The following is a 54,297-nucleotide window of genomic DNA, read 5'->3' as shown; positions in this document are numbered from 1 at the left end:
CAAGCTGCCGTCCGTGGTGCTTCTTGCCGCAACCGACGGCGGCTATGAACGCCTGGTCGATCTCGTCAGCCGCGCCTATCTCGGCGGTGAAGACGGCCAGGCCGTGCACATTCGCTCGTCGTGGCTCGATGAAAGCGGCACAGAAGGGCTGATTGCCCTGACCGGGGCATCGACTGGCCCGATCGACACCGCGCTCAAGGATGGACATGCAGGACGGGCCGAGGCCAGATTGCTGTCCCTGAAGCGGCTGTTCGGCGATCGACTCTACGTCGAATTGCAGCGGCACGGCACCTATGACAAGCGCCACGAGCGCAAGATGATCGAGCTCGCTTACGAGCATGATTTGCCGCTCGTCGCCACCAACGAAGCATTCTTTCCGGCGCGTGACGACTATGACGCGCACGATGCCCTGATGGCCGTGGCCCACAACGCCATTGTCTCCGACGACAGCCGTTTCAGGTTGACGCCCGACCATTATCTCAAGAGCCGCGCGGAAATGCAGAAGCTCTTTGCCGATCTGCCGGAGGCGCTGGAAAACACGGTGGAGATCGCCCGCCGTTGTTCTTTCGTCCTGAAGACCCGCAAGCCGATCCTGCCGCGGTTTACCGGTGCGACCGACGATCCCGAGGTGGCCGAGCGCGAAGAGGCGCTGGAATTGCGTCGCCAGGCCGTCGAGGGTCTCAACGATCGTCTTGTGTCGCTTGGCATGTCGCCAGGCTATGAAGAGAAGGACTATCGCGAGCGGCTGGAGTTCGAACTGAGCGTTATCGAACGCATGAAGTTCCCGGGCTACTTCCTGATCGTTGCCGACTTCATCAAATGGGCGAAACAGCACGATATTCCGGTCGGCCCTGGCCGCGGTTCCGGTGCGGGCTCTCTGGTCGCTTATGCGCTGACCATCACCGACGTGGATCCGCTGCGCTTTTCGCTGCTCTTCGAGCGCTTCCTCAATCCGGAACGCGTATCGATGCCCGACTTCGATATCGACTTCTGCCAGGATCGCCGCGAAGAGGTGATCCGCTACGTGCAGAAGAAATACGGGCGTGAGCAGGTAGCCCAGATCATCACCTTCGGTTCGCTGCAGGCGCGCGCCGCCTTGCGCGACGTGGGTCGCGTGCTGGAAATGTCCTACGGCCAGGTCGACAAGATTTGCAAGCTGGTGCCGAACAATCCAGCCAATCCGACGCCACTGTCTAAGGCGATCGAGGAGGAACCGAAGCTTCAGGAGGAAGCTGATAAGGAACCCGTCGTCGCCCGCCTGCTCGATATCGCGCAGAAGATCGAGGGGCTCTACCGCCACGCTTCGACCCACGCCGCCGGTATCGTCATCGGCGACCGCCCGCTGTCGAAGCTGGTGCCGATGTACCGCGATCCACGCTCCGACATGCCGGTTACCCAGTTCAACATGAAGTGGGTCGAGCAGGCCGGTCTCGTGAAGTTCGACTTCCTCGGCCTGAAGACGCTGACGACGCTGAAGGTGGCCGTCGATTTCTGCAAGAAGCGCGGTATCGAGGTCGATCTTGCCTCCGTCCCGCTCGACGACAAGCTGACCTACGAGATGCTCTCACGCGGTGAAACCGTCGGCGTGTTCCAGGTGGAAAGTGCCGGCATGCGTAAGGCACTGATCGGGATGCGGCCTGACTGCATCGAGGACATCATCGCGCTTGTGGCACTCTATCGCCCAGGTCCGATGGAAAACATTCCGACCTACAATGCCCGCAAGCATGGCGAGGAAGAGATCGAGTCGATCCATCCGACCATCGACTACCTGCTGAAGGAAACCCAGGGCGTTATCGTCTACCAGGAGCAGGTCATGCAGATCGCCCAGGTGCTCTCGGGCTATTCCCTCGGCGAAGCCGACCTGCTGCGCCGCGCCATGGGTAAGAAGATCAAGGCGGAAATGGACCAGCAGCGCGAGCGCTTCGTTGACGGTGCCGTCAAGAACGGCGTGTCGAAGCCGCAGGCCGACAACATCTTCGAACTGCTGGCAAAGTTCGCGAACTACGGCTTCAACAAGTCGCACGCCGCGGCCTACGCGATCGTCTCCTACCAGACGGCCTATATGAAGGCGCATTATCCGGTGGAGTTTCTCGCCGCGTCGATGACGCTCGACATGTCGAACACCGAAAAGGTCAACGACTTCCGCCAGGATGCAAAGCGCCTCGGGATCGAGGTGATCGCGCCGTCGGTGCAGACGTCGTTCCGCCATTTCCAGACGGGCGAGAGCCGCATCTATTACGCATTGGCCGCGCTTAAGGGCGTTGGCGAATCGGCTGTCGATCACATCGTCGAGGTTCGTGGCGACACATCCTTTGCCAGCCTCGAGGATTTCTGCCTGCGCATCGATCCGAAGCAGGTAAACCGCCGCGTGCTGGAAAGCCTGATCTTCGCCGGCGCCTTCGATTGCTTCAATCTCGATCGCGCCCAGCTGTCGGCCGGCCTCGACCGCATTCTCGGCTATGCCCAAAATGCCCAGCAAGAGAAAGCCAGTGGTCAGATGGGCTTTTTCGGTGCGTCATCAGGCGCGGGGCCGGAGAAAATCGCGTTGCCGCCATTTTCGCCCTGGCTTGCCTCCGAAAGGTTGCTTAAGGAATTCCAGGTCCTCGGCTTTTACCTCACGGCTCACCCGCTCGACAGCTACAACAGCGTTCTACAGAAGATGCGCGTGCAGACCTTTGCGGATTTCTCTGCCGCGGTGAAGCAGGGCGCAACCAATGCCCGACTGGCCGGAACGGTGATTTCGAAGCAGGAGCGAAAGACCCGCACCGGCAACAAGATGGGGATCATCGTCTTTTCCGATTCCTCCGGTCAGTTTGAAGCCGTCCTCTTCTCTGAAATGCTGAACCAGTACCGCGACATGCTCGAGTCAGGAAAATCCTTCGTCATCACGGCAACGGGCGAGGAGCGGCCCGAAGGCATCGGATTGCGCATCCAGACGATCCAGTCGCTGGAGGAAAAGTCGCTGCAGATGCAGAAGGCGCTGCGCGTCTATGTCCGTGATTCCGGACCACTGCGCGCGGTTGCTGCTCATCTCAATGCCAGGGGCGATGGTCTCGTCTCCTTCATCGTGATCAAGGAAGACGGCCGGCGGGAAGTCGAGGTTGAACTCTCGCAGAAATATCGCATTACGCCGGAGATTGCCGCTGCACTGCGCGCGGCGCCGGGTGTGGTGGACGTGGAACTCGTCTGACCCTTTAGTGCGTCACGGTGATGAAGTCCGTGCCGACGCCGGTCTCGGTCCCGATGCCAGTGTCTGATATGGTGATGGTCGATCCAGCTGTCAGCATCCCGTCGATCTTCTTCCGCGTATCGTCGGGTATGTCGACGCGGCTCAGCGCGTTGGCGATCGGCGTTCCCGAGATGATCGAGCTTTCGAGACCGGTGATGCCGAGCCGCTTCATCGTTTGGCGCGAGAGATTGTTTGCGAGCGTTACGCCCATCCAGCTCGCGGTGCCGTTCTCGAAATCGACCGCGCTGGCCGTAAGGAAGTGCGTTCCGAGCGCGAGCCCAGGATCGGAGATGGTCACCGGAGCCGTAAATACCGGACGGAAACCCTGCCGAACGAGAAGGACGCCATTCGGTGGTCCGGATTTGCCCGCAGCCGCATAGACGGCGTCGATCAACGTGTCACTGATGAGTGACTTGTCGTTTCCCGGGGCTAAAGGATGCTGCGACTTGAAGTCGGCGATCGCCTGAACCGTTGCCGGCCCCAGAAGCCCGTCGGGGTTGCCGACGGCAAATCCGAGATCGGCCAGCAGGGTTTGCAAGTCCATGATCGTCTCGCGCTCGCTTCTACGAGTAATGAGGATACGGATCGGTTCGTCGTTAACAGGTGCGACGATTGGCTGGACCTGCAGTCTCGGCATCGCTGTTTCGTTCATGGCGACCTGTACCGGCACTTGTCCGATCGTTGGCCTCAACTCGACGTCCGACAGGAGAGGAGCTGGCTCTGGCGCCTGCGGATGGAAGAGCGCCGGGTGATCGATCGGCCTCGGCGTGACTTCACCGTCGGTGATCACGACGGGCACACCCATCGCGGTCATCTTGTAGAGCTCCTTTGCGAATGCGCTCGGCAAACGCACGCAGCCGTGTGAGGCGGGATAGCGCGGTACGGAATTCGACTCGTGCAGCGCTATGCCGGACCATGTCAGCCTTTGCATGAAGGGCATCGGGGCTGCGGAATAGATATTGGACTCGTGATACTTCTTCTTCTCGATGACGGAGAAGATACCGCTGGGCGTCGTATGACCCGGCTTGCCGGTCGAAACCTTCGACGTCGCAATAACCTCGGTACCGTCATAGACGGCAAGCGTTTGATTGCTCTTCGAAACGAAGATTTGCAACGTGCGCGCATCTCCGGCGAAAACCGGATGCACGAGCGCGGTGGCCGACAGCAAGCCGAGGCCGAAAACGAGACGCGAGAACATTGAACCAACCAGAACGCAATACAGTGAAGGCAGCCTAGTCCTCGAAACTTAAGGAAAACTTGAAACAGCGTTCCGTGCGACCGGATCGGCACGGAACGCTGGCGAGCTTGGTGCCCTTAAGAGCGGTCGCGCTTGCCGCCGAAGGTATAGCCGGTTTCGACGGTTCCCTTACCGAACTTGTCGCGCAGCTTGTCCATGGCCGCTTCCGCAGCCGCGCGGCGGCCCGATTGCACATCGACGAGATCGCGCGGATCGGCGCGCGCGGGATCGCAAAGATCGGTGACGCCGATGCCGATCAGGCGGAATTTCGTCCCGTCGGTTTCTTTCTGCAGCATGTCGAGCCCGGTGCGGAAGATCCGGTCGGCGAGCTGCGTCGGATCTTCGAGCTTGCGGTTGCGTGTTCGCGATTTGAAGTCCGCGCTCTTCATTTTCAGAACGACCGTGTGGCCGGCAATCTCGTTCTTTTTCAATCGCCAGGAAACTTTTTCGGAAAGGCTGCGCAGGATCGGGACCAGATCGTCGTAGCGCGAGATGTCGTCGAAGAATGTGGTTTCTGCGGATACGCTCTTGGCGGCGTCGTTCAGATGCACATCTCGATCGTCGATGCCCCGCGACAGACGCGAGAGCCGCTGACCGAGGCTGCCATAGCGCCGCATGAGATCGCTCTCTTCCATCGTCTGCAACTGTCCAATGGTGCGAATCCCGTCGGCTTCCAGTGTTGCGGCAAACGCCTTTCCCACGCCCCAGATCGTTGTCACCGGGCGTGGGGCGAGAAAAGAGACCGCTTCTTCGCGTCCGATCACCGAAAATCCCCGCGGCTTTTGCAGGTCCGACGCCACCTTGGCGAGGAACTTGCAATAGGAGAGGCCCACGGAGACGGTGATGCCGATTTCCTTTTCGACGCGCCGGGCAAACTTGGCCAATGTGCGGGCAGGGGGATCGTGGTGGAGCCGTTGCGTGCCACCAAGCTCCAGGAATGCTTCATCGATCGAAAGCGGCTGCACAAGCGGCGTCAAGTCCTGCATCATCGCGCGCACTTCGCGCCCCACCTTCACGTATTTCTCCATGTTTGGCGGCAACACGACCGCCTGCGGGCAGGCTTCGAGCGCCTTGAACATGGGCATCGCCGAGCGGACACCGTGTATGCGTGCGATGTAGCAGGCGGTGGAAACGACGCCGCGCTTGCCTCCGCCGATGATCACCGGCTTGTCGGCAAGGTCGGGATTGTCACGCTTCTCGACCGTCGCATAGAAGGCGTCGCAATCAATGTGCGCCAGCGTCAGCTCGTAGAGCTCGTCATGCCGCACCAGGCGCGGGCTGCCACATGCCGTACAGCGGCGTGCCTCGCTCTTCTGCTCGGCAAGGCAGTCGCGACAGAAGCCGGGCGTCTTGGAAGGCAGTTGCAACATGGCTGAGAACAAAGGTTGAACATCGCGACATTAGCCCCTAAGCTTGTGAGTCTCAAGAGCGTCGCGAAGCTTTTGGTGGCGCGTCCACGTCGGTGTCATGCGCCGCATGCGGCAATGTATGCCGGCCGTAAAATGCCGGGAAAGCCGTACGGTGCGCTCCGTTTCAGCCGGTTCGGGAGGTTACCGGTGCGGTGCCGGATGCCATGTGTGCCCGCAACAGGTCGTGTGCGTGCTCCCATCCCGAGGCAGCGACGATCGGATCGACCGGAACCGGTGCGAAAGGCTTGAAGTCGGCATTGGCCATCATCGTCACGAGCAGGCACTCGGGGACATGCTCGCCGACAGAGAGGAGATTGCGTTGCATATCATCGATGAACGCGACAGGCAGATCTCGTCGATCGTGCAGCTCCGCAACGACGGGCCCCTTCGGCTGTTCGGTCGCAATCATGTCGAAGGCGAGCTCGAAGCGGTCGAGAAGGCGGCGCCGGACGCCATGGTGGCGCGGTGGCATGGCGGTCAGAAAAACGATGTCCGCCTCGTCGGAAAGGGCTTGCAACGTTTCGATCGCGCGTTCCGCCGGCGTTTGCCACAAATCCTGGCTGGCGAAGAACGCATCCTCGAAGGTGTCAACCTGTTCGCGGTCGAGTTCGCTGCCGTCCAGCAGCGAGACGATGTTGCCGTGCAGTCGGAAAGAGCGCGGCAGGAGATCGCAGCGTTGCGAACGAAGGAAAGCGGTGAACGGTGTCAGGAACTCCAGGACCACCTCGTCGATATCGCAGACGATAAGGGGGCGGTCGCCGAGGCGCACCTGACTGGCATTGGTCACGATCTCCATTCTCAATACTCCCCCGACCCCAGGCCCGGCGGCGAGAAATGCAACCACGCCGCATTCAGCGCTTCTGGCGACGTGCCGGTCGCCTCGCAAAAGGCAAGGGCGGTGGGCTCGTGCTGCATCAGAAAATCCATCATGCCGGAAAGAAAGCCCGGATCGCTTATCGCGGTGCGGACCTGTGCGGGCTCAACCCCTGTCAGGGCAAGGAATCGGCCGAAAAGATCTGGGTCATTTGCAAGCCAGGCAAGAACGGCAATTGCGGTCTCTTGCGGGTCTGCGGCGCGCTGTTTGGAAGTCTTGAAGTTGCTCTGCATTTCTCGGGCTAAATTACCTATTTTTCAACCAAATACCGATAACATTCAGCCATCGGTTTCATGGGTCCGTGCGTTCGCATGTCATACTTATGCGGCTGAACGGTTGCCAGAACGGACTTAGGACGCGTGTCATGCCCAAGCAGGTGATGATTGTAGAAGATAACGAGCTCAACATGAAGCTCTTTCGCGACCTCATCGAGGCGTCCGGCTACACGACGATTCAGACCCGCAATGGGATGGAAGCGCTGGAACTTGCCCGCAAGTATCGCCCCGATCTGATCCTCATGGATATCCAGTTGCCGGAAGTCTCGGGCCTCGAGGTCACCAAGTGGCTGAAGGAAGACGACGAGCTGCACGTGATTCCGGTCATCGCCGTGACCGCTTTTGCGATGAAGGGCGACGAGGAGCGTATCAGGCAGGGCGGCTGCGAGGCATATGTCTCCAAACCCATCTCCGTTCCCAAGTTCATCGAAACGATCAAGACATACCTTGGGGATGCCTGACGCATCGGAAAGAAGCCCATGACTGCGCGAATCCTGGTGGTTGATGATATCCCGGCGAATGTGAAGCTGCTCGAAGCGCGGCTGGTCGCCGAGTATTTCGATGTGCTGACGGCCTCGGACGGATATCAGGCTCTGGCGATTTGCGAGCGGAACCAGGTCGATCTCGTGCTTCTCGATATCATGATGCCTGGAATGGACGGCTTTGAAGTTTGCGAGCGCCTGAAGTCCAATGTGAAGACGGCGCATATTCCCGTGGTCATGGTCACCGCGCTCGATCAGCCGACCGACCGCGTTCGTGGCCTCAAGGCCGGTGCCGATGACTTTCTGACCAAGCCCGTCAACGACCTCCAACTGATCGCCCGCGTGAAAAGCCTGCTGCGTCTCAAGACCTTGAGCGACGAGCTGCGCATTCGCGCCGAGACGGCGCACATGATGGGCATCGACGATCTGCTCAGGGGCGCCGACGGGCGCGGCGAGGAGACGGCCGAGGTGATGCTGGTCGACGGCCGGGCCAATTCGCAGGAGCGCATCATCCGGGCATTGAAGCCTGTTGCCGACGTCTTCGCGATCTCGGATGCCCAGGCGGCGATCTTCGAAGCAACCGAGAACGCCTTCGACCTGGTGATCGTGAACGCCAATCTCGATGACTATGATCCGCTGCGCCTGTGCTCGCAGCTCCGCTCTCTCGAACGCACGCGTTTCCTGCCGATCCTGATCATCACGGAGCAGGGCGACGACGAGATGGCCACGCGTGCCCTCGACCTCGGCGTGAATGACTACATCGTGCGGCCGCTCGATCCGAACGAACTCGTCGCCCGTTGCCTGACACAGCTGCGGCGCAAGCATTATAACGATCGCCTGCGTGCCGGTCTGAAGCAGACCATCGAGCTTGCGGTGACGGATCCGCTGACAGGGCTCAGCAACCGTCGCTATCTCGACAACCACATGAGCACGCTGTTTAATCGCTCGATGGCCAGAGGCCGGCCGCTGTCGGTGTTGATCACCGACATCGATCGCTTCAAGGACGTCAACGACACATACGGTCACGATGCCGGCGATGACGTCCTCAGGGAGTTTGCCAACCGTATTCGCTCCACGGTTCGTGGCGCCGATCTCGCCTGCCGCTACGGTGGCGAGGAGTTCGTTGTCGTCATGCCGGATACGGCGCCCGAAGTGGCCGCGGTGGTCGCCGAGCGGTTGCGCCTTGCCATCGAGACGGCGCCATTCGTGCTGAAGTCCTCTGGTCAGGCGCTGGAGATCACCGCTTCCTTCGGGATATCATCGCGCGGCGCGTCGGTGCTCACTCCGGGACAGTTGATGAAGCAAGCCGACCAGGCGCTCTATGAGGCCAAGAACGGCGGACGTAACCGCGTCGTCGCGGCTGCCTGAGCCTTCTCGCTTCTCCACGACAATCCACAGGTAAATGGATGGACGCCCAGAGGGCGTCGCAACGCGTTCCGTCAAAATAGAACCACGTAAGTTCCGGATTTAAGCTTTCGCGCCACAGAAATGGCCCGCCGAAGGTATTTGCCAGGTGGCGAGCGGAACGTGAATAATCGTCGCATTTTCCGGGGATACTCCGGAGCTTCGGTAATCACCAGACTTTAGGAGGCCGCGGCTGCTAATGCTATTGGACTATACTTGCGGACAGCTCCGCCGTATTCGTGCCTATTCTTGCCAAAAGAGATGATTCTTCGCGTTATAAGCTGTTCCAAATCCGGACTTTTAACCATGAAATCAATCTGAGAATTCTAACCATTAAGAATTTGTTGATTTTCTTTCATTTTCGCGCAAATTATCGGCTCATAAGAGAAAAACACTCCTACGGGAGTTGTCGATACCCCATGATGCTCAGGTCCGCCGCATCTCCTGGGTCGTGGGGTCGGTCGGCTGGTATGCAACATTCCGCGGTTCCTCGTGCCGCGTTGCTTGCTGGCCGACCCCCTTTCATGAACACGCCGTCCTTTCCGTCGAAACGGGAAGGACGGCGTTTCTGTTTCTGCGGCTCTCTGGAGAGGTTGCCATTCAGGCAATAAAAAAGCGCGCAGCCGATTGGCGCGCGCTTTTACGAACCGCTAGATCAAGTGATTACTTGATCTTGGTTTCCTTGAACTCGACGTGCTTCTTAGCAACCGGGTCGTACTTCGTCTTCGTCATTTTGTCCGTCATCGTACGGCTGTTCTTCGTCGTAACGTAGAAGAAACCGGTGTCGGCTGTCGACAGCAGCTTGATCTTGATTGTTGTAGCCTTGGCCATGGTCGTCCTGCCTTTAATAAAATGAAAGCCGTGGAAGGCCGGATGGCTCCACGGCAAATTCTGGCGCGAAACTACGAATCCAGCCCGAAAAGTCAAGCCCGCTTTCTAATGAAAAGCAGCCTTACGGCGGAAAGCAGGGCATAAAGGCCGAAGAAAGCGGCAATTGCCCAGGCAAATCCGTTGTTGCCGGCGACATCGATCGCCGCGCCGATGACCTGGGGACCTGCGACGGTGCCGACGGCGTAGCAGAAGACGAACGCCGCATTGGCCGCCGCAAGGTCCGATCCGGTCAGGCGGGAGCCCAGATGGCTGAGGCCGACCGTATAGAGCCCGGCAACGCAGCCGCCCCAGAAAAGCAGCACCGCGGCCATCAAGGCCCAGCTGTGGGACAGGAGCGGCAGCATCAGCGAGCCGATCAGGCCCATGAAAGCCATGCCGGCGAGCAGGGGGCGTTTGTCCTTCATCCGGTCTGAGAGCAGGCCCACCGGTATCTGAAAGATCATGTTGCCGATGCCCATGACCGTCAGCAACAGCGCCGCCTGCGATTCGGTAAAGGATGCCCTGACGGCATAGATCGGGAACAGGGCCAGGCCGCCGGCCTCGACCGCGCCGAAGATGAAGACCGCAGCCGTGGCACTCGGAACCAGGAAGATATAGCGCATGAAATGCAGCTCGGGCTTTTCTTCCAGAACCGGGCTCTCGTGGCGTGCGATGAAGATCGGAACAGCCGCGAGCAGGATGGCACAGGCGCCGACGCCGAAAGGAATGATGCCTTCGCTGCCGACAATGGAGAACAGCAACGGCCCGGCAGCAAAGCCGAGCGAAAGCACGGTGGCGTAGATGCCGAGAACGAAGCCGCGCTTCGAGGGAGGGGACGCGGCGTTGATCCAGAATTCCGAGAGAATGAACAGCGTCGTCGTCGCGCCGTGGAAAGCGAAGCGCAGCGGGAACCACATCCAGAATTGCTCGGCATAGAAGAAGCCGACGGCGCTGAGCGCTGAAAGCACCACAGCCCAGAGCATTGTCGGGGCGACGCCGAACTTGTGGGCGAGCTTGGTCGTGATCGGCGCGGCCACCATGGCGGCAACGCCGGCCATTGCCGTGTTCAGGCCGATCAGGGTCGACGGGATGCCTCGCTTCTCGAGAATGATGCTGAGGAGCGGAAGGCCGAGGCCGATAGCGATCCCGACAGCCGAGATCGACGAAATGGCAGCCACCAGTGAAGGCCAATGGATTTCCTCAACATCGCCCGGTGTGCCGTTTCGCGGCTGAGACATAAAGCCATCCTTAGAACCACTGCAGGGAATCGCGTGCCGCGAACACATAGAAAGGCACAACAGCACCAAATCCAAGTGACGGCTGTGCTTTACAAGATGAACCGCGCCTGCCGCAATAAGCTGATTGATGTGGGACAGGATTCGTCAAGAAAAGCTTACCGTTGGGCGCACATGATTTGGCGCCACAACACGTGTAGCAGCGCACGCGGCGCTGCTACACGTCAAATGTGTCGTGATGGTGAATGTAGCCGCCTAGCGACGGCGGCCGGGAATTTCGTACTGATCGTGATCGTCGCCATGGCCGCCAAAACCGTGCATCTTGAGCGCCCACTGCAGACCGATGACGCCACCCTTGATCGGCTGGATGACCAGCAGCGCCGCAATCAGCGTTATCGGTGTCCAGATCGCAAAGGTAAGCCACAGCGGCATCGGCCAGACCATGTCGGTCATCATGTAGCCGCCGATGATGATGTGGCCGATCACCACGATCGTAAGGTACGGCGGCAGGTCGTCGGAACGATGGTGATGCATGGCTTCGCCGCAGGCGGCGCAGTTGTCCACCGGCTTCAGGAAATTCCTGAAGAGCTTGCCGCTGCCGCAAGCCGGACAACGATTGAGCATGCCACGCATGATGGAGCGACCGACCGGACGTTCCACTTCTTCGCTTCCTCCGTAACGGATCGTCTGGTCGCTTGAGGTGGTCGTCATCGTCGTTTCCTTTTCTGGCGTCCCTACAACGCCTATCGCCGCCCTCTCGGGGGTCTTGTTCCGGCCTTCTTCCGCGCGTTGTGCGCGTCGCGTCGGCCCGCCTTGTGGAACGAACGCACAGCGGTAGGCATCTTCCGCCCTTCGCTGATCATCTCGAAACGAAGTGCACCGGCGAGCGGAATGGCTTCCGCAAGTTTCACCGTAACGCTATCCCCCAGGCGATATCCGAGACCAGTTTTCTCGCCCGATAGCGCCTGATGCGCCTCATCATAGATGAAGTAGTCCGTTCCTAGCGTAGATATAGGAATGAAGCCGTCCGCTCCATAGTCCGGCAGGGCGACAAATAGTCCCGATTTCGTCACCCCTCCTATGCGCCCTTCGAATTCCTCGCCGACGCGGCCGGCAAGGTGGTGTGCAATGAGTCGGTCCACGGTCTCACGCTCGGCTGCCATGGCGCGGCGCTCGAAGGTCGAGATTTCCGCGGCGATATCGTCCAGTGCGGCTTCTTCGTCCGGCGTGATGCCGCCTTCGCCGAAGCCAAGCGAACCGACCAGCGCGCGATGCACGATCAGATCGGCATAGCGTCGGATCGGTGAGGTGAAGTGCGCGTACTTCATCAGGTTCAGGCCGAAGTGCCCGATATTCTCCGGGCTGTAGATCGCCTGGCTCTGGGAACGCAGCACCATTTCGTTGACCATCGTCTGATGCGGCGTGTCGTCTGCCTTGGCAAGGATCATGTTGAAATTGTTGGCGCGCATATTGCCGCCCTTCTGCAGCGAAATGCCAAGCGTTGCCAGGAATTCGCGAAGCACTTCCTGCTTTGCCAGCGTGGGGCCATCGTGAATGCGGTAGATGAGAAGCTGTTTCTTCTTCTCCAGCGTTTCGGCGGCCGAAACGTTCGCCTGGATCATCATCTCTTCGATCAGCTTGTGCGCGTCGAGCCGTGGCGGCACGAAAACCCGGTCCACGGTACCGTCGGGCTTGAGCAGGATCTTGCGTTCCGGCATGTCGAGCTCGAGCGGTTGGCGCCGCTCGCGACCGCGGGTCATGACCCCGTAAGCGTGCCAGAGCGGCTTGAGGATCGGTTCGAGCATCGGCCCGGTCTTGTCGTCGGGATTGCCGTCGATCGCCGCCTGTGCTTGCTGGTAGGAGAGTTTCGCCGCGCTCTTCATCATCACGCGATGGAAGGTGTGGCTGGCCTTGCGACCTTCTTTCGAGAAGACCATGCGCACGGCAAGCGCCGGCCGATCCTGGCCCTCCCGCAGCGAGCACAGATCGTTCGAAATCCGCTCCGGCAGCATCGGCACGACGCGATCCGGGAAATAGACGGAGTTACCGCGCTTCAACGCTTCACGATCCAGCGGTGAGTTCGGCCGGACATAATAAGAGACGTCGGCGATGGCCACCGTGACGATGACGCCGCCTTCGTTATCGGGCGAGGGATCGAGTTCCGCGTACACGGCATCGTCGTGGTCCTTGGCGTCGGCCGGATCGATGGTGATCAGCGGCACGCTGCGCCAGTCCTCGCGATGCGACATGGTCGCAGGCTTGGCGTCGTCCGCTTCGGCGACAACGGCCGGCGGAAAGATATAAGGAATGCCGTGGGCGTGAATTGCGATCATCGAGATCGCCTTCTCCGAGGCAACAGAACCGACGATCGAAAGCACCTTGGCACGCGGCAATCCGAAACGGCCGAGGCGCGCGACCTCGACCTCGACCAGATCGCCGTCCTTGGCCTCGCCCTTGTAATCGGGGTCGATCAGCATCTCCTCGCCGCGCCGTTCGATCGGCAGCAGGCGTCCGCCACCGCCGGGCGCATCCTTGAACACGCCGAGCAGCGCACCACGACGCTTGTCGAGGACTTTGATGATCCGTGCGGTATAGGCCGGACCACCGCGATCGGCGGCAGGAAAGATCTTTGCAAGAATGCGGTCGCCCATGCCGGCAACAGGAGCCTTGCCCTTGCCGTTGCGACCGGCAGGAGAGGTCGACTGTCGAATAGCGACCGCGGGTGCGACACCCATTTCCTCTGGCCATTCCGCCGGTCGGCCGATCAGTTCGCCGTCCTTGTCGCGTGTCGTGATATCCAGCACCGTCACCGGCGGCAGCGCGCCAGGGCGGATGAGGGACTTGCGCGTCTTCTGAAGCATCCCTTCCTGCTCAAGCTCGCGCAGCAGCTGCTTGAGCTCCACGCGGCTATCACCCTTCAGGCCGAATGCCTTGGCAAGCTCGCGCTTGGAGGCCTTTTGCGGATGATCGGCGATAAAGCGCAGGATCACTTCGCGCGAAGGAAGCGCGCCATGCTGGATGTTGAGCGGCGCGATAGATGGCTCTGCACTGGCACGGCCGGCTTTGCCAGGACGCTTGCCCTTCATGTTATCGCGCGGAATTCTGCTCACTCTTCGCTCTTCTTCGTCTTCTTGGCCGGGGCTTTCGCCTTGGTGGCTTTCGCCTTTGCCGGCGCCTTCGTTGCCTTCGCCTCGGCGGATGCCGCCTTGGCCTTCGGCTTACCCTTGGCTGCAGGTGCCTTGCCGGCCTTGGCTGCGATCAGCACCAGGGCTTCCTCGACAGTCAACGCCTGCGGATCAGTACCCTTGGGCAGCGTTGCGTTGACCTTGCCCCAGTTCACGTAAGGACCGTACTTGCCGTCGCGCACGGTAATCGCGCCGCCATCCGGATGGTCGCCGAGTTCCTTCAACGCTGCCGCAGCAGTCCGACCGCGTCCGGCAGGTCCCTTGCTTGCCTTGTCGGCAATCACGGTCACGGCACGGTTGAGGCCGATCGAGAAGACGTCTTCGACGCTTTCGAGGTTGGCGTAAGAACCGTCATGCAGCAGGAATGGCCCATAACGGCCGATGCCGGACGAAATCATCTTGCCGGATTCTGGGTGCTTGCCGATATCGCGCGGCAACGAGATGAGCGCCATCGCCTTCTCGTAGTCGATCTCTTCCGGCCGCCATCCCTTCGGCAGCGACGCGCGCTTGGCATCCTTGCCATCGCCGCGCTGGATGTAGGGGCCGAAACGGCCGGAGCGCAGCGTAAGTTCCTCGCCGGTCACCGGATCGGTGCCGAGCGCCTTCGGCTCGTTCAGCGCTGCGCCTTCGGCTTCCGCGCCACCTTCGGATGACAGCTGGCGCGTGTAATTGCATTCCGGATAGTTCGAGCAGCCGACGAAGGCGCCGTACTTGCCGAGCTTCAGCGACAGATTACCGGTTCCGCAGACCTGGCAAATGCGCGGATCGCTGCCGTCCTCGCGCTTCGGAAACACCAGCGGCGCCAGCGATTCATTCAGCGAATCGAGCACGTTGGTAACGCGCAGTTCCTTAGTGTCCTCGATCTGAGCGAAGAAATCCTGCCAGAAGTCGCGCAGAACCTGCTTCCAGTTCAGTTCGCCGGCGGAGATCCGGTCGAGCTTTTCTTCAAGATCGGCCGTGAAGTCGTATTCGACATACTTGGTGAAGAAGCTTTCCAGGAAGGCCGTCACCAGCCGGCCCTTGGAATGCGGGATCAGCTTGCGCTTGTCGATGATCACATACTCGCGGTCGCGCAGCGTTGCGAGCGTTGCCGCGTAGGTCGAAGGACGACCGATGCCGAGCTCTTCCATCTTCTTGATGAGCGAAGCTTCGGAATAGCGCGGCGGCGGCTCGGTGAAGTGCTGGCTCGCGTTGATCTTCTGCTTGGCGAGGTTCTCGCGCGCATTGATCTCCGGCAGGCGGCCATCCTCGTCGCCGTCGTCGCTCTGCTCGCCGTCTTCCTTCTGGTCTGTGTAGGCGGCAATGAAGCCATCGAAACGGATGACGGAGCCGACCGCGCGCAGACCGGCCTTCTCGCCGTTGTTGTCGGCGGTGATCTCCGCGGTGGTGCGCTCGATCTCTGCCGACGCCATCTGGCTGGCAATACCACGCTTCCAGATCAGGTCGTAGAGCTTGAGCTGGTCGGCATCGAGATACTGGCGAACCTTGTCCGGCGAGCGGTTGAAGTCCGTGGGACGGATTGCTTCGTGGGCTTCCTGGGCGTTCTTCGCCTTGGTGGAGTAGAAGCGGGCTTTCTCCGGCAGATAACGCTTGCCGAACTGGTCGACGATGGCACCACGCGCCGCGTCGATCGCCTCGGGTGCCATCTGCACGCCATCGGTACGCATATAGGTAATGAGACCGACCGTCTCGCCGCCGATGTCGAAACCTTCATAGAGCTTCTGGGCGACCTGCATCGTCCGCGAGGCTGAGAAGCCCAGCTTGGAGGAGGCGGCCTGCTGCAGCGTGGAGGTTGTGAAGGGTGGTCCCGGGTTGCGCTTGACGGGCTTCGCCTCGACCGTATCGACGACGTAGGATGCACCTTCCAGGAGCGCCTTCAGCTTGCCGGCTTCCTCGCCATTCGCGATCGACCGCGCCTGCAACCGCTTGCCATTGGCTGCAACCAGCTTCGCTTCGAATTCATCGCCGCGCGGCGTCTTCAACAGCGCGGAGAGATTCCAGTATTCTTCGGAGATGAAGCGCTCGATCTCGGATTCGCGGTCGCAGACGAGGCGCAGCGCCACCGACTGGACGCGTCCGGCGGATCGCGCGCCGGGCAGCTTGCGCCAGAGCACCGGTGACAGGTTGAAGCCGACGAGATAGTCGAGCGCACGGCGTGCCAGATAGGCGTCGACCAGCGGTACGTCGATGTCGCGCGGTTCGGCCATAGCATCGAGCACGGCCTTCTTGGTGATCGCGTTGAACACGACGCGCTTGACGGTCTTCCCGTTCAGCACGCGCTTCTTGTTCAGCATGTCGAGCACATGCCAGGAGATCGCTTCACCTTCGCGATCCGGGTCGGTTGCGAGGAACAGGCCGTCGGAGGATTTCACGGCATCCGCGATATCCTTCATCCTCTTGGCCGAGGCGCCGTCGACCTCCCAGAGCATTTCGAAATCCTGGTCCGGCAGCACCGAACCGTCCTTGGCGGGCAGATCGCGCACATGGCCGAACGAGGCGAGCACCTTGTATCCCGCGCCGAGATACTTGTTGATCGTCTTGGCCTTGGCAGGCGATTCCACCACTACAACATTCATGATGATTCTCTAAAAAGGATACTGGGGCTGGCGGATAGGTAGGCAGAAGGCCTGCCCTGTCATGGTTGCCGGTCTCCGACATGGACAGGGAAATCGTTTCGGTCAAGTGGTTTGCATGCATTTTTACTGATTACAACGCGATGCAACCTGGGGAGGATAAGTGCGTTGTTGCAATTTCTGATTATTGCGCTATCGTTTTTGACGTGTGGTTCCGGCTGCGTCGTGCAGCCTCTCTCTATCTGGACATGAGTCATTCATGGCGGCCAAATACGCAAAACAGGATGCCGGTCGATCCAGCTCCCGCGAGAACATCGCCTTCGTCAGGCAGATGCTGGCAGAGTTGCGCCAGGTGGCGGAAAAGGAGAAGGCCGACATGCTCTGCTACCTTATCGAAATGGCCTATGTCGAAGCCGGCGACCTGCAGGCCCGTATGTAAGACGTCAGCCATCCATTGCAAGAGAAACTAGGCCGCCCGGGTGGCGATGCAGGCGACCGGCGAGATCCAGTTCCAACAGGACAAGGTATACGGCCGAGGCCGTGAGTCCGGTGTGCCGGATGATGTCATCGATCTCGACCGGGGCCGGCCCCAGGGCATCCGTGATCCGTGCGCGATCGGTGTCATCGGGCGGCAACAACGAGAATCCGCCGCCATGCTCCGGTTCCTCTGCCACGGGCACAGCAAAAAGATCCAGCTGTGACAGCGGCGCCAGTGCATCGATGACGTCACCAGGAGAGGTGACGATCATAGCGCCGTCCTTCAGCAGGCCGTTGGTGCCGTGACAGCGCGGGTCGAGCGGCGACCCCGGCACAGCAAACACAAGCCTGCCGAACTCGCCCGCAAGGCGGGCCGTGATCAGTGATCCCGAACGCGTTGCCGCCTCGACGACCACGACGCCGAGAGAAATTCCGGCGATCAGCCGGTTGCGTCGCGGAAAATCACGCGCCCGTGGCTCCCAGCCGAACGGCATCTCGCTGACGGCGAGACCATTGGTGTTCCAGATATCGTTGAGCAGCCCCGCATTTTCAGGAGGGTAGGGCTGGTCCAGCCCACCTGCCATTGCGGCAATCGTCCCGGTGTCGAGGCTCGCGCGATGGGCGGCCGTGTCGATGCCGCGAGCCAGGCCGGAAACGATCGCATAGCCCGCTCTCCCGCATTCTCCCGCGATCATTGCCGCGAACTTTGCGCCGCTGATCGAGGCATTGCGCGAGCCGACGACGCCGGCCGCCGGCTGTGTTGCGGCCGAAAGATTTCCCTTTACGGCGAGCAGCGGTGGGGCGCCTTCGATCTGTTTCAGCGCCTGGGGATAGTCCGGCTCGCCGATGCCGACGAACCGCGCCCCGAATCGATGCGCGGCTTCCAGCTCGCGGTGAGCTTCAGTTTCGGTGGCGATGCGGATCGAGCGCGTCGCGCCACCGCGCGCCGAGAGTTCGGGCAAGGCCGCGAGTGCCGTCTCGGCCGAACCGAAATGATTGATGAGGTCCCGGAAGGTCGCCGGTCCGACATTGTCAGAGCGAATGAGACGCAGCCACGCGATGCGTTGCCGGTCCGTCAGCGCAATTCCTTTTGGCCTTGCGCTGCGAGTGTCCATCCTACCCCTTCGCCCCGATCTTGCTTTCCGTCCCGCTTATCAGTCGCGAGATATTGGTCTTGTGTTTCCAGTAGGAAATGGCGGTCATGATTGCCATTACCGCTGCAACCTTTTCTGCGCCTAGTATCCACAATGCAACCGGAATGACAAGCATCGCAACCAGCGCGGAAAGCGACGAATATCGCGTGATGAACGCAACCGCCAACCACACCAGCGCAAAGGCAAGGACCATCACCGGCGCAACGCCGAGAAGCGTACCGATATAGGTGGCAACACCCTTGCCGCCCTTGAAGCCGAGCCAGACAGGAAAGAGGTGGCCGATAAAGGCAAAGAACCCGGCGATGAGAGCCGCCTCGTTACCGAAGATATATCCGACGATCCACGCGGCGGCGGACGCTTTCAATGCATCGAGGAGAAGGGTCGCGGCTGCGAGCTTCTTGTTGCCGGTCCGCAGCACGTTGGTCGCGCCGATATTGCCGGATCCTATGCTGCGCACGTCGCCCAGGCCGGCGGCCTTGGTGAGTATGAGGCCGAACGGGATAGACCCAAAGAGATAGCCGATGACGGCGGCCGCCAGCGCGATCGGCAGCGTGATCTGCCAAGTCATGAGATCAGAGACCATATTCCCTCCGGGCGCTCCCAGTCTTTTCTTATAGAGTATGCACGCACTGTCCGGCGACGTAGGTCGCGACAGCCCGTCCACTGAACCGCGCGTCTTCGAACGGCGTGTTCTTCGAGCGGGAGAGAAGCATGTCTTTCGAAACAAGCCAAGGCTCGTCCAGATCGATCAACACGATATCCGCCTTGGCGCCGGGCTTCAGTGTGCCGGCCTCGAGGCCGAAGATCTGCGCGGGGCGCGTCGACATGGCATCGATGAGCCGCATCAGGCTGACCTGACCGCTGTGGTGGAGCCGCAGAGCCGCCGCCAGCAGCGTTTCAAGACCGATCGCACCATCGGCAGCTTCGCCGAATGGGAGGCGCTTGGTGTCCACGTCCTGCGGGTCATGCGAGGATACGATGATGTCGATTGCGCCTCGTGCCAGTGCATCAACCATCGCCACGCGATCGTCTTCCGAGCGCAGCGGCGGGTAGAGCTTGAAGAAGCTGCGGTATTCGCCGATGTCGTTTTCGTTGAGCGCCAGGTTGTTGATGGAGACGCCGCAGGTCACGGTCGCACCGCGGCTTTTGGCCAGCTCTATTGCCTCGACCGATTCCGGTACCGAAATCATCGCCGCATGATATTTGCCGCGTGTCAGCTTGGCGATGCGCAGGTCGCGCTCCAGCGGAATGAGTTCGGCTTCCTTTGGGATGCCGCCCAGGCCGAGCCAGCTGGCGAACAGCCCCTCGTGCATGACGCCGCTGGCGCCGAGATACTTGTCGCGCGTCTCGCAAGAGATCACAGCGCCGAACTCGCGGGCATAGGTCATGACCCGGCGCAAGACCTGCGTGTCGTGCAGGCTGGAACGGCCGTCGGTAAAGGCAACCGCGCCCGCTTCCATCAGCATGCCGATTTCGGTCATCTCCTCGCCGGCCAGATGCTTGGTGATGGCCGCTGCCGGGTAGACATTGACCAGCGCCTTGTCCTTTGCCGTCTTCTTGACGAACTCGACGAGTGCGATGTCATCGATCACAGGGTCGGTGTCCGGCATCATGATGATCGAGGTCACGCCGCCGGCTGCCGCGGCGCGGCTGGCCGAAGCGATGGTCTCGCGATGTTCCGCGCCGGGTTCGCCGATATGAACGCGCGCATCGACAAGGCCGGGAGCAGCAATGAGGCCCTTGCAATCGCGAACCTCGGCACCCTTGGGCACACCATGGTTCTTGGCATCCTTGCCCGAGGCCACGATCACGCCGTCCTCGACGACGATCGTTCCGATTTCATCGAGATTGCGCGAGGGGTCGATGATGCGAACGTTCTGGAAAACGATCGAGTTGCTCATGCGCCGGCTCCTTCGCTGCGGGGGCCGTGGTTCTGCGAGACAAGCAGCGTCTCCATCACCGCCATGCGTACGGCGACGCCCATTTCGACTTGTTCTGCGATCACGCTCTGTGGCCCGTCTGCGACCTCCGAGGCGATTTCCACGCCCCGGTTCATTGGTCCGGGGTGCATGACCAGGGCATCTTCCTTCGCCGCCTTCAGCGTTTCCGCGTCGAGGCCGTAGAAGTGGAAGTATTCGCGCACCGACGGTACGAAGGCGCCGGACATGCGCTCGCGCTGCAAGCGCAGCATCATGACGACATCGGCGTCCTTCAGGCCTTCCTTCATGGAATGGAAGACTTCCACCCCCATGTCGGCGATGCCGGCCGGCAGCAGGGTCGCAGGGGCAACCACGCGCACCCGCGCGCCCATCGCGTTCAGGAGAAGGATGTTCGAGCGCGCCACGCGCGAATGCAGCACGTCGCCGCAGATGGCGACGATAATGCGCGAAAGCTTGCCCTTGGCGCGGCGTATCGTCAGCGCGTCGAGCAGAGCCTGTGTCGGATGTTCATGCTGGCCGTCGCCGGCGTTGACGACCGAGCAGGAGACCTTCTGCGCGAGCAGGGCGGCAGCGCCTGCGCTTGAATGCCTGATGACAAGCACGTCTGGCCGCATCGCGTTCAGCGTCATCGCCGTATCGATCAGCGTCTCACCCTTCTTTACGGAAGAGTTGCCGACCGACATGTTCATCACGTCGGCGCCGAGGCGCTTGCCGGCGAGCTCGAAGGACGCCTGCGTGCGCGTCGAGGCCTCGAAAAACAGATTGATCTGAGTCAGGCCACGAAGGCTCGACGTTTTCTTTTCTCTCTGCCGACTGATCTTGACGGCCTCGTCGGCCTTGTCGAGGAGAAAGGTGATATCCTGCTCTGTGAGCCCTTTGATACCGATGAGGTGGCGGTGGGGAAAGAAGACCATGAACCTGCCTCTATGCTGTCGTCAGCGGCTCTATAAAGAGTGCATGCGACGGCGGCAAGCATGCGCTGTGGGCAAAGACCCGTCTCCCCCTGCAATTTTGCCGAAATTCGGCTAAAGCAAGTGCAAGACGAAATCTAACTTCCGGTTTCCCTTTGCCTGCCTCTTGCACTAGAAGCGATTCATGACATCCGCCGAAGAAAAACTCGCCGAACTCAATCAGCCGAGCCTGTGGTCCGGCATCAACGCCTACAGGTCCGATCCGCTCATCGTCGATCTGACCGGCGGGCTGCCGCGCGGCATCCGCGACGAGCTGGACAGCATGGGGCGCTATGTGACCTCTCCGGAGGCGCAGGAGCTGGCGCGCATGGCAAACCAGGGCACGCCGCAGCTGCGCACCCATGGTCCGAGAGGCGAGCGTCTCGATGTGGTCGAGTTCCATCCGGCCTGGCACGCCCTGATGCGTCGGTCGATGTCATCGGGCCTGCATTCGTCGGTCTGGGACCCGCAGGCGGATGCGGATGCCAAGGATCAGGCGCACAAGGTCCGTGCCGCTCGCTTCTACCTGACCGCGCAGCTCGAATCCGGGCACCTTTGCCCGCTGACCATGACGAGCGCCTCGGTGGCGGCTCTGTCGGCCTCGCCGGCCGTCCAGAAGGACTGGGCGCCGAAGATTCTTTCGCGCAAGTACGATTCCACCAACAAGCCCGCCATGCAGAAGTCGGCCGTGACGATCGGCATGGGCATGACCGAAAAGCAGGGTGGAACCGACGTCCGATCCAACACGACAAATGCCGAGAAGGTCAGTGAGGGCATCTACAGGCTCTCGGGCCACAAATGGTTCATGTCCGCGCCGATGAGCGATGCCTTCATCATGCTCGCGCAAACGAAGGAAGGGATGGGCTGCTTTCTCGTCCCGCGCCTACTGGAAGATGGCTCCGCCAACGGCCTGCAGTTCCAGCGCCTGAAGGACAAGGTGGGCAATCGCTCCAACGCATCGTCGGAAGTCGAGTTCAACGACACCTTCGGCTTCCTGCTCGGCGGTCCGGATGCCGGCGTTCGCACCATCCTCGACATGGTGACGCTGACGCGTCTCGATTGCGCCCTGGCGTCGTCGGGGATCATGCGCGCCTCGCTCGCCGAAGCCGTCCACCATACGCGCGGTCGCAGCGTCTTCGGCAAGATGCTGGTCAGCCAGCCGATCATGACGCGTGTCCTCGCGGACATGGCGCTCGACGTCGCCGCAGCCACCGCGCTGTCGTTCCGCCTCGCGGACGCCTTCGACAAGGCCCGCGGCAGCGCTGAAGAGGCGGCCTATGCGAGGGTCATGACGCCGGTTGCCAAATACTGGTGCTGCAAGATCGCGCCGGCGCTGATCTACGAAGCGATGGAATGCATCGGTGGCAGCGGCTACATCGAGGAACGTCCGATCGCCCGGCACTACCGCGAAGCGCCCGTCAATGCGATCTGGGAAGGCTCCGGCAATGTCATGGCGCTGGATGTTCTGCGCATTCTGAACCGCGGCAAGGATCTCTTCGAGACCGTGTTTGCCGGTCTCGCACGCGATCTCGGTCCGGCAGGCAAGAAGACCATCGACGTGCTGCGCGCGGCAATGGCGCTTTGCGAACGCGATGAGGGGGCTGCCCGCCTTCTGGTCGAGCAGCTCGCGCTCGCTGCCGGCGCCGCGGAGCTTTACCGGCTGGGGGCAGGGCGCATCGCCGATGCCTTCATCGAAACCCGTCTCGCGGGTGGATGGCGATCCACCTATGGCATGCTCGATTCGCGGTTCGACGCCAGCTACATCGTCGATCTGCTCTATCCGCCGGCAAGCTGATGACCGAGATTCGCGCTGTTCGGCCCGACGACCTCGAGCAGATCTACGCGATCTCGCTGCTGACCGGTGAATCCGGACGGGATGCCTCTGCTCTCTACGACGATGGCAAACTCATCGGCCACATTTATTCCGCCCCCTACGTTCAACTCAGCCCGCAGACGGCCTTCGTTGCCGAAGACGATGATGGCGTGGCGGGATATATCGTCGGCGTGCACGATACCGTGGCATTCGAGGCAGAGCTCGAGCGCGATTGGTGGCCAACGCTTCGGCGGGCCTACAGAGAGCCGCTGGGCGATCCTTCTGCGTGGAACGCAGACCAGAAGCGCATCGCAGCAATCCATCATCCGGCTCGCTCGCCTGCAGTAATGGTCGAGGCATTTCCAGCGCATATCCATATGAATCTGCTGCCGCGATTGCAGGGGCAGGGCATGGGAACCAGGCTTCTTGATCTATGGCTGTCGCAGGCTCGAAACGCCGGCGTCTGCGGAGTGCATCTCGGCGCCAATGCGGACAATCACAACGCATTGCGGTTCTGGGGTTCGCGCGGGTTCAACCGCCTTGGCGCGCCGTTTGTAGAGCCGTCGGAACGGTCGGTCTGGTTCGGGCAGGCTCTCTAGTATCGCGCAATGTCGCCATCCGGTGATGGTGCGCGATTTGCTGTGGTTGAACGAAACTGTCCACAATCTTTCAAGGCTCTGTCCGTTGCCGGTTCGGAGGTGCGTTGTTACTCACCGATGAGTGACAAATCGGACCCGAATCCCTGATGCTGAATGATCCCATGGTTTTGACACCCATCGCCGGCGCACCGCGCGCTGAACCCGAGAAGCGCGTGCGTGACCGCGGTGCCACTGAAAAGGCGATCCTGAAGGCGGCCAAGGCTCTGCTTGCGGAGGAGGGGTTTCAGAATTTCGGCATCAATGCGGTTGCCCGCCGCGCCGGCTGCGACAAGCAGCTGATCTATCGCTATTACGGTGGACTGAACGGGCTTGTCGAGGCGATCGGCGCTGATCTCGGCACGTGGGTCAAGGATCGAATACCGGAAGACACCGGCGGCATGTTCCTCCTCACTTACGGCGACCTGATGGAGCGCCTGTCACTGCTTTTCCTGGAAGCCTTGCGGGATGACCCTCTGGTTCGTCGCATCGTCGCCTGGGAGGTGTCCGAAAACACCGAGCAGGTCAGGCGGCTTTCCGAAGCGCGCTCGAAGGCTCTGGCCACTTGGCTCGAGCGCATGCGCGGTTCGCTGACACCACCGAAGGGCGTCGACGTTGTCGCCGTCAACGCCATTCTGATCGCGGCCATCCAGCATCTCGTGTTGTCGGCATCCGCCGGCGGCCAATGCGCCGGGCTGGCGCTGAAGACGGCGAAGGACTGGGATAAGGCGGCAACCGCGCTCAAGCGTATCGTCCGTGGGGTCTACGGCTGAGGGCAGGGCTTTCCACAGGCACACCCATCGGCGTTAACCTTAACAAATGGTTTACGTTGCGCCTCGGCGGTTAAGGGGACAGGGTACGGACAGTTCAAAAGTATTGAGTGTCTGGAATCATGGGAACCAAAATCGCGAGAGCCGCGTTCCTTGTAGCCGCGATGATGTTTTTCGCGGTGCTCGCGTTGGATATTGCAGTGCCGGCGCTGGTTCTGGGTCTGATGGCATTGTCGACATGGCTGGTCTCACACGAGCGGCCAGTCGCCAAACGAGAAAGAAGGGCGACCGCATGAAGTGGTTCCTGATCTTCTGGGCCGGTCCGATTGTTTTTCTGGCGGGCTGGTACTGGCTTTCCTACTACGACATGAATTTCGGCATCTTCATGCTGACCCGACAGGTGCATGACCTGACGTTCCAGATTTACGGCAATGTTCTGGGTATTCCGCCGGAAACCATTCCGCCGCTGGTCGCGCGCGCCATTGTGGTCGACAGCCTGATCGTCTTCGCGATCCTGGGCTACCGCAAGCGCAAGGCCATCATCGCGTGGTGGCAGGCGCGTCAGGCTTCGAAGCCGTCGGCTGCCGTCCTCGATAGCAAGGATAGCCTGTCCAGGGCTCCTTGAAGGATAAAGCTCGCCGCTGCCGAATCGATGCGTTCGGCGCGCTTGGCGCGTGACACGTCCATCTCCAGAAGCGCCCGTTCGGCGGCAACCGTCGACAGTCTCTCGTCCCAATAGACGAACGGCAGCGCGGTCTTCTGCTCCATGTTGCGAACGAAGGCGCGTGTCGCCTGGACGCGCGGACCGGCAGAGCCGTCCATGTTCATCGGCAGCCCGATGACGAAGCCCGCGACCTTTTCCTTTTCAGCGAAGCTCAGAAGCACCTCGGCATCTACGGTGAATTTCTCGCGCTTGATGACCGGGCGCGGAGTCGAGAATCGCCGGCCGAGATCCGACATCGAAAGCCCGATCGTCTTCGTCCCCAGGTCTAGCCCGGCTATGGCTTGCCCCGGCCGAAGCGCTGCCGCCAGTTCCTCGATCGTCAGCACCGTCATCGTCGTTTCATCCCGTCAAAAGAAATTGAAGCTGCCGCCGCTTTTCTTTGTGGCTGCATCGGTTATGTCCATAACGATCGAAGCAGGCTTTTGCATCACATAATAAAAGGAGAAATTTCATGAAGATCACTTGGCTTGGTCATTCCGCTTTCCGCATCGAGACCGGAAAGGCGAAAATCCTCCTCGACCCGTTCCTCACGCACAACGCTTCCTTCGCCGGCCAGGACCTGAAGGACGTGACATCGGGCGTAACCCACATTCTGCTGACCCACGGTCACGGCGACCATGTTGGCGACACGGTGGCACTTGCCAAGGAGACCGGTGCGGTCGTTCTCGCCAACGCCGACCTTGCTGCATGGCTCGGCTCCAAGGGCCTGTCGAAGATCGAGATGGGCAATACCGGCGGCACGATCTCGCTTGGCGGTTTCTCCGCGACCTTCACCAATGCGCTGCACTCCTCTGCGCAGATCACCGAGGACGGGGTTTCCCACGCGCTCGGCAACGCCAACGGCCTGATGCTGCACTTTGACGACGAGGCATCGATCTTTGCCATGGGCGATACGGATATCTTTTCGGACATGGCGCTGATCAACGAACTGCACCAGCCTGATATCGGTCTCGTCCCGGTTGGCGACCGCTTTACCATGGGCGGTGCCGTCGCCGCACTCGCCTGCCAGCGTTACTTCAACTTCAAGACGGCGATCCCCTGCCACTACGGCACTTTCCCGATCATCGACCAGACGCCGGAGAAGTTCGTCGCCGGCATGGAAGGCTCGAAGACCGGCGTAAAGGCGATCAAGCCGGCGGAGAGCCTTTCGTTCTGATGCCTGCGCCCTCAAATCGCTTCGGTTTGAGGGCAGGAATTCTGCGCAATCGAAAATGCAGCCCGTTGCGCGCGGCGGACATGGCCTTTATAGCGATAGGAAAAATCCCATCCGGAGAATGCCATGTCCGTCGACCTTGCCACCGTTAAGCGCGTAGCGCGCCTTGCCCGTATTGCCGTCTCCGAGGATGAGGCAAACCGCATGGTCGGCGAGTTGAATGGTATCCTTGGGTTCGTCGAGCAACTGTCCGAAGTCAACGTCGAGGGTGTCGAGGCAATGACCTCCGTCACGCCGATGGCAATGAAGAAGCGCACCGACGACGTTACGGATGGCAACAAGGCTGCCGATATCGTGTCGAACGCTCCGGTCACCGATCAGAATTTCTTCCTGGTACCCAAAGTCGTCGAATAGGGCTTTTCCGCCTCGTTCCGACACCATTGCCATTCCAGATTTGAAGCGAAACATCATGAGCGAACTTACCAGCCTGACCATTGCCGAAGCCCGCACCAAGCTGCGCGCCAAGGAGATCAAAGCGACCGAACTGACCGAGGCCTATATCTCGGCGATCGAGGCGGCCAACGACAAGCTCAACGCCTATATCAAGGTCACGCCCGAAAAGGCGCTGCAGATGGCCGAAGCCTCCGACGCCCGTCTTGCCGGCGGCAAGGGCGGCGAGCTTGAAGGCATTCCGCTCGGCATCAAGGATCTCTTCGCCACCGAAGGCATCCACACCCAGGCCTGCAGTCACATCCTGGACGGCTTCAAGCCGCATTACGAATCGACCGTCACGCAGAACCTTTGGGACGACGGCGCCGTCATGCTCGGCAAGCTGAACATGGACGAGTTCGCCATGGGGTCGTCCAACGAAACCTCGCATTACGGCGCGGTCATCAACCCGTGGCGTGCAGCCGGTTCCAACCAGCAGCTCGTTCCCGGCGGTTCCTCAGGTGGCTCGGCCGCTGCCGTGGCGGCACATCTTTGCGCCGGCGCAACCGCGACAGACACCGGCGGCTCGATCCGCCAGCCGGCTGCCTTCACCGGCACCGTCGGTATCAAGCCGACCTATGGACGCTGCTCGCGCTGGGGTACCGTTGCCTTCGCATCCTCGCTCGATCAGGCCGGCCCGATCGCCCGCGACGTGCGCGACGCTGCCATCCTTCTGCGGTCGATGGCGTCGGTCGATGCCAAGGATACGACCTCCGTCGACTTGCCGGTTCCGAACTATGAAGCCGCCCTCGGCCAGTCGCTGAAGGGCATGAAGATCGGTATCCCGAACGAATATCGCGTCGATGGCATGCCGGAAGAGATCGAAACGCTCTGGCAGCAGGGTATCGCCTGGCTGAAGGACGCCGGCGCCGAGATCGTCAACATCTCGCTGCCGCACACGAAGTATGCGCTGCCGGCCTACTACATCGTCGCTCCCGCCGAGGCCTCTTCGAACCTCGCCCGCTACGATGGCGTGCGCTACGGCCTGCGCGTCGACGGCAAGGACATTGCCGACATGTACGAGAAGACCCGTGCCGCCGGTTTCGGCAAGGAGGTCAAGCGCCGCATCATGATCGGCACCTACGTCCTGTCTGCGGGTTACTACGACGCCTACTACATCCAGGCGCAGAAGGTCCGCACGCTGATCAAGCGCGACTTCGATCTGGCTTTCCATGCCGGCGTCGACGCTATCCTGACGCCTGCGACCCCGTCTTCCGCCTTCGGCATCGCCGACGAGGATCTCGCATCCGATCCGGTCAAGATGTACCTGAACGACATCTTCACGGTCACGGTCAACATGGCCGGCCTGCCGGGCATCGCCGTTCCCGCCGGCCTCGACCACAAGGGTCTGCCGCTCGGCCTGCAGCTGATCGGCAAGCCGTTCGAAGAGGAAACCCTCTTCAAGACGGCGCATGTGATCGAACAGGCCGCCGGCCGCTTCACCCCCGCCAAGTGGTGGTAAGCGAGCGGAAAATCAGAGACATGACCTTCGCCGACCACACCCTGGTCGGCGAAGTCGGTTTTACGGCTTGGAAATCTGACGCATTTGGATGCGCGAAGCGGAGGAGGTGACCATGGCATCGCAGATTGCAGCGCTTGTTGAGGCTTTCGACCATCTGGCCGCCGCGGATTTTGCGATGGGAGCCGAGTGGAAGGCCGTGCACGACATCTGCCAGGCGCACGAAGGCGAACAGCCGTTCGATTGGGGCCACGCGCTCTGTCACCGCATCGAAGGTGACGAGTGGAACGCCGGCTATTGGTATCGGCAGGCGGGCAAGCCGGTTGCTGCCGGCTCTTTCGCCGACGAATGGGCTGCCATGCGCCCGGCATTGCTGAAATGAAAACGGCGCCCTTGAGGCGCCGTTTCCTGTTCATCGGTTGTCGAGTTGTGCTCTGACGAGCCTAAGTCCCCGCTCGGTGATACGATAGGGTTGGCCCGTCTGCGATCTGATCGCCTTCAGCCGCTTCAGCTTGCGGAAGAGGTCGATGTCGAAGCCGGGGTAGATCCAGCCGTCGCGGGTGAAGCAACTGACGGTCTCGAGCTTTCTTCTGTCGTCGCGTTTGATTTCGATGCGGCCACCTTGGGCCAACAGGTGCAGGATGCGCTGCTCCGTGCGTGAAATGTCCATGGAAATGTTGATCCGGTCTTGCGCCTGAAACGGCGCACAAAAACGATCTGACGTCCGGGGCGGACGTCAGGGCTTCGTTTTTTTCGGGCCCATGCGCGCAAGAAAACTTGCGGGCAGGGCCTTTACCGGGTCTCTGATGACGAGCTCAACATGGGGATTTGATAGTCGGCCGTTTTTTCCGCGTCAAGCGTTCCGTCCGCGGCACTGTACAGGATAAGATCAGCTCTAGGTGATGCAAGGCTTTGAAACGGCCCGATTCGGTGTTTTACTTTTGTTGCCAGCGCGGAGGTTTGCTTGATCCATATTCGCAATGCCCATGAGGGAGAAGCAGAGCTTCTAAGCGAGATTGGGCTGCGAGCTTGGCAGAAGGTGATGGCGCCCATCGGCGAAGCGGATGCGATGGCGTCTGCTGCACGCAACGCTTTTCTGAATTTTGCGCAGACCCGTTGGCTGACGATCACCGTCGTCGAGTGGAACGGCCATGTTGCGGGCTGGGCCGCCCGCGAGGACCTGGACGAGAACATTTCCGACTTTTGGATCGATCCTTCCTTCACCGGCCACGGCTTGGGTTCCGCACTTCTCGCTTCGGTAGAGAAGGAGGTCGCGGAGCAGGGGCTGGACAAGGTCATGATGCAGACGCACGCCGAAAACGCCGAGGCGATCGGCTTTTTCAAGAAGCATGACTACGTCATTCACTGGCTTTCCATTGCCTATAATCCGAAGCTGGACCGCGATGTACCATCCGTCGGCCTGTCGAAATCGCTCACAACGGAAGGCGACGGCGCCTACGGCGGCTTCTAGAACAGGCCAAGCATCCTGCCGGCGACGCCCGAAATGATCGCAAGGACGATCAGGAGGTGAAGCATCGCAATGGCCATCAGAAGCGACCGGAAAGGCTCCTTGCGCGTCTTGTGACGCAGCAGCTGTTGTGCGGTTATCGCGCCGGGTGTGCCCGCAAGCAATGCGAATGTCAGCAGCGTCTTCTCGCTGATCCGCCGTTGGTCGCGACGTGCTGCCTGTTTATCCACGAAGTAGGCTGCGAACACGAAGGCATTCCACGCCGCAAACACTGCGATTAATTTCATGATCTCGGGTGATGGCATTGGCGGACTGTATCGGGCTTGCGGTTAACAACCAAAAAATCCCCCGCGGCGTCGATGCGGGCACGCGCAACGTGCTGAAAGCCTTGCACCGGAAAGCCATTTCCTTTACCTCACCACTTGAAAAGAACAGCTTTAAAAAGAGCATCTCATGACCCTTGTCGACGTTCGCACGCCTGATCCGAAACGCTTCATTCCCGGCGCCACTGGCGATTGGGAAGTCATCATCGGCATGGAAGTCCATGCGCAGGTGTTGTCCAATTCGAAGCTGTTCTCCGGCGCGTCGACCGAATTCGGCAAGCCGCAGAATTCCAACGTGTCGCTCGTCGATGCCGCCATGCCCGGCATGCTGCCTGTCATCAACGAGGAGTGCGTTCGCCAGGCAGTTCGTACCGGCCTCGGGCTGAAGGCGCAGATCAACAACCGCTCGATCTTCGACCGCAAGAACTACTTCTATCCCGACCTGCCGCAGGGCTATCAGATCTCGCAGTTCAAGGATCCGATCGTCGGCGAAGGCAAGATCGTGATCTCGCTCGGACCGGACCGTCAGGGCCAGTTCGAGGACATCGAGATCGGCATCGAGCGCCTCCACCTGGAACAGGACGCCGGCAAGTCGCTGCATGATCAGCACGCCACCATGTCCTATGTCGACCTGAACCGTTCGGGCGTCGCCCTGATGGAAATCGTCTCCAAGCCTGATATGCGCTCGTCGGACGAGGCGAAGGCCTACATGACCAAGCTGCGCTCCATCGTGCGCTATCTCGGCACCTGCGACGGCAACATGGACGAAGGCTCCATGCGTGCCGACGTCAACGTGTCCGTGCGCCGCCCGGGCGAAGGCTTCGGCACGCGCTGCGAAATCAAGAATGTCAACTCGATCCGTTTCATCGGTCAGGCGATCGAATACGAAGCCCGTCGCCAGATTGGCATTCTGGAGGAAGGCGGCACGATCGATCAGGAAACCCGTCTCTTCGACCCCAACAAGGGCGAGACGCGTTCCATGCGTTCGAAGGAAGACGCGCACGATTATCGTTACTTCCCCGATCCGGACCTGCTGCCGCTCGAATTCGACGACGCCTTCGTCAAGGCTCTTGCAGCCGATCTGCCGGAACTGCCCGACGACAAGAAGGAGCGCTTCGTGCGCGAGCTCGGCCTGTCGGTCTACGACGCATCGGTGCTCGTCTCCGAAAAGGCGATCGCCGACTACTTCGAGGCCGTGGCTGAAGGACGCGATGGCAAGATGGCCGCCAACTGGGTCATCAACGACCTGCTGGGCGCGCTGAACAGGATCGGCAAGGATATCGAGACGACCCCGGTTTCTCCGGCCCAGCTCGGCGGGATCATCGATCTCATCAAGGCCGAAACCATCTCCGGCAAGATCGCCAAGGATGTCTTCGAAATCGTGCTCGCCGAAGGCGGCGATCCGGCGGAGATCGTCGAATCCCGCGGCATGAAGCAGGTTACGGATACCGGCGCCATCGAGGCGGCTGTCGATGAGATCATCGCCGCCAATCCCGATCAGGTCGCCAAGGTTCAGGCGAAGCCTGCTCTCGCCGGCTGGTTCGTCGGCCAGGTGATGAAGTCGACCGGCGGCAAAGCCAACCCGCAGGCGGTTCAGGCGCTCGTCAAGGCGAAGCTCGGCATCGAGGAGTAAGGCCCGTGTACTTCGTGCGCACCGCCAGCGAACGTGATCTCGACAAGGTTCGCGTTCTGCTGGTTGAAGCGTTTCGCTCGGCTTATGCGGGGTTCTACGGCGAAGCGAAGGTGAGCGAGCTTATCGCCCACCTTTTTTCCCCGGCGGCGCTGCAGGCGCGGCTGGTGAAGAAGAACGCCGAGTTTCTGGTCGCCGACAACGGAAAGCATATCGGCGGCGTCGGCTATGCCGCTATGTCGGACGAGATGACGAAGACGGTCATGCTGCATTTGCTGTATGTTCAGCCGACTCTTCATCGGCAGGGCATCGGTCGCGAGATTTTCGCGGAGCTTGAGACCTGCTTTCCGGACGCTGAGATCATGCGTTTGGAAGTCGAGCCGAGGAACGACACGGCAATCGCATTCTATCGGGCGCACGGATTTGTCGATGCCGGTCGCAACGAAAACAATGGCCCCGGTCAATCCGGAATCGCGACATTGATTCTGGAAAAGCCGCTCGAAGCCCATTGATGCACTCATCATGACAATGATTCAGACGACCATCCGGGAAGCCCGAAAAGACGACCTCGCGGCCCTGATCGCGATGTTTGCCGCAGACGATATGGGTGGACACGGCGACACCGTGGCTACCGAGGCCCTTCCTGATTATCTCAGGGCTTTCGAGATCATCGCTGCATCGCCCGATCAGACCCTGTTCGTCTGCGAGCGTGCGGGCGAGGTGGTCGGCACGTTTCAGACGATCATCACGACGTCGCTCACCGGCCGCGGTTCGTCCGCAATGATCATCGAGGCGGTCCAGACGCGCGCCGACATGCGCGGCCAGGGGATCGGTGCATTCATGATCGAATGGGTGATCGCGGAGGCAAAAGGTCGCGGCATCAGGCTCGTTCAATTGACCTCGAACGCCGAGCGTAAGGATGCGCACCGCTTCTATGAACGCCTCGGCTTCAAACCCTCACATCTAGGCTTCAAGATGGCTCTTAAATGACCAGCTGTGGCTCTGGAATCACTGGACAATCACGCCTCCTGACGGCATAAGCGTTGGATCGAATTCTGGTCCCGCTCGCCCCCTTTGGCAAGCTCAAGGAAAAGACATGAAGAATCTCCTCCTGCAAATCTTCACCTGGTGGAACGGTCAGACGATCGGGACGCGTTTTGCGACCTGGCGTTTCGGCAAGCGCGTCGGCCAGGATGAATTGGGCAATGTGTATTACGAAGGCGGGATGTCTTCCTACGGTCTGCCGAAGCGCTGGGTGATCTACAAGGGTTATGCCGAAGCCTCCGCAATTCCTCCGGGCTGGCATGGCTGGATGCATCACCGCACCAACACGCCGCCGTCGCAGGAAAACTACGTCGCCAAGGAATGGCAGAAGCCGCATCGCGCAAACCCGACCGGTTCGTCGCAGGCTTACCGCCCGCCGGGCTCCCTCGTCGTTCCGGGCGAGCGTCCGCGCGTCACCGGCGACTACGATGCATGGACGCCAGGCAACTGAGCAGTCCGTTCGGCTCGGCTTTTGGCCACAATTGACCTTTACCCGCAGGTGGCCGCAGAGACTGCGGCCTTTGATTTTGACTTGCGGCGGAGACAGGTAGATATGAAGCTTTTCATGCGGAAAGACGTGCTGCGTGTCGCAGGCTTGGCCCTGGCGCTTGGTACGTCCTTCCTGCCGCAGGCGGCATCTGCCGCCCGCATCGAAAACGCTGTCGCCGTTTTCTCCGGTCTCGACAAGATCACGGGCCGTATCACCACCTTCGATGTTTACGTAAACGAGACGGTCCAGTTCGGCGCGCTGCAGGTAACGCCGAAGGCATGCTATTCCCGTGATCAGGCTGAGGCACAGAAGATCGACGGCTTCGTCGAAGTCGACGAAATCACCCTGGACCGCAAGATTCGCCGTATCTTCACCGGCTGGATGTTTGCCGACAGCCCCGGCCTCAACGCCGTCGAGCATCCGATCTATGACGTCTGGCTGAAGGATTGCAAGGCAACCTCCGACGTGCCGGCGCCGGAAGCGCCCAAGTAATTTCCTGAGAGTCTAGCGGGAATCAGAGTTCCAGATGCCGCGAGTCCATCGCGGCTGAGAGCATGTGCGCGTATTCGTCTTTCGGAACGTCGATCGCGCCGAAGGTCTTCAGATGTTCTGTCGTGAATTGCGTGTCGAGCAGGGTAAAGCCCTTCTCGCGCAATCGGTTCACGAGGTGGACCAGGCAGATCTTCGAGGCATTCGTCCTGCGTGAGAACATGCTTTCCCCAAAGAAGGCCGAACCGAGCGAAACACCGTAAAGGCCGCCCACCAATTCGTCTCCATCCCAGGCTTCGACAGAGTGGGCATGGCCCATCTGGTGTAGTGTGGAATAGAGCCGCTTGATCGTGTCGTTGATCCAGGTGCTCGGCCGATCTGTCGTCTCGGCGGCGCAGGCGGCGATCACCGCGTCGAAATCATGGTTGAAGCGGATGTCGAACGGCTTTTGGCGAACCGTTTTCGCGAGACTTTTGGAAACATGGAATTCATCCAGCGGCAAGACGCCGCGAAGGTCGGGCTCGACCCAGAAGATTTCCGGATCGTCTGCCGACTCGGCCATCGGGAAAAGCCCGATGGAATAGGCGCGCAGGAGTATTTCCGGGGTTATGCCTGGAGACTTCCTGCGCGATCCTGCCATCACATGTTACGCGGGCTTGCTGTTGGCCAGATAATTTTCCAGCCAGTGGATGTCATAGTCGCCGTTCGCGATGTCCTGGTTGTCGACCAGATCCTGGAACAGCGGCAGCGTCGTCTTGATCCCGTCGACGACGAATTCGTCGAGCGCGCGGCGCAGGCGCATCATGCACTCGACGCGGGTGCGTCCGAACACGATGAGCTTGCCGATCAGGCTGTCGTAGTAAGGCGGGATCTTGTAGCCCTGATAGGCACCCGAATCGATACGAACGCCCAGGCCGCCAGGGGCGTGGAAGTGCGTGATCGTGCCGGGCGAGGGCACGAAGGTGCGTGCGTCTTCGGCGTTGATGCGGCATTCGATGGCATGGCCATGGAAGTGCACTTCATCCTGCGTCACGGACAGGCCGCGGCCGGAAGCGACGCGGATCTGCTCGTGCACGAGGTCGATGCCGGTGATGGCTTCGGTGATCGGATGCTCAACCTGCAGGCGGGTGTTCATTTCGATAAAATAGAACTCGCCGTTTTCGTAGAGGAACTCGATCGTGCCGGCGCCGCGATACTTCAGCTTCTTCATGGCGTCGGCGCAGACCTGGCCGATCTTCATGCGCTGTTCGACATTGAGAGCAGGGGAGTTTGCTTCTTCCCAGACCTTCTGGTGGCGGCGCTGCAGCGAGCAGTCGCGTTCACCGAGATGGATCGCATTGCCTTCGCCGTCACCGAACACCTGAATTTCGATGTGGCGCGGCTTGCCGAGGTACTTTTCCATGTAGACGGCTTCGTTGCCGAAAGCGGCTGCCGCTTCGGTACGGGCCGTGGACCAGGCTTCGATCAGGTCGTCGGCGGACTTTGCCACCTTCATCCCGCGTCCACCACCGCCGGCCGTTGCCTTGATCAGGACCGGATAACCGATTTCGGCGGCTGTCTTCAGCGCGTCTTCTTCGGTCTTCACTTCGCCGTCCGAACCCGGAACGACGGGAATGCCGAGTTCCTGGGCGGTCGTCTTGGCGGTGATCTTGTCGCCCATGATGCGGATGTGGTCAGCGGTCGGGCCGATGAACGTGATGCCGTGCGCTTCAAGAATATCGGCGAACTTGGCGTTCTCCGACAGGAAGCCGTAGCCCGGATGGACCGCGTCGGCGCCGGTAATCTCACAGGCAGCCACGATCTGATGGATGTTCAGATAGCTGTCGCGCGAAGGCGGCGGGCCGATGCAGACGCTTTCGTCGGCAAGGCGCACATGCATCGCATCGGCGTCAGCCGTGGAGTGAACCGCCACGCAGGGGATGCCGAGCTCCTTGCATGCGCGAAGCACGCGAAGGGCGATTTCCCCGCGATTGGCTATGAGGATTTTCGAGACCATGACGCCCGCCTTATTCGACGACTACGAGAGCTTGGCCGTATTCGACGGGGCTGCCGTCCTCGACGAGGATTTCAGTGACCTTGCCCGACTTCGGCGCAGGGATCTGGTTCATGGTCTTCATCGCTTCAATGATGAGGAGCGTCTGGCCTTCCTTGACCGTCGCACCGATTTCGATGAAGGCGCGTGCGCCCGGAGCCGGTGCCATGTAGGCGGTGCCGACCATCGGCGCGCTCACGGTGTTGGCCGGGTTGCGGGCCGGTGCAGCAGCGGCAGCCGGAGCAGCAGCAAGTGCCGCGGGGGCAGCCGCAGGCGCGGCGTAGGCCGGTGCCGCGATCGGCGCCTGGACATACTGCGTGTTGCCAGCGCGCGAAACGCGGATGCGGAGATCTTCCTGTTCGACTTCGATTTCAGTCAGATCCGTGTCGTTGAGGATGTTTGCCAGATCGCGGATCAGCGCCTGATCGATACCGTTTTTCTTCTCAGCCATGAGTGTTTGCCCTGTCTTCTTTTTATGCCGTCAGATTCTTCAGCGCATTGAGCGCCAAGATATAGCTATATGGTCCGAAGCCGCAGATGACGCCCTTTACAGCAGGCGCGATCATCGACTTGTGGCGGAATTCTTCCCGCGCGTGAACGTTGGAGATATGGAGCTCTACAACCGGAATGGAAATAGCGCGGATCGCATCGTGAAGCGCAACGGAGGTGTGCGTGTAGGCGCCGGCATTGATTGCCACGCCAATTGCATTGTCGTTGGCCTCGTGAAGCCAATCGACGAGCGTGCCTTCGTGATTGCTCTGACGGAAATCAATCTCGACGCCAAGCTCTCGCCCGGCGGCCTTGCAATCCGTCTCGATGTCCAGAAGGGTCTTGCCGCCGTAGATGCCCGGCTCTCTTTTGCCCAGCATGTTCAGGTTGGGGCCGTTCAGGACCAATATTGTTTGCGTCATCGAATGTTCCATCAAAGGTGCGAGGGGAACCTATAGACTCACCAAGGGCCTAATGAAAGCCCTTTGGAAAAGCCAGCCGGAATCGCTCCATGTTTGTCCACATGGCTGAAACGCTTCGATTTTGGCGATTTGATGAGCGACGGCTCAGCAGCTCGTCTTGCCGCAGCTGCGCATGTTCTTCACCTTGGCTTCAAGGTCGTCGAAACCGACGGCACCCTGGACCAGTTCGTTGCCGATCACATAGGAGGGCGTACCGGTAATGCCGAGGCTCTGCGCGAGCTGGTAGGTCTCCTGCACGGACTTCTCGCTGGAGCTTTTTGCCATCTCCGCACGGATCTGCTTTTCGCTGACGCCGAGCGACTGAGCGACCTCGATTGCGCTGGCCTCATCGGCGCGGCCGTCGCTGCCGAGAAGCGCGATGTGGAATTGGCTGTACTTTTCAGGCGCAAGCTTACGGAAGGCGTCGGACACCTTGTGGGCTGCAACCGACTCCGGTCCGAGGATCGGGAATTCCTTGAGCACGAAGCGAACGTTCTTGTCCTTCTCGAGCATGCTCTGCATGTCGGCAAGCGCATGGCGGCAGTAACCGCAGTTGTAATCGAAGAACTCGACGATGGTGACGTCGCCCTTCGGGTTGCCGATCGTCATGTCATATTTTGCATCGAAGATCGTCGATTTGTTGTCGGAGATGGCCGCATTGGCTTTGACCAGTCGTGCCGCATCCTGCTTCTTCTGCAACGCATCCTGCACGTCAAGCATGATCTCAGGGTTCTCGATGAGATATTGCTTGATGAACTCGCCGAACTCCTTCTTCTGCGCATCGTCGAGAGCTGCGGCCGGGTAGGCGGCGGCGACGGAGGCGGTCAGCGCCAGCGCGGTGAAGATTTTTGGGAGAAGGGCCATTATATCCTCGTTCTTGGAAGCTATGTGCGTCGTTCCGGTCACCGGATACCATTGCCCGGTTAACAAGGTAGAGACGCGAAGCGGCAAATTACGGTGCCTCCCGCTGTCTTTAAACAGGAATTTTAGCATCCGTGCGTCAATCGCGGGATTGTGATGAACGGATTAATGCGGCAATTGTCGGGCCGCGAGCAACGCCAAGAGAGAAGCGAACGTGTTTTCCATTTCCAAACGCAGCGAAGTCGAGCCGTTTCATGCCATGGATGTTCTGGCGGAAGCGACAAAGCGGCGTGCCAGCGGTCACCCTGTCATCTCCATGGCGGTCGGGCAGCCGTCGCACCCCGCACCGCAGGCTGCGCTGGAGGCGACACGGGCAGCGTTGAAGGAAGGCAAGATCGGGTACACCGATGCGCTTGGCATTGCGCGCCTCAAGCACGCTCTTGCATGGCACTATCGCGACCGGCACGGGCTGGAGATCGATCCGGCCAGGATCGCGATTACGACCGGGTCGTCGGCGGGTTTCAATCTGGCGTTTCTGTCGCTGTTCGACGCCGGCGATGCGGTGGCGATCGCGCGCCCCGGTTACCCTGCCTACCGGAATATCCTCGGAGCGCTCGGCCTCAAGGTGATCGAGGTGCCGGTCACGGCAGAGACGCATTTTACGCTGACGCCGGAAAGTCTCGAAGCCGCTCAGGCGGAGAGTGGCGTGCGGCTCAAGGGCGTTTTGCTGGCGAGCCCCGCAAACCCGACCGGCACTGTCACTGGTCGCGAAGGGCTGAAGGCGCTTGCCGACTATTGCGCGGCAAACTCGATCGCCTTCATTTCCGACGAGATCTATCACGGCCTCACATTCGCCGGCGAGGAAACCAGCGCGCTCGAACTTACCGACGAAGCGATCGTCATCAACTCCTTCTCCAAATATTATTGCATGACCGGCTGGCGCATCGGCTGGATGGTGCTGCCGGACCGGCTCGTTCGGCCGATCGAGCGTGTCGCGCAGAGCCTCTACATATCGCCACCGGAGCTTTCCCAGATTGCCGCAGCGGCAGCGCTTGGCGCCGGCGCCGAGCTGGATGTCTACAAAAAGAGCTATGCCGCCAATCGGGAGTTCCTGATGCGCCGGCTGCCGGAAATCGGCCTTTCCATCGCGTCGCCGATGGATGGTGCGTTTTACGCGTATGTTGACGTCACGCGCTTCACCAATGACAGCATGGCTTTCGCTCGACGGATGCTCGCGGAGATCGATGTCGCCGCGACGCCGGGCCTCGATTTCGATCCCCTGGAGGGCAACAGGTCGATGCGCATGTCGTATGCGGGCTCTGAGGCGGAGATTGTCGAGGCGGTCGAACGGATCGCAGGCTGGTTGAAGTAAAGAGTTTTTTTCAACGAGCTGCGGCCGTTTCCGGAATCATTTTCTTAGCTTGCGAGGCTTAGGTTCCGGCCCGGCAATTTTCCCGGTCCAGCTGTGATACGAGCGCGAACAGCGTTTCCGATACTGGCGTCGGTACCGCTGCTACTCGGCCAAGCACGACGACCATTCCGACGAGCGGCACGATCTCCAGCGCTTTGCCTCCAAGCAGGTCCTGCAGCATCGAAGTCCGCACCGGACCGATCTGCCGGGCCTGTTCCAGCCGTTGCTCGACCGACATGCCGACATTGGCTCCAAGCGCTTCGCCGACCGCTTTGACTTCCGTCATCACTTTGCCGATCTGCGTGCGAAGAGCGTCGTCCGCCATCAGATCCGACATCAGCGAACGCGTAAGGGCGCTGATCGGGTTGAACGATGCGTTACCCATCAGCTTGCTCCAGATGTCGTCGCGGATGCGCTGCGATAGCCTAACGCCAATGTTCGACCGCACAAACAGCGACTCGATGTCCTTCAGATCCGCGCTGAGTTCGCCCGATGGCTCGCCGAGAATGAAATGCCCCTCATTGCTCAGTCTGATTTCTCCAGGCTGGCTGACTTCAGCGCCTTGATGGGCGACGCAGCCGACGATGCGCTGTGGCCCGACCAGCTTCCACAGCTTTCCACCCGGATCGAGTTCCTGGAACTGGCGCTCGGCATGGAGGCTGCCTTCACGGTGGAAGTACCACCAGGGGATGCCATTAAGGATCATCAGGACACGGGTTCCATCCTTGAGCAGGTGCGCCATGCCCTCTGCGGCCGGTCCGAGCTGGTGCCCCTTGAGGCCCGTGATGACCAGATCCTGCTTCGGGAGGGTTGAAGGATCGTTGGTCGCAATCACCTGCGCCGTTACCGGGACTTCTGCGCCTGCAGTGAAAAGTGTCAGTCCCTTGCGCTGGACTGCGTCGAGGTGGCTTCCGCGAGCAACGACGGACACGGTGATCTCGCTACCGTGCGAGGCAGCGAGCTTCGCCGCCAGCGCCCCACCGAGCGCACCCGCTCCGAAAACGCAGATATTCTTGATGGACATGAAGCATGCTCTACGCGATCGTTGACCGCGTAGACATAGGTCATCGAGCCGGGAAGGCGAATGATATTTTGGTGCAACCGGGCGAGCCTAATGCTCGCGCGGCAGAAGTTCGTTGCGGCGAAGTTCATCGATTGCCGCGACCGCGTCTTCGGCGGACCATCCCGCGCGAATTGCAGCCGCAATCATCCTGACTTCCGCTTCGGCCTCGATCTCAAGGAAGAGCGGTTCGAGAGCCTCCTGGGCTGTTAGGATATGGTCATAGGGAGGGGCTATGGACTGTCGGGAGGCTGGCATAGGCATCGCGGCGATTCTCCTCTCTCTGTCAGGCATGATTCATTGCAATGCGCGAAGTGCAAAAAAGGTTCCGGATAAACTTTGGAAAAAGCGGGATCTTGTTCTTTCGCCCCGGCTCTGCCTTCTTGCGCACCTAGGCTAATGCTCGATTCGGTCCCCCGACATGAGGCGGAGCCGGCAGGAAAAGCGCACGAAGGAGATTGCGATGACGAACGCCAAGAACGGGATTTCCGAAATGCGGCCGAGAATTACGGTGATCGGCGTCGGTGGCGGTGGCGGCAATGCCATCAACAACATGATTTCGGAAAGCCTGGAAGGCGTGGAATTCATCGCCGCAAACACAGATGCGCAGGTACTGGCGACCTCGAAGGCGTCGCGCCGCATTCAGCTCGGCGCACACGTGACCGAGGGTCTCGGAGCCGGTTCGCTGCCGGAGGTTGGCCGCGCCGCGGCAGAAGAGTCGATCGATGAGATCATGGATCACCTTGCCGGCTCGCATATGTGCTTCGTAACCGCGGGCATGGGCGGCGGCACCGGCACGGGTGCTGCACCTGTAATCGCGCAGGCTGCGCGCAACGCCGGCATCCTGACGGTCGGCGTCGTCACCAAGCCCTTCACCTTTGAAGGCAACCGTCGCATGAAGACGGCCGATGTCGGCATCGAGGCGCTACGCCAGGCTGCCGATACGGTCATCGTCATTCCGAACCAGAATCTCTTCCGCATTGCCGACGCCAAGACGACATTTGCCGATGCCTTCATGACCGCCGACCGTGTACTTTATGCCGGCGTCGGCTGCATCACCGACCTGATCGTCAAGGAAGGCCTGATCAACCTCGATTTCGCCGACGTGAAATCGGTCATGCGCGGCATGGGTCGTGCGATGATGGGCACCGGCGAGGCCTCGGGCGAGGAGCGCGCGATGAAGGCAGCCGAGGCTGCGATTGCCAACCCTCTGCTCGACGACATCTCGATGAAGGGCGCGAAGGGCGTGCTGATCTCGATCTCGGGCGGCTCAGACATGACGCTGTTCGAAGTCGACGAAGCCGCAAGCCGCATCCGCGACGAGGTTCAGGATGACGCCGATATCGTTGTCGGCGCTATCTTTGACCGCAATCTCGACGGCAAATTCCGCGTCTCGGTCGTGGCCACCGGCCTCGATGGCGCACAGACGGGTACGGCGGTTCAGACGGGTGCAGTACCGGGACAGGACTTCGCGCCGCGCACGCTGCAATAAGCTCTGCTTGACGACATCTTCCAGGACCGCGCGCTCTGCCGAACGCGCGGTCTTTTTGCGTTCGGCCAACCTCGTGTCGCTGTTCTGGAAATCGGGTGTGTCCGCCCTAGATCCGTGGGTGCTCCCTTCCGCCCGCACAAGGCGCTCCCGACACATCAGGAAGATCCCATGTCCCAAGACGCTTCCCCAGTTTGGTTCATCACCGGCTGTTCCACCGGCTTTGGCCGGGAACTCGCAACGCTCACCATCGCTCGTGGTTGGCCAACGGTCGTGACCGCCCGCGACAAGGCGCGCGTCGCCGATCTCGTGGCTGGCCATGAAGAAAATGCGCTGGCGGTCGATCTCGACGTCACCGATCCCACTGAGGTGACGGCTGCCGCGAAGGCGGCGCAGGATCGGTTCGACCGCATCGACGTGCTGGTCAACAATGCCGGATACGGCTACCAGTCGACCATCGAGGAGGCGGACGACAAGGAAATCCGCGATCAGTTCGAAGCCAATGTCTTCGGGCTGTTTTCCATGACGCGAGCCGTCCTGCCGGGCATGCGCGCGCGCCGCCGCGGGCACGTCATCAACATTACCTCCGTTGCCGGCTTCATCGGATTTCCGGGCTCCGGCTACTACGCAGCGAGCAAGCATGCTGTCGAAGGCTTTTCGGACGCGCTCTACGCCGAAGGAAAGCCGCTCGGCATCAAGGTCACGTGCGTCGAACCCGGACCGTTCCGGACCGATTGGGCTGGTCGCTCGCTGCGTCAGACGAAGAGCAGGATCGCCGACTATGCCGAGACAGGTGGCTCCCGCATGCAGCAGACTGCGGAATATAGCGGCAGACAAGCAGGAGACCCCGTGCGCGCCGCTCAGGCGATGATCCGCATCACCGAAGTCGACAATCCGCCGCGGCACCTGGTGCTGGGTGAACTCGGCTACAACAACGTCACGAACAAGTTGCGGGAGCGACTGGCGCTGATCGAAGAGTGGCGGGAGACGAGCCTCGGGGCAGACTTCCCGAAGGCCTAGGTGGCGCCCATACTGTCGGTCGTTTTTATCACTGCTTGGGATATGCAAAGATTATCGCGGAAGGACGCCTATGACGATCATCTCACGGTTTCTTGGATGGCTGCTGATCCTCGTCGGCTTGCTCTGGATCGGGCAGGGGACCGGCTATTTCCCCTATCCCGCAGAGAGCTTCATGATTGCCCAGACCAAATGGGCCTATTGGGGCGTTGTCGCCGTGGTCGCCGGTCTTGCCGTCCTGATCGTAGTGAGGAATACCCGAAGCAGGCGGCATTGAAGAAATGGAAAAGGGCCGAAGATCGATTTCGATCTGCGACCCTTTTGAATGGCCCGCCCGGCGGCATAAGCCGACGATAGGCGATTGGCAAGTTATCTCAGGCTCGGCGCGAGCGCGCCTCTGAGGCATCGGGTAGTGTTCCATCAGGTGCGCGCAGGCCGCGATGCTTGCTTGCGAAAACCCATTCGACATTGCCCGGTTCAAAAGGGCGCCGCGGGTTGCGAAGCGCCATACGGCGCTCGGAGAGGCTGCGGGGAAGGGTATCGATCATGTCGTTGACGAAGGTATCAAAGCACTCTTTCCATCGCGGCGCGACGGAGACGTCGACGCCCCCGTAACGATGAAAATCAGGATGCTTCCGGGAATAGCACGCGCCGATCATCCAGGCGTGCTGCTGCTTGAGAAAACGTTCTTTGATTGTCATTCGTAGTCTTTTTCATTCCTTGGCGTGATCGACGACATCGGCTTCGGGGCGGTCGCCTCCGTTCGACCGTTCCGTTGTCCACGTGCCGTCCGCACGCTGATATTTAATGTCGGCAAGCTGGCCAGCGAGCGCATATCGCTCTGCGGCTTGTGTGGCCGCTGCCAGTGCATCTTCGCGAGTTGGGATTTTTGCCGCCCAGACGTTGCTCAGGCCACAGCCCGGGCGCCATCAGTTCGGTGACGCGGTAGGTAATCGACATCGATCATTCCTTCAAGAACTTTTCGCAGGAATTTGCGTGGAGGTTTCATCTGGATTGAAACGCTGGGATGCAGCTCGCCCGATGCGTGTTCACTGCCGCTTTGGCCTGTGCGAGGCTGGATTCCATGTTGCGTATGATCTTGCGCAAGTGCGGAACGCTCCATACGCTCGGAGCGTTGATGGAATCATTCAACGCCTCGCAATAGGAACCCCATGCGCGCTCAGTCGAAGCCGTTCGTCGTCGAAGTCAAAACCTCCCGCCGCCAGGAGCGTCGCCAGTCCGCGTCGATCTGGGGAAATCTGGATCTCGCAGCCGTTGCCGAAGAGGTCGCGGAAGAACTGCCGCAGCCAGACGCTGCGCCTGCCGAAGAGACCGACGTACGCTAAGCAACGGAAGCGGCAGACGGGGAGCTCACTCCGCCTGCCTTCTCTGGTCCAGATGTTGCAGCCTTGCCCCTTGGCGGAAGCCAGGCCGCCGGTCGTAGAGACCTTAATCCAGGAAAAACTCCAGGAGATCGGCGTTGATGACGTCGGGATGCGTCGTGCACATGCCGTGCGGCAGGCCGGCATAAGTCTTGAGCGTTCCGTGTTTCAGCAGCTTGACCGAAAGCGGCGCGGAATCGGCATAGGGAACGATCTGGTCGTCATCCCCGTGCATGACAAGCGTCGGCACCGTGATGTTCTTCAGATCCTCGGTAAAGTCAGTCTCGGAGAAGGCCTTGATGCAATCATAGTGCGCCTTGGCGGCGCCCATCATGCCCTGCCGCCACCAGTTCTCGATGATACCCTGGCTGACCTTGGCACCCGGACGATTGAACCCGTAGAACGGGCCCGCCGGCACATCGAGGAAGAACTGGGCGCGATTGGCGACAAGTGCTGCACGGAAGCCGTCGAAAACCTCGAGCGGCAGACCACCCGGGTTCTTGTCCGATTTCACCATGATCGGCGGCACGGCGCCGATCAGCACAGCCTTGGCGACGCGTCCGGGCTTGGCGCGCGCGACATAGTGGGCAACTTCGCCGCCGCCGGTCGAGTGGCCGACATGGATGGCGTTCTTGAGATCGAGTGCATCGGTAAGAGCGGCAACGTCAGCGGCATAGGTGTCCATCTCGTTGCCCTGCCATGTCTGGCTCGAACGCCCGTGGCCGCGCCGGTCATGGGCGATCACGCGGTAGCCCTTGTTCAGAAAGAACATCATCTGCGCATCCCAGTCGTCGGCGCTCAGCGGCCAGCCGTGATGGAAGACGATCGGCTGGGCGTTGGCCGCACCCCAATCCTTGTAGAAGATCTCAGTTCCGTCGGCGGTCTTGATGAATGGCATGGTAACGTTCCCTCTTTGTGACTGTGATTTACGTTCATGGCATCGATGGCACGCGAGCGCCCGGCCTGCGCCAATATCGTGACGCATCCCGGCCGGACCTGGCTCGCCCGCGCTACCGTCCTACGTCATCATCATGACGTGGCGTTAGCGGCGCTTCAGGCCAACGGTAATGTGATGCAAATCATCAAGAAGGGAAGATGCCGTTTTGGCGAATGACGGCACAAACAGAAACGCCGCCGCGCCGGCCTCGCCGAATTCTCGCGCCACCACGGAACGATCCGCAAACAACGAACCCGTGAATGGACAACGCCGCTGGAATAGCAGGCCTCAGGAGATCGGCGCGCTGGTCGCACCAACCTCCCGATTGGGCCTTAGGCGTCACGCAGGATTGCAGGTCATGCCATTGCGTCTTGCGTTGTCGATGCAGTCGCTGCGGTTGGAATAGCCTTGCGACGATGCTCCGACGATGCGGCCGTTCGAAGCGGTGCGCCGCCAGCGCCAGCCATCCGTTCCGCTATAGACTTCCCACCTATCCCCATTGGTTGCGACGCAGCTTGCCATGCTTCCCTCCATTTTCGTGCGAATAGGGGAATGGCTAAGCGATTCGCAGGCACGCCTCCACGAACTGACTGCAACTCATGGTGATGGCGTGGGTTGAGGCGGTTGTGCTGGGTCTATGTGGCAGGCAAAACGCAAAAGAGCGGCCAAACGGCCGCTCTTTCCGTATTTCAGCTTGATGTTGATCCGACATTTCCTGTCGAATCTGTATCGTCAGCTCCGATCAGCTGCAGCCGCTGGTGCTTCCGCATGTGTCGCACTTCTCGCAGGTGCCGTTGCGCACCATTGTGAAGTTCTGGCACTCGGAGCACATGTTGCCGGTGTAGCCCTGCATGATCGAGCGCGCGCGGCGTTCGGATTCAAGCTTCTTGGCTTCCGTCTTGGCCGAAGCGGCGTCCGCGGCGGCCTTGTCGGAGAAGAGAGCGGTTGCCTGCTGTTGGCTCTCGCTGACGACTTCTTCGATCACTTCTTCGGCGATCTCTTCGGCCAGTTCCCTGGCGCGTTCCTCGTAGTCGCGCTTGAAGGCGACGATCTCGGAGGTGGAAATAGCCGTCGTCGGCTCGATCTTGCGGGCAGCTGCACCTGCAAACGAGGTGACTGTCGCGGTCGAGGTGGCGCGGGCAGGGGCTGCCGTGGCCGAGCCCTTGGGCTCGCCGGATGCCTGGCGTTCGCCGTTGGAAACCAGCGTCGGCTTGTAGCCGCGGGTCCAGCCGGTCGATACGAGGTTCGTCTTGCCTTCCTGGATGCCCTTGCCGAGTGCCGTGTTCGAGAAGTCCGACGTATCGACATGCGCCAAGTCGTGGCGGCCGAGGTAGGAGACGGCGAGTTCGCGGAACACGTAGTCGAGGATCGACGTGGCGTTCTTGATCGCGTCGTTGCCGATGACCATGCCGGCCGGTTCGAACTTGGTGAAGGTGAAGGCCTCCACATATTCTTCGAGCGGCACTCCGTACTGCAGACCGAGCGAGATGGCGATGGCGAAGTTGTTCATCATCGCACGGAAGGCCGCACCTTCCTTGTGCATGTCGATGAAGATCTCGCCGAGGCGGCCGTCGCCGAATTCGCCGGTGCGCAGGTACACCTTGTGTCCGCCGACGGCCGCCTTCTGGGTATAGCCCTGGCGGCGGTTCGGCAGCTTCTCGCGTTCGCGGGTCACGCGCTCGACCACACGCTCGATGATCTTTTCGGTGATGGTGACGGCCTGAGCGGCGACCGGCTGCTGCAGCAGATCCTCCAGTGCGTCCTCATCGCTTTCGTCTTCGATCAGCGAGGCATTCAGCGGCTGCGACAGCTTGGAGCCGTCGCGATAGAGAGCGTTTGCCTTCAGGCCGAGCTTCCAGGAGAGCATGTAGGCGCTCTTGCAATCGTCGACCGTCGCGTCGTTCGGCATGTTGATCGTCTTGGAGATCGCACCCGAGATGAACGGCTGGGCCGCAGCCATCATGCGGATGTGGCTGTCCACCGAGAGGTAACGCTTGCCGATCTTGCCGCACGGATTGGCGCAATCGAAGACGGCGAGGTGCTCGTTCTTCAGGAACGGTGCGCCTTCCAGCGTCATCGCGCCGCAGACGTGAACGTTGGCCGCCTCGATGTCCTTCTTCGAGAAACCGAGGTGCTCGAGCAGGTTGAAGCTCATGTCGCCGAGCTGTTCGTCGGTGACACCAAGCGTGCCCTTCAGGAAGTCGGCGCCGAGTGTCCACTGGTTGAAGACGAACTTGATGTCGAAGGCCGACTTCAGCGCGGCGTTGACGGCTTCCACCTTCTCGTCGGTGAAGCCCTTGGCCTTCAGCGAGCCGGGGTTGATTGCCGGTGCCTGGTTCAGGTTGCCGTGGCCGACAGCGTAGGCTTCGATCTCGGCGATCTGGCTCTCGGAGTAGCCGAGCGTGCGCAAGGCTTCCGGAACGGCGCGGTTGATGATCTTGAAGTAGCCGCCGCCGGCGAGCTTCTTGAATTTCACCAGCGCGAAGTCAGGCTCGATGCCGGTCGTGTCGCAATCCATGACGAGGCCGATCGTGCCTGTCGGCGCGATGACGGTTGCCTGGGCGTTGCGGTAGCCGTGCTTTTCGCCGAGCTCGAGAGCCTTGTCCCAGGCGCTCTTGGCGTGAGCCGACAGATCCTGGTCCGGGTTCTCGGAGTGGATGAGCGCGACCGGGTTGATCGACAGGCCTTCATAGCCTGAGGTCTCGCCGTAAGCGGCGCGGCGGTGGTTGCGGATGACGCGCAGCATGTTCTCGCGGTTCGGCGCGAACATCGGGAACGGTCCGAGCTCGGAGGCAATCTCGGCCGAGGTGGCGTAGGAAATGCCGGTCATGATCGCGGTCAGAGAGCCTGCGATGGCCCGGGCTTCGTCGCTGTCATAGGGAATGCCCGACGACATCAGCAGGCCGCCGATGTTGGCGTAGCCGAGGCCGATCGTGCGGTATTCGTAGGAGAGCTCGGCAATCCGCTTCGACGGGAACTGAGCCATCATCACGGAGATTTCGAGAACGACGCTCCAGAGGCGAACAGCATGCTCGTAGTCGCCGATGTTGATGCGCTTGGTAGCCGCATCCTTGAACTGCATGAGGTTCAGCGAGGCAAGGTTGCAGGCCGTGTCGTCCAGGAACATGTATTCCGAGCACGGGTTCGACGCGCGGATCGGGCCGGCAGCCGGGCTGGTGTGCCAGTCGTTCATCGTCGTGTTGAAGTGCAGGCCCGGATCGGCCGATGCCCATGCGGCATAGGAGATCGATTCCCACAGGTCGCGTGCCTTCAAGGTCTTCATGACCTTGCCGTCCTTGCGGGCGGTCAGGTTCCAGTCGCCGTCGTTTTCGACAGCGCGCAGGAAGTCGTCCTTGATCGAGACCGAGTTGTTGGAGTTCTGGCCCGAAACCGTGAGGTAGGCTTCCGAATCCCAGTCGGTATCGTAGGTCTTGAACTCGAGGTCCTTGTAGCCCTGGCGAGCGAACTGGATGACGCGGCCGATGTAGTTTTCCGGAACCTGGTCCTTCTTCGCAGCGCGGATTTCGCGCTTTAGGGCAGGGTTCTTGTTCGGGTCGAAGCAATCGCCGTTGTCGCCTTCGCAGTTGACGCAGGCCTTCATGATTGCCTTCAGGTGCTTGGCAACGACCTTGGAGCCGGTGACGAGGGCAGCGACCTTCTGCTCTTCCTTCACCTTCCAGTTGATATATTCTTCAATATCCGGGTGATCGATGTCGACAACCACCATCTTGGCCGCGCGGCGCGTGGTGCCGCCCGACTTGATCGCGCCGGCAGCCCGGTCGCCGATCTTCAGGAAGCTCATCAGACCCGACGAACGACCGCCGCCGGAAAGCTTTTCGCCTTCGCCACGGAGGTACGAGAAGTTCGAGCCGGTGCCGGAGCCGTACTTGAAGAGGCGGGCTTCGCGAACCCACAGGTCCATGATGCCGCCTTCGTTGACGAGGTCGTCTTCAACGGACTGGATGAAGCAGGCATGCGGCTGCGGATGTTCGTAAGCCGACTTCGACTTCGTCAGCTTGCCGGTGAAGGGGTCGACATAGAAGTGGCCCTGGCCGGGGCCGTCGATGCCGTAGGCCCAATGCATGCCGGTGTTGAACCACTGCGGCGAGTTCGGGGCAACGCGCTGGGTGGCAAGCATATAGGCAAGTTCGTCGCGGAATGCGCGAGCGTCTTCCTCGGAAGAGAAATAGCCGCCCTTCCAGCCCCAGTAGGTCCAGGTGCCGGCAAGACGGTCAAAGACCTGGCGCGCATCGGTTTCGGAGCCGTACTGCTGATCCTTCGGGAGTTCCTTCAGGGCAGCTTCATCGGCAACGGAGCGCCACAGGAAGGACGGAACGTCGTTTTCCTCAACCTTCTTCAGACGGGCAGGGACGCCGGCCTTGCGGAAATACTTCTGCGCCAGAATGTCGGCGGCAACCTGCGAAAACTGCGCAGGAACGTCGATGTTTTCGAGGCGGAATACGATCGAACCGTCCGGGTTCTTGATCTCGCTGGTCGCCTTGCGGAATTCAATAGCCGCGTAAGCGCCCTGATCTGCCTTCGTAAATCGGCGTTCTATGCGCATTTGCCTTAACCTCTAGCTCGCGCGCCCCGTCCCCGTTGACCAAGGCGCAAGTTTCCACGTCCGGCTACGCCGGGAAGAGCGCAGCCAGTTCTCGTTTCCGTACCGTCACAGGAGTGTCATCCGGAGATGTCTTTCCTGTATCTTGTGGTGATGGTGGCTGCAAACACTAAATATAGTATTAACAGCTTATTATCGCCAGCCCCGGATGTTGTTTTTTGGAGGTCAAAAATCGCACACGAAGCCCCTCATGGCCGGCATCCCGTCATGGATGCAAAGCCCTGATTCTACGCTCGATTTTTGATGAGAACCGGCCTCGTTACTTCCGGTTCGGCAGCCGCCGCAACATCGAATGTCATTAAGTTGAAAAGAGGCGATTCCGTCAAGGGGTGGTTTTTAATGAAGTGTTCACCACAAGATATTGTGGATCGGCCTGTGGAGACTGGGGAAAAGCGAGTCGCTCTGGAATTTCAATGGGTTGCTGCGGCAAGCGTAAGTCAAAAAGCCAAAACGGAAGAAAATCGTCTAGATTGCAGTTTTCGGGGTGGCTTTTCGCGTCCAAATACGCCTTGCGATTCGTCGTCGCAAATATGCTCAAAGAGCGTCGATCGCGATCGTCACCGTGGCGATGCCGATCGGCTGTCCGTCGTCGCCCCTGATCATGAAACTCGCCTGCGTTTCCAGCAATTGTGTCTGCTCGTCCCGCTCGGCCCGGTCGATGAAGACCTCGTCCGAGCCGCGCGCGAAGGTCTTGAGAAACTTGTCTTCGTCGCCTTGCCAGTAGTCCGTGGTAGCGACGCTTTGCCCGACATTCAGCCCGTGGCGATCGGCAACGAAGATCTCGACGATCGTGCCCTGCGAATCATCCTGCTTGGATTTGAGGTAGCGCGACACAGGTTTGCCGAGCAGGCCCTTCACCATTTGCCATTGGCCCGTCTGGATCTCCGAGCGATAGGTGTTGTCCAGCACCCTGACGTCCATGTCGCTGACATCACCGAACTTGGCGTTCTGCTCTTCTATGGCTTTGTGAACGATCGGCGCGGCGATGATCGGCTTAATGCGCTTTTCAACATATTCCCGCACGACCGACACATAGGCCGGCTCGGAATATGCGGGATAGGGGGTCGAGTGGAACAGGATAGCAGCAGCTGCAATCATGCCGACGTAGCGCCAACGCGTCATATCCATCCCAGCATCGCGTTTGCGACCGTGCCCCAGAGGTATCGTCCGGGCAGCGCCTCTGCCGCACCGGAATGCCAGCTGACAATAAGGCGTCCGCGATCCCGCGGACAGCAGATTTCCGAATATCGGTAAATAAAGATTGGAACAATTTATGGTTGTTCCAACCTTATCGTTGCGTGCCGGCGATGCGGCTTAGCCGCGGCTACCCTTGGAGATCGGCTCCTGGTAGGTGAAGCCCATGTCCCACGGGAAGTAGATCCAGGTATCCTGGCTGACTTCCGTGACGAAGGTATCGATCGTCGGAACACCCTGCGGCTTGGCGTAGACGCAGGCGAAATGGGCTTTCGGCAGCAGCGTTCGCACTTCCGAGGCGGTCTTCCCGGTGTCGGTCAGGTCATCGACGACAAGCACGCTTTCGCCGCCATCGGCCAAAAGTTCGGACGCAATACCCTTGAGGAGCACCATCTCCCCCTGGTTCACATAGTCATGATAGGACGCGACGCAGACCGTCTCGATCAGGCGAATGTTCAACTCGCGCGAGATGATCGCTGCCGGCACGAGGCCGCCTCGGGTAATACAGACGATCGCCTTGAAGTCGCGCTTCAGGCCGGCAAGTCTCCAGGCAAGGGCGCGGGCGTCGCGGTGGAACTGATCCCAGGAAACAGGGAAGGCTTTATCGGGAAGGGACATTGGCTTGCTCCGCGGCATGAAGTGATGACACGCCGGTTGCCGGCGGCCGGACGCTCTTCCGCCGTTTCGGTCAAACGCAAATCGCGCAGCCGAAACTGCGCGATGGAAGGACCGGGGCCGGAGGCGTCGTCGGTCGTCGCAATTAGCGGAATTTGGGGCTAAAACGCAAGCCCCATGCTGATCCTATCGTGAAAGCAGCGTCAGGGCCGTCATCGACTGGAGCAGGGTCTTCGTGGTTCCACCGAAAATCAGCTGCCAAAGGCGCGAATGCGTATAAGCGCCCATGACCAGCAGATCGATGCTGCTGTCCGACAACCGGTTCTCGATCGCGGTCGATGCGTGCCTGTCGGTGGTCGTCGCCGTTGCAAGCGTCACCTTGACGCCGTGCCGGGCAAGCGTGGCTGCGATCTCCGCACCTGCCACGGCCGCGGACTGGAGCGCATTGTCAACCGGATCGACCGAAAATACCTCCACCTCATCGGCTGCCTTGAGTATAGGCAGCGCGTCGAAGGTTGCGCGCGCGGCTTCCTTGGAGCCGTTCCAGGCGATCAGCACGCGTTTGATCGGCTTCGGCTTGCGGATGACGAAGGGGATCATCAGCACCGGTCGGCCGCTGTCGAGAAGGACGTTGTTCACGTCCACATGGCTGTCCGACGGCTTGGCCGGGTCGGCCTGCGAAGCAATCAGAAGGTCGGCGCTGCGTGCGCTTTCGATCAGCGGGGCGGAGCCATATCCGGTAGAGGAGGCGAAGCTGCGCCACTCGAAGGAAATGCCTTCGGTCTGGGCTTTGCGGCGAACGATGCGCTCGATGTCCACCGTCTCCGAATGCGCCATATCCTGCAGCGCCTGGACCGCTACGGGATCCGGTATCTCCATAGGGGCGACGAGAGGCACAACGGCAATGGTTTCGGCATGAAGGCCGATCACATGCGCGTCGTTGGCGGCAGCGATCGCAAAGGCGAAATCGGCGACCGCGGTGCAATTGTCGGCCGTATCGAGAATGGCGAGTATCGTTTTGTAAGACATGAGTTTCTCCTTGCGCGGCTAAAATCGGCTTTGGATAAGCAATGCTCCTTGTCGGCGTGTGTCTCCTTGACCCAGATCATGGGCGGTTGGCTCGCGTGAAAGTCTATGCCTCCGCAGAACTGTTTTCGAGCGTTTCTCGTTCCCTGCGAATGGTTTCGATCATCGCCCGGACGTCCGCACCAGCGGCATCGATAAGCTCTTGGGAGCGCCCGCGCACAACGATCTCCGTAGAGAATTTCTGGCCGACATAGCGCGGGTAAGAGCCGATGCTGGTTTCCGGATGTGCCTTCTGGATCGCCGTCAACGGCGTGCCGATGTCACCTTCGCCATAAGGGCACGACACGGCCAGCGAAAGGACCGGTGTACCGGTCCGAAGTGTCGGAAGCACGGCATCGACCATGGCCTGGAAGACCTGCGGAACGCCGGCCATCACATAGACATTGCCGATGACGAAGCCTGGTGCCGTCGAAACAGGGTTCGGAATATGGCTCGCGCCGACCGGCATGCGCGCCATCCGCTTGCGAGCCTCGGTGAACTCTACCTCGCGGCGCTTGTACATGTCGCCGAGCAGGATCATCGCTTCTTCATTGTACTCGCAAGCAACGCCGAAAGCCTTGGAGACTGCGTCCGCGGTGATGTCGTCATGCGTGGGACCGATGCCGCCAGATGTGAACACGTAGTCGTACTTCGTCCGCAAGGCGTTCAGGGCGTCGACGATCGCATCCCCTTCGTCGCCCACGATGCGGACTTCCTTGAGGTCGATGCCGGCGAGAAGCAGCATATCGGCGAGGTGGCCGATGTTCTTGTCCTTGGTGCGCCCCGAAAGCAGCTCGTCGCCGATGGCAAGGATCGCTGCTGTCACAATCTGGGTCATTGAATGCCTCTATCTTCACGGATGATTTGGCACCAAACTTATACCAAACGGAAGAGACGGGAAGCCTTCGTATGGATCGCAAAAAAGTGAATGCGGGGCCGACATCGTCCAGTATGATTGAACAGTCCGTTTCCGGCGCCGTGACTGGCCGCACTCAATCGCCTGCGATAGCTATTTGCCACACGCACCATGCGTTTCGAGGCAATTTGCATGATCACCGAGTTTATCAAACGAATTCTGGTTGGCACGCCAAGCTCGTCACCAGCAGCATCACCGAAGAAGGAAACCAGGAAAATGGCTAAGGTTCTCGTACTTTATTACTCGTCCTACGGTCACATTGAAACGATGGCATACGCAGTCGCCGAAGGTGCGAAATCCGCCGGCGCCGAGGTAACGGTCAAGCGGGTTCCGGAACTCGTCCCGGAAGAGGTCGCCAAGGCCTCGCATTTCAAGGTCGATCAGGCGGCACCGATCGCCAAGCCGGAAGAACTGGCCGAATACGACGCCATCATCGTCGGTGCCGGCACGCGCTTTGGCACCGTAGCTTCGCAGATGCGCAACTTCTGGGACCAGACGGGCAGCCTGTGGTTTGCCGGCAAGCTGGTCGGCAAGGTCGGCTCGGTATTCACGTCGTCGGCAACCCAGCACGGTGGCCAGGAATCGACCATTCTCGGCTTCATCCCGACTTTCCTGCACCAGGGCATGATCGTTGCCGGTCTTCCCTATGCGTTCCAGGGCCAGATGGGCGTTGACGAGATCAAGGGCGGATCGCCTTACGGTGCTTCCACGATCACGGACGGCGACGGCTCGCGCCAGCCGTCTGCTGTCGAGCTGGAAGCCGCCAAGTATCAGGGCGCGCACGTCGCCAAGATTGCCGCCAAGCTCGCTTAAGCCGAACGTTCAATACATTGAAGGGCGCGACCTCACGGTCGCGCCTTTATTGTAAGCAAAATAAACCTCCACCTTCGGTGGAGGACTGGACGTGTTCTACATTGTGATTGAGAGACCTCCGTGCTTGGACCGTTATGCTGGCCGAGACATAGA

Annotated in this window: 58 protein-coding genes (1 of these 58 only partly in view); 27 read left to right on the top strand and 31 right to left on the bottom strand. The window is 60.6% G+C overall.

What is annotated here, in order from left to right; all coding sequences use genetic code 11:
- Positions 1-3,190: the 3' portion of a DNA polymerase III subunit alpha gene (gene dnaE / locus QTL94_RS04965; protein ID WP_289800794.1), read on the top strand. Its footprint begins 308 nt before the window's first position; 3,190 of the gene's 3,498 nt are visible here — the last part of the coding sequence; the start codon falls outside the window, past its left edge; it ends in the stop codon at positions 3,188-3,190.
- 4 nt (positions 3,191-3,194) lie between these two features.
- On the opposite strand, the gene QTL94_RS04960 is transcribed toward dnaE, so the two are convergent.
- The 4 genes from QTL94_RS04960 to QTL94_RS04945 all read right to left on the bottom strand — a co-directional run bounded on the left by QTL94_RS04960 (position 3,195) and on the right by QTL94_RS04945 (position 6,982).
- Positions 3,195-4,427 (bottom strand): L,D-transpeptidase family protein, encoded by a 1,233-nt coding sequence (locus tag QTL94_RS04960; protein ID WP_289800793.1) that lies wholly within the window; start codon positions 4,425-4,427, stop codon positions 3,195-3,197.
- A 116-nt stretch (positions 4,428-4,543) separates the two neighbouring features.
- On the bottom strand, positions 4,544-5,836 hold the full coding sequence (locus QTL94_RS04955) for a DNA polymerase IV (RefSeq protein ID WP_289800792.1): 1,293 nt from the start codon (positions 5,834-5,836) through the stop codon (positions 4,544-4,546).
- A 163-nt stretch (positions 5,837-5,999) separates the two neighbouring features.
- Positions 6,000-6,671, bottom strand: a complete 672-nt coding sequence (locus tag QTL94_RS04950; RefSeq protein ID WP_065694147.1) for a hypothetical protein — start codon at positions 6,669-6,671, stop codon at positions 6,000-6,002.
- A gap of 2 nt (positions 6,672-6,673) precedes the next feature.
- Positions 6,674-6,982 carry a DUF3572 domain-containing protein gene (locus QTL94_RS04945; protein ID WP_065694148.1) on the bottom strand — a complete coding sequence of 103 codons (309 nt, stop codon included), beginning with the start codon at positions 6,980-6,982 and terminating at the stop codon, positions 6,674-6,676.
- Between the two features lie 131 nt (positions 6,983-7,113).
- On the opposite strand from QTL94_RS04945, the gene QTL94_RS04940 reads away from it, so the two are divergent.
- Entirely contained in the window at positions 7,114-7,485 is a 372-nt protein-coding gene (locus tag QTL94_RS04940) for a response regulator (RefSeq protein ID WP_065694149.1), read from the top strand.
- Positions 7,486-7,503: 18 nt separating this feature from the next.
- The gene (locus QTL94_RS04935) at positions 7,504-8,874 is read left to right on the top strand and encodes a PleD family two-component system response regulator (RefSeq protein WP_065694150.1); all 1,371 of its coding nucleotides are present in this window, start codon (positions 7,504-7,506) and stop codon (positions 8,872-8,874) included.
- A 699-nt stretch (positions 8,875-9,573) separates the two neighbouring features.
- Here the strand turns inward: QTL94_RS04935 and rpmG are convergent.
- From rpmG to topA, 5 genes are all read right to left on the bottom strand, one after another.
- Entirely contained in the window at positions 9,574-9,741 is a 168-nt protein-coding gene (gene rpmG / locus QTL94_RS04930; protein ID WP_003547442.1) for a 50S ribosomal protein L33, read from the bottom strand.
- Between the two features lie 92 nt (positions 9,742-9,833).
- Positions 9,834-11,018, bottom strand: coding sequence for an MFS transporter (locus QTL94_RS04925; protein WP_065694151.1), 1,185 nt, complete (start codon positions 11,016-11,018; stop codon positions 9,834-9,836).
- 252 nt (positions 11,019-11,270) lie between these two features.
- Positions 11,271-11,726 carry a DUF983 domain-containing protein gene (locus tag QTL94_RS04920; RefSeq protein ID WP_065694152.1) on the bottom strand — a complete coding sequence of 152 codons (456 nt, stop codon included), beginning with the start codon at positions 11,724-11,726 and terminating at the stop codon, positions 11,271-11,273.
- Positions 11,727-11,758: 32 nt separating this feature from the next.
- On the bottom strand, positions 11,759-14,125 hold the full coding sequence (gene rnr / locus QTL94_RS04915; protein ID WP_065694153.1) for a ribonuclease R: 2,367 nt from the start codon (positions 14,123-14,125) through the stop codon (positions 11,759-11,761).
- Positions 14,122-16,776: a type I DNA topoisomerase gene (topA, locus tag QTL94_RS04910; protein WP_289800790.1), complete on the bottom strand. Its 2,655-nt coding sequence runs from the start codon at positions 16,774-16,776 to the stop codon at positions 14,122-14,124. The genes rnr and topA overlap by 4 nt, the downstream gene beginning before the upstream one ends.
- A gap of 256 nt (positions 16,777-17,032) precedes the next feature.
- On the opposite strand from topA, the gene QTL94_RS04905 reads away from it, so the two are divergent.
- Positions 17,033-17,212: a hypothetical protein gene (locus tag QTL94_RS04905; RefSeq protein WP_065694155.1), complete on the top strand. Its 180-nt coding sequence runs from the start codon at positions 17,033-17,035 to the stop codon at positions 17,210-17,212.
- Positions 17,213-17,216: 4 nt separating this feature from the next.
- Here the strand turns inward: QTL94_RS04905 and dprA are convergent, their stop codons facing one another.
- From dprA to QTL94_RS04885, 4 genes are read right to left on the bottom strand one after another with little or no spacing between them, the layout of a single operon-like run.
- Positions 17,217-18,365 (bottom strand): DNA-processing protein DprA, encoded by a 1,149-nt coding sequence (gene dprA, locus QTL94_RS04900; RefSeq protein WP_289800789.1) that lies wholly within the window; start codon positions 18,363-18,365, stop codon positions 17,217-17,219.
- Position 18,366: 1 nt separating this feature from the next.
- Positions 18,367-18,987: a glycerol-3-phosphate 1-O-acyltransferase PlsY gene (plsY, locus tag QTL94_RS04895; RefSeq protein WP_289800788.1), complete on the bottom strand. Its 621-nt coding sequence runs from the start codon at positions 18,985-18,987 to the stop codon at positions 18,367-18,369.
- 28 nt (positions 18,988-19,015) lie between these two features.
- Positions 19,016-20,305: a dihydroorotase gene (locus QTL94_RS04890; protein WP_289800787.1), complete on the bottom strand. Its 1,290-nt coding sequence runs from the start codon at positions 20,303-20,305 to the stop codon at positions 19,016-19,018.
- Positions 20,302-21,258, bottom strand: coding sequence for an aspartate carbamoyltransferase catalytic subunit (locus tag QTL94_RS04885; RefSeq protein WP_289800786.1), 957 nt, complete (start codon positions 21,256-21,258; stop codon positions 20,302-20,304). Before QTL94_RS04885 ends, QTL94_RS04890 begins: the two co-directional genes overlap by 4 nt.
- Positions 21,259-21,439: 181 nt before the next feature.
- On the opposite strand from QTL94_RS04885, the gene QTL94_RS04880 reads away from it, so the two are divergent.
- The 4 genes from QTL94_RS04880 (at position 21,440) to QTL94_RS04865 (ending at position 25,137) form a co-directional block, all read left to right on the top strand.
- Complete coding sequence (locus QTL94_RS04880; protein WP_289800785.1) at positions 21,440-23,089, top strand: acyl-CoA dehydrogenase family protein; 1,650 nt, start codon at positions 21,440-21,442, stop codon at positions 23,087-23,089.
- Positions 23,089-23,706, top strand: coding sequence for a GNAT family N-acetyltransferase (locus QTL94_RS04875; protein WP_065694161.1), 618 nt, complete (start codon positions 23,089-23,091; stop codon positions 23,704-23,706). The genes QTL94_RS04880 and QTL94_RS04875 overlap by 1 nt, the downstream gene beginning before the upstream one ends.
- Before the next feature lie 146 nt (positions 23,707-23,852).
- Positions 23,853-24,515 carry a TetR/AcrR family transcriptional regulator gene (locus QTL94_RS04870; protein ID WP_065694162.1) on the top strand — a complete coding sequence of 221 codons (663 nt, stop codon included), beginning with the start codon at positions 23,853-23,855 and terminating at the stop codon, positions 24,513-24,515.
- Positions 24,516-24,804: 289 nt separating this feature from the next.
- The gene (locus QTL94_RS04865; protein ID WP_065694164.1) at positions 24,805-25,137 is read left to right on the top strand and encodes a DUF6105 family protein; all 333 of its coding nucleotides are present in this window, start codon (positions 24,805-24,807) and stop codon (positions 25,135-25,137) included.
- Here the strand turns inward: QTL94_RS04865 and ruvX are convergent.
- Positions 25,074-25,568, bottom strand: a complete 495-nt coding sequence (ruvX, locus tag QTL94_RS04860) for a Holliday junction resolvase RuvX (RefSeq protein WP_065694165.1) — start codon at positions 25,566-25,568, stop codon at positions 25,074-25,076. The genes QTL94_RS04865 and ruvX overlap by 64 nt on opposite strands.
- 119 nt (positions 25,569-25,687) lie before the next feature.
- On the opposite strand from ruvX, the gene QTL94_RS04855 reads away from it, so the two are divergent.
- From QTL94_RS04855 to QTL94_RS04840, 4 genes are all read left to right on the top strand, one after another.
- The gene (locus tag QTL94_RS04855; protein WP_065694166.1) at positions 25,688-26,392 is read left to right on the top strand and encodes a metal-dependent hydrolase; all 705 of its coding nucleotides are present in this window, start codon (positions 25,688-25,690) and stop codon (positions 26,390-26,392) included.
- Positions 26,393-26,515: 123 nt separating this feature from the next.
- Complete coding sequence (gene gatC / locus QTL94_RS04850; RefSeq protein WP_065694167.1) at positions 26,516-26,803, top strand: Asp-tRNA(Asn)/Glu-tRNA(Gln) amidotransferase subunit GatC; 288 nt, start codon at positions 26,516-26,518, stop codon at positions 26,801-26,803.
- Between the two features lie 55 nt (positions 26,804-26,858).
- A complete protein-coding gene (gene gatA / locus QTL94_RS04845) occupies positions 26,859-28,340 on the top strand; it encodes an Asp-tRNA(Asn)/Glu-tRNA(Gln) amidotransferase subunit GatA (RefSeq protein WP_065694168.1) in 1,482 nt (493 codons plus the stop codon).
- A 112-nt stretch (positions 28,341-28,452) separates the two neighbouring features.
- The gene (locus QTL94_RS04840; RefSeq protein ID WP_065694367.1) at positions 28,453-28,719 is read left to right on the top strand and encodes a hypothetical protein; all 267 of its coding nucleotides are present in this window, start codon (positions 28,453-28,455) and stop codon (positions 28,717-28,719) included.
- 30 nt (positions 28,720-28,749) lie between these two features.
- Here the strand turns inward: QTL94_RS04840 and QTL94_RS04835 are convergent, their stop codons facing one another.
- Entirely contained in the window at positions 28,750-29,007 is a 258-nt protein-coding gene (locus QTL94_RS04835) for a YjhX family toxin (RefSeq protein ID WP_065694169.1), read from the bottom strand.
- 294 nt (positions 29,008-29,301) lie between these two features.
- Between QTL94_RS04835 and QTL94_RS04830 the strand changes: the two genes are divergently transcribed.
- On the top strand, positions 29,302-29,808 hold the full coding sequence (locus tag QTL94_RS04830) for a GNAT family N-acetyltransferase (RefSeq protein ID WP_065694170.1): 507 nt from the start codon (positions 29,302-29,304) through the stop codon (positions 29,806-29,808).
- Here QTL94_RS04830 and QTL94_RS04825 read toward each other — a convergent pair.
- Positions 29,805-30,092 carry a DUF1294 domain-containing protein gene (locus tag QTL94_RS04825; protein ID WP_502944103.1) on the bottom strand — a complete coding sequence of 96 codons (288 nt, stop codon included), beginning with the start codon at positions 30,090-30,092 and terminating at the stop codon, positions 29,805-29,807. The genes QTL94_RS04830 and QTL94_RS04825 overlap by 4 nt on opposite strands.
- Before the next feature lie 11 nt (positions 30,093-30,103).
- Between QTL94_RS04825 and QTL94_RS04820 the strand changes: the two genes are divergently transcribed.
- The 6 genes from QTL94_RS04820 (at position 30,104) to QTL94_RS04795 (ending at position 33,784) form a co-directional block, all read left to right on the top strand.
- Positions 30,104-30,262 (top strand): hypothetical protein, encoded by a 159-nt coding sequence (locus QTL94_RS04820; protein ID WP_158007300.1) that lies wholly within the window; start codon positions 30,104-30,106, stop codon positions 30,260-30,262.
- Entirely contained in the window at positions 30,259-31,761 is a 1,503-nt protein-coding gene (gatB, locus tag QTL94_RS04815) for an Asp-tRNA(Asn)/Glu-tRNA(Gln) amidotransferase subunit GatB (protein ID WP_065694172.1), read from the top strand. The genes QTL94_RS04820 and gatB overlap by 4 nt, the downstream gene beginning before the upstream one ends.
- A 5-nt stretch (positions 31,762-31,766) precedes the next feature.
- Complete coding sequence (locus QTL94_RS04810) at positions 31,767-32,270, top strand: GNAT family N-acetyltransferase (RefSeq protein ID WP_289800784.1); 504 nt, start codon at positions 31,767-31,769, stop codon at positions 32,268-32,270.
- Between the two features lie 16 nt (positions 32,271-32,286).
- Entirely contained in the window at positions 32,287-32,748 is a 462-nt protein-coding gene (locus tag QTL94_RS04805; protein ID WP_289801053.1) for a GNAT family N-acetyltransferase, read from the top strand.
- A 106-nt stretch (positions 32,749-32,854) separates the two neighbouring features.
- A complete protein-coding gene (locus QTL94_RS04800) occupies positions 32,855-33,253 on the top strand; it encodes an NADH:ubiquinone oxidoreductase subunit NDUFA12 (protein ID WP_065694175.1) in 399 nt (132 codons plus the stop codon).
- A gap of 102 nt (positions 33,254-33,355) precedes the next feature.
- Entirely contained in the window at positions 33,356-33,784 is a 429-nt protein-coding gene (locus tag QTL94_RS04795; protein WP_065694176.1) for a DUF2155 domain-containing protein, read from the top strand.
- A 22-nt stretch (positions 33,785-33,806) separates the two neighbouring features.
- Here QTL94_RS04795 and aat read toward each other — a convergent pair whose 3' ends face one another.
- The 5 genes from aat to QTL94_RS04770 form a co-directional block, all read right to left on the bottom strand.
- A complete protein-coding gene (aat, locus tag QTL94_RS04790; protein WP_289800783.1) occupies positions 33,807-34,421 on the bottom strand; it encodes a leucyl/phenylalanyl-tRNA--protein transferase in 615 nt (204 codons plus the stop codon).
- A 6-nt stretch (positions 34,422-34,427) separates the two neighbouring features.
- On the bottom strand, positions 34,428-35,777 hold the full coding sequence (accC, locus tag QTL94_RS04785; RefSeq protein ID WP_289800782.1) for an acetyl-CoA carboxylase biotin carboxylase subunit: 1,350 nt from the start codon (positions 35,775-35,777) through the stop codon (positions 34,428-34,430).
- Positions 35,778-35,787: 10 nt separating this feature from the next.
- Positions 35,788-36,264, bottom strand: coding sequence for an acetyl-CoA carboxylase biotin carboxyl carrier protein (gene accB / locus QTL94_RS04780; RefSeq protein ID WP_065694179.1), 477 nt, complete (start codon positions 36,262-36,264; stop codon positions 35,788-35,790).
- A gap of 22 nt (positions 36,265-36,286) precedes the next feature.
- The gene (gene aroQ, locus QTL94_RS04775) at positions 36,287-36,724 is read right to left on the bottom strand and encodes a type II 3-dehydroquinate dehydratase (RefSeq protein ID WP_065694180.1); all 438 of its coding nucleotides are present in this window, start codon (positions 36,722-36,724) and stop codon (positions 36,287-36,289) included.
- Positions 36,725-36,868: 144 nt separating this feature from the next.
- A complete protein-coding gene (locus tag QTL94_RS04770) occupies positions 36,869-37,627 on the bottom strand; it encodes a DsbA family protein (RefSeq protein ID WP_065694181.1) in 759 nt (252 codons plus the stop codon).
- A gap of 211 nt (positions 37,628-37,838) precedes the next feature.
- Between QTL94_RS04770 and QTL94_RS04765 the strand changes: the two genes are divergently transcribed.
- On the top strand, positions 37,839-38,996 hold the full coding sequence (locus QTL94_RS04765) for a pyridoxal phosphate-dependent aminotransferase (RefSeq protein ID WP_289800781.1): 1,158 nt from the start codon (positions 37,839-37,841) through the stop codon (positions 38,994-38,996).
- A 58-nt stretch (positions 38,997-39,054) separates the two neighbouring features.
- On the opposite strand, the gene QTL94_RS04760 is transcribed toward QTL94_RS04765, so the two are convergent.
- Together QTL94_RS04760 and QTL94_RS04755 are read right to left on the bottom strand one after the other, a co-directional pair.
- Positions 39,055-40,059 (bottom strand): ketopantoate reductase family protein, encoded by a 1,005-nt coding sequence (locus tag QTL94_RS04760; protein ID WP_289800780.1) that lies wholly within the window; start codon positions 40,057-40,059, stop codon positions 39,055-39,057.
- 87 nt (positions 40,060-40,146) lie between these two features.
- Complete coding sequence (locus QTL94_RS04755) at positions 40,147-40,359, bottom strand: hypothetical protein (RefSeq protein ID WP_113522445.1); 213 nt, start codon at positions 40,357-40,359, stop codon at positions 40,147-40,149.
- 199 nt (positions 40,360-40,558) lie between these two features.
- On the opposite strand from QTL94_RS04755, the gene ftsZ reads away from it, so the two are divergent.
- The 3 genes from ftsZ (at position 40,559) to QTL94_RS04740 (ending at position 42,878) form a co-directional block, all read left to right on the top strand.
- Entirely contained in the window at positions 40,559-41,587 is a 1,029-nt protein-coding gene (gene ftsZ, locus QTL94_RS04750) for a cell division protein FtsZ (protein ID WP_065694185.1), read from the top strand.
- 168 nt (positions 41,588-41,755) lie between these two features.
- Positions 41,756-42,604: an oxidoreductase gene (locus tag QTL94_RS04745; RefSeq protein ID WP_289800779.1), complete on the top strand. Its 849-nt coding sequence runs from the start codon at positions 41,756-41,758 to the stop codon at positions 42,602-42,604.
- Positions 42,605-42,674: 70 nt separating this feature from the next.
- Positions 42,675-42,878, top strand: a complete 204-nt coding sequence (locus QTL94_RS04740; RefSeq protein WP_289800778.1) for a hypothetical protein — start codon at positions 42,675-42,677, stop codon at positions 42,876-42,878.
- 97 nt (positions 42,879-42,975) lie between these two features.
- Here QTL94_RS04740 and QTL94_RS04735 read toward each other — a convergent pair whose 3' ends face one another.
- A complete protein-coding gene (locus QTL94_RS04735) occupies positions 42,976-43,302 on the bottom strand; it encodes a hypothetical protein (protein ID WP_065694188.1) in 327 nt (108 codons plus the stop codon).
- A gap of 471 nt (positions 43,303-43,773) precedes the next feature.
- Here QTL94_RS04735 and QTL94_RS04730 point away from each other — a divergent pair, with 471 nt between their 5' ends.
- A complete protein-coding gene (locus QTL94_RS04730; RefSeq protein WP_289800777.1) occupies positions 43,774-43,947 on the top strand; it encodes a hypothetical protein in 174 nt (57 codons plus the stop codon).
- A gap of 103 nt (positions 43,948-44,050) precedes the next feature.
- Here QTL94_RS04730 and QTL94_RS04725 read toward each other — a convergent pair whose 3' ends face one another.
- Positions 44,051-44,881: an alpha/beta fold hydrolase gene (locus QTL94_RS04725; RefSeq protein ID WP_065694189.1), complete on the bottom strand. Its 831-nt coding sequence runs from the start codon at positions 44,879-44,881 to the stop codon at positions 44,051-44,053.
- 36 nt (positions 44,882-44,917) lie between these two features.
- On the opposite strand from QTL94_RS04725, the gene QTL94_RS04720 reads away from it, so the two are divergent.
- Positions 44,918-45,097: a hypothetical protein gene (locus QTL94_RS04720; RefSeq protein ID WP_289800776.1), complete on the top strand. Its 180-nt coding sequence runs from the start codon at positions 44,918-44,920 to the stop codon at positions 45,095-45,097.
- A gap of 162 nt (positions 45,098-45,259) precedes the next feature.
- On the opposite strand, the gene QTL94_RS04715 is transcribed toward QTL94_RS04720, so the two are convergent.
- The 6 genes from QTL94_RS04715 to QTL94_RS04690 all read right to left on the bottom strand — a co-directional run bounded on the left by QTL94_RS04715 (position 45,260) and on the right by QTL94_RS04690 (position 53,253).
- On the bottom strand, positions 45,260-45,442 hold the full coding sequence (locus tag QTL94_RS04715; RefSeq protein ID WP_065694190.1) for a YegP family protein: 183 nt from the start codon (positions 45,440-45,442) through the stop codon (positions 45,260-45,262).
- A gap of 220 nt (positions 45,443-45,662) precedes the next feature.
- On the bottom strand, positions 45,663-49,484 hold the full coding sequence (locus tag QTL94_RS04710; protein WP_289800775.1) for a vitamin B12-dependent ribonucleotide reductase: 3,822 nt from the start codon (positions 49,482-49,484) through the stop codon (positions 45,663-45,665).
- Positions 49,485-50,075: 591 nt separating this feature from the next.
- Positions 50,076-50,663: a hypothetical protein gene (locus QTL94_RS04705; protein WP_289801052.1), complete on the bottom strand. Its 588-nt coding sequence runs from the start codon at positions 50,661-50,663 to the stop codon at positions 50,076-50,078.
- A 192-nt stretch (positions 50,664-50,855) separates the two neighbouring features.
- Positions 50,856-51,353 (bottom strand): xanthine phosphoribosyltransferase, encoded by a 498-nt coding sequence (gene gpt / locus QTL94_RS04700; protein WP_065694192.1) that lies wholly within the window; start codon positions 51,351-51,353, stop codon positions 50,856-50,858.
- 183 nt (positions 51,354-51,536) lie between these two features.
- Complete coding sequence (locus QTL94_RS04695; RefSeq protein ID WP_289800774.1) at positions 51,537-52,379, bottom strand: universal stress protein; 843 nt, start codon at positions 52,377-52,379, stop codon at positions 51,537-51,539.
- 103 nt (positions 52,380-52,482) lie between these two features.
- Positions 52,483-53,253, bottom strand: coding sequence for a competence/damage-inducible protein A (locus QTL94_RS04690; RefSeq protein ID WP_289800773.1), 771 nt, complete (start codon positions 53,251-53,253; stop codon positions 52,483-52,485).
- Between the two features lie 71 nt (positions 53,254-53,324).
- Here QTL94_RS04690 and QTL94_RS04685 point away from each other — a divergent pair, with 71 nt between their 5' ends.
- Both QTL94_RS04685 and wrbA read left to right on the top strand, forming a co-directional pair.
- Positions 53,325-53,555, top strand: coding sequence for a hypothetical protein (locus QTL94_RS04685; RefSeq protein ID WP_162764249.1), 231 nt, complete (start codon positions 53,325-53,327; stop codon positions 53,553-53,555).
- On the top strand, positions 53,548-54,144 hold the full coding sequence (gene wrbA / locus QTL94_RS04680) for an NAD(P)H:quinone oxidoreductase type IV (RefSeq protein WP_065694195.1): 597 nt from the start codon (positions 53,548-53,550) through the stop codon (positions 54,142-54,144). Before QTL94_RS04685 ends, wrbA begins: the two co-directional genes overlap by 8 nt.
- The last annotated feature ends 153 nt before the right edge of the window (positions 54,145-54,297 follow it).

Origin of the sequence: Rhizobium sp. S96 (genome assembly GCF_030382195.1) — a bacterium.
Classification (GTDB): domain Bacteria; phylum Pseudomonadota; class Alphaproteobacteria; order Rhizobiales; family Rhizobiaceae; genus Rhizobium.
Note: the sequence above shows the minus strand (reverse complement) of the source record. Positions and strands in the feature narration are given on the sequence as shown.

What these genes read in the sequence shown, in the direction of transcription:
- QTL94_RS04880 (WP_289800785.1), top strand. Translation starts at nt 21,440, where the DNA reads ATGACATCCGCCGAAGAAAAACTCGCCGAACTCAATCAGCCGAGCCTG.
- accB (WP_065694179.1), bottom strand. Translation starts at nt 36,264, where the DNA reads ATGGCTGAGAAGAAAAACGGTATCGATCAGGCGCTGATCCGCGATCTG.
- wrbA (WP_065694195.1), top strand. Translation starts at nt 53,548, where the DNA reads ATGGCTAAGGTTCTCGTACTTTATTACTCGTCCTACGGTCACATTGAA.
- QTL94_RS04730 (WP_289800777.1), top strand. Translation starts at nt 43,774, where the DNA reads ATGCGCGCTCAGTCGAAGCCGTTCGTCGTCGAAGTCAAAACCTCCCGC.
- aat (WP_289800783.1), bottom strand. Translation starts at nt 34,421, where the DNA reads ATGGCAGGATCGCGCAGGAAGTCTCCAGGCATAACCCCGGAAATACTC.
- QTL94_RS04770 (WP_065694181.1), bottom strand. Translation starts at nt 37,627, where the DNA reads ATGGCCCTTCTCCCAAAAATCTTCACCGCGCTGGCGCTGACCGCCTCC.
- QTL94_RS04820 (WP_158007300.1), top strand. Translation starts at nt 30,104, where the DNA reads ATGGCATTGGCGGACTGTATCGGGCTTGCGGTTAACAACCAAAAAATC.
- gpt (WP_065694192.1), bottom strand. Translation starts at nt 51,353, where the DNA reads ATGTCCCTTCCCGATAAAGCCTTCCCTGTTTCCTGGGATCAGTTCCAC.
- QTL94_RS04950 (WP_065694147.1), bottom strand. Translation starts at nt 6,671, where the DNA reads ATGGAGATCGTGACCAATGCCAGTCAGGTGCGCCTCGGCGACCGCCCC.
- QTL94_RS04705 (WP_289801052.1), bottom strand. Translation starts at nt 50,663, where the DNA reads ATGACGCGTTGGCGCTACGTCGGCATGATTGCAGCTGCTGCTATCCTG.
- QTL94_RS04760 (WP_289800780.1), bottom strand. Translation starts at nt 40,059, where the DNA reads ATGTCCATCAAGAATATCTGCGTTTTCGGAGCGGGTGCGCTCGGTGGG.
- QTL94_RS04795 (WP_065694176.1), top strand. Translation starts at nt 33,356, where the DNA reads ATGAAGCTTTTCATGCGGAAAGACGTGCTGCGTGTCGCAGGCTTGGCC.
- QTL94_RS04720 (WP_289800776.1), top strand. Translation starts at nt 44,918, where the DNA reads ATGGCATCGATGGCACGCGAGCGCCCGGCCTGCGCCAATATCGTGACG.
- QTL94_RS04710 (WP_289800775.1), bottom strand. Translation starts at nt 49,484, where the DNA reads ATGCGCATAGAACGCCGATTTACGAAGGCAGATCAGGGCGCTTACGCG.
- QTL94_RS04825 (WP_502944103.1), bottom strand. Translation starts at nt 30,092, where the DNA reads ATGAAATTAATCGCAGTGTTTGCGGCGTGGAATGCCTTCGTGTTCGCA.
- topA (WP_289800790.1), bottom strand. Translation starts at nt 16,776, where the DNA reads ATGAATGTTGTAGTGGTGGAATCGCCTGCCAAGGCCAAGACGATCAAC.
- QTL94_RS04940 (WP_065694149.1), top strand. Translation starts at nt 7,114, where the DNA reads ATGCCCAAGCAGGTGATGATTGTAGAAGATAACGAGCTCAACATGAAG.
- gatB (WP_065694172.1), top strand. Translation starts at nt 30,259, where the DNA reads ATGACCCTTGTCGACGTTCGCACGCCTGATCCGAAACGCTTCATTCCC.
- QTL94_RS04935 (WP_065694150.1), top strand. Translation starts at nt 7,504, where the DNA reads ATGACTGCGCGAATCCTGGTGGTTGATGATATCCCGGCGAATGTGAAG.
- ftsZ (WP_065694185.1), top strand. Translation starts at nt 40,559, where the DNA reads ATGACGAACGCCAAGAACGGGATTTCCGAAATGCGGCCGAGAATTACG.
- QTL94_RS04745 (WP_289800779.1), top strand. Translation starts at nt 41,756, where the DNA reads ATGTCCCAAGACGCTTCCCCAGTTTGGTTCATCACCGGCTGTTCCACC.
- QTL94_RS04800 (WP_065694175.1), top strand. Translation starts at nt 32,855, where the DNA reads ATGAAGAATCTCCTCCTGCAAATCTTCACCTGGTGGAACGGTCAGACG.
- dprA (WP_289800789.1), bottom strand. Translation starts at nt 18,365, where the DNA reads ATGGACACTCGCAGCGCAAGGCCAAAAGGAATTGCGCTGACGGACCGG.
- QTL94_RS04890 (WP_289800787.1), bottom strand. Translation starts at nt 20,305, where the DNA reads ATGAGCAACTCGATCGTTTTCCAGAACGTTCGCATCATCGACCCCTCG.
- QTL94_RS04925 (WP_065694151.1), bottom strand. Translation starts at nt 11,018, where the DNA reads ATGTCTCAGCCGCGAAACGGCACACCGGGCGATGTTGAGGAAATCCAT.
- plsY (WP_289800788.1), bottom strand. Translation starts at nt 18,987, where the DNA reads ATGGTCTCTGATCTCATGACTTGGCAGATCACGCTGCCGATCGCGCTG.
- QTL94_RS04695 (WP_289800774.1), bottom strand. Translation starts at nt 52,379, where the DNA reads ATGTCTTACAAAACGATACTCGCCATTCTCGATACGGCCGACAATTGC.
- QTL94_RS04740 (WP_289800778.1), top strand. Translation starts at nt 42,675, where the DNA reads ATGACGATCATCTCACGGTTTCTTGGATGGCTGCTGATCCTCGTCGGC.
- QTL94_RS04885 (WP_289800786.1), bottom strand. Translation starts at nt 21,258, where the DNA reads ATGGTCTTCTTTCCCCACCGCCACCTCATCGGTATCAAAGGGCTCACA.
- QTL94_RS04905 (WP_065694155.1), top strand. Translation starts at nt 17,033, where the DNA reads ATGGCGGCCAAATACGCAAAACAGGATGCCGGTCGATCCAGCTCCCGC.
- QTL94_RS04945 (WP_065694148.1), bottom strand. Translation starts at nt 6,982, where the DNA reads ATGCAGAGCAACTTCAAGACTTCCAAACAGCGCGCCGCAGACCCGCAA.
- aroQ (WP_065694180.1), bottom strand. Translation starts at nt 36,724, where the DNA reads ATGACGCAAACAATATTGGTCCTGAACGGCCCCAACCTGAACATGCTG.
- QTL94_RS04865 (WP_065694164.1), top strand. Translation starts at nt 24,805, where the DNA reads ATGAAGTGGTTCCTGATCTTCTGGGCCGGTCCGATTGTTTTTCTGGCG.
- QTL94_RS04805 (WP_289801053.1), top strand. Translation starts at nt 32,287, where the DNA reads ATGATTCAGACGACCATCCGGGAAGCCCGAAAAGACGACCTCGCGGCC.
- QTL94_RS04755 (WP_113522445.1), bottom strand. Translation starts at nt 40,359, where the DNA reads ATGCCTATGCCAGCCTCCCGACAGTCCATAGCCCCTCCCTATGACCAT.
- QTL94_RS04725 (WP_065694189.1), bottom strand. Translation starts at nt 44,881, where the DNA reads ATGCCATTCATCAAGACCGCCGACGGAACTGAGATCTTCTACAAGGAT.
- QTL94_RS04855 (WP_065694166.1), top strand. Translation starts at nt 25,688, where the DNA reads ATGAAGATCACTTGGCTTGGTCATTCCGCTTTCCGCATCGAGACCGGA.
- QTL94_RS04685 (WP_162764249.1), top strand. Translation starts at nt 53,325, where the DNA reads ATGGATCGCAAAAAAGTGAATGCGGGGCCGACATCGTCCAGTATGATT.
- QTL94_RS04920 (WP_065694152.1), bottom strand. Translation starts at nt 11,726, where the DNA reads ATGACGACCACCTCAAGCGACCAGACGATCCGTTACGGAGGAAGCGAA.
- QTL94_RS04840 (WP_065694367.1), top strand. Translation starts at nt 28,453, where the DNA reads ATGGCATCGCAGATTGCAGCGCTTGTTGAGGCTTTCGACCATCTGGCC.
- QTL94_RS04875 (WP_065694161.1), top strand. Translation starts at nt 23,089, where the DNA reads ATGACCGAGATTCGCGCTGTTCGGCCCGACGACCTCGAGCAGATCTAC.
- QTL94_RS04735 (WP_065694188.1), bottom strand. Translation starts at nt 43,302, where the DNA reads ATGACAATCAAAGAACGTTTTCTCAAGCAGCAGCACGCCTGGATGATC.
- ruvX (WP_065694165.1), bottom strand. Translation starts at nt 25,568, where the DNA reads ATGACGGTGCTGACGATCGAGGAACTGGCGGCAGCGCTTCGGCCGGGG.
- accC (WP_289800782.1), bottom strand. Translation starts at nt 35,777, where the DNA reads ATGGTCTCGAAAATCCTCATAGCCAATCGCGGGGAAATCGCCCTTCGC.
- rpmG (WP_003547442.1), bottom strand. Translation starts at nt 9,741, where the DNA reads ATGGCCAAGGCTACAACAATCAAGATCAAGCTGCTGTCGACAGCCGAC.
- gatC (WP_065694167.1), top strand. Translation starts at nt 26,516, where the DNA reads ATGTCCGTCGACCTTGCCACCGTTAAGCGCGTAGCGCGCCTTGCCCGT.
- QTL94_RS04955 (WP_289800792.1), bottom strand. Translation starts at nt 5,836, where the DNA reads ATGTTGCAACTGCCTTCCAAGACGCCCGGCTTCTGTCGCGACTGCCTT.
- QTL94_RS04960 (WP_289800793.1), bottom strand. Translation starts at nt 4,427, where the DNA reads ATGTTCTCGCGTCTCGTTTTCGGCCTCGGCTTGCTGTCGGCCACCGCG.
- QTL94_RS04870 (WP_065694162.1), top strand. Translation starts at nt 23,853, where the DNA reads ATGCTGAATGATCCCATGGTTTTGACACCCATCGCCGGCGCACCGCGC.
- QTL94_RS04690 (WP_289800773.1), bottom strand. Translation starts at nt 53,253, where the DNA reads ATGACCCAGATTGTGACAGCAGCGATCCTTGCCATCGGCGACGAGCTG.
- gatA (WP_065694168.1), top strand. Translation starts at nt 26,859, where the DNA reads ATGAGCGAACTTACCAGCCTGACCATTGCCGAAGCCCGCACCAAGCTG.
- QTL94_RS04715 (WP_065694190.1), bottom strand. Translation starts at nt 45,442, where the DNA reads ATGGCAAGCTGCGTCGCAACCAATGGGGATAGGTGGGAAGTCTATAGC.
- QTL94_RS04835 (WP_065694169.1), bottom strand. Translation starts at nt 29,007, where the DNA reads ATGGACATTTCACGCACGGAGCAGCGCATCCTGCACCTGTTGGCCCAA.